The organism is Streptomyces sp. NPDC007346, from assembly GCF_040703535.1.
Lineage (GTDB): Bacteria > Actinomycetota > Actinomycetes > Streptomycetales > Streptomycetaceae > Streptomyces.
The window spans coordinates 1-53,070 of sequence record NZ_JBEYKR010000030.1; the positions used below are offsets into that span (position 1 = coordinate 1).

General features: G+C 70.7%; 53 protein-coding genes and 2 pseudogenes. 29 read left to right on the forward strand and 26 right to left on the reverse strand.

The genetic code is table 11. The annotated features are described in order from the left end of the window. Positions 1 to 120: 120 nt before the first annotated feature. Entirely contained in the window at positions 121 to 999 is an 879-nt protein-coding gene (locus AB0917_RS11275) for a C40 family peptidase (protein ID WP_366819247.1), read from the reverse strand. A gap of 851 nt (positions 1,000 to 1,850) precedes the next feature. On the opposite strand from AB0917_RS11275, the gene AB0917_RS11280 reads away from it, so the two are divergent. From AB0917_RS11280 to recQ, 15 genes are all read left to right on the forward strand, one after another. Continuing rightward, positions 1,851 to 2,210, forward strand: a complete 360-nt coding sequence (locus AB0917_RS11280) for an NADH-quinone oxidoreductase subunit A (protein WP_003967084.1) — start codon at positions 1,851 to 1,853, stop codon at positions 2,208 to 2,210. 17 nt (positions 2,211 to 2,227) lie between these two features. Further along, positions 2,228 to 2,782: an NADH-quinone oxidoreductase subunit B family protein gene (locus AB0917_RS11285; protein ID WP_363200440.1), complete on the forward strand. Its 555-nt coding sequence runs from the start codon at positions 2,228 to 2,230 to the stop codon at positions 2,780 to 2,782. Continuing rightward, complete coding sequence (locus AB0917_RS11290) at positions 2,779 to 3,504, forward strand: NADH-quinone oxidoreductase subunit C (RefSeq protein ID WP_366819248.1); 726 nt, start codon at positions 2,779 to 2,781, stop codon at positions 3,502 to 3,504. Before AB0917_RS11285 ends, AB0917_RS11290 begins: the two co-directional genes overlap by 4 nt. Then, the gene (locus AB0917_RS11295; RefSeq protein ID WP_366819249.1) at positions 3,504 to 4,826 is read left to right on the forward strand and encodes an NADH-quinone oxidoreductase subunit D; all 1,323 of its coding nucleotides are present in this window, start codon (positions 3,504 to 3,506) and stop codon (positions 4,824 to 4,826) included. Before AB0917_RS11290 ends, AB0917_RS11295 begins: the two co-directional genes overlap by 1 nt. A 26-nt stretch (positions 4,827 to 4,852) precedes the next feature. Further along, a complete protein-coding gene (gene nuoE, locus AB0917_RS11300; RefSeq protein ID WP_366819291.1) occupies positions 4,853 to 5,677 on the forward strand; it encodes an NADH-quinone oxidoreductase subunit NuoE in 825 nt (274 codons plus the stop codon). Continuing rightward, positions 5,674 to 7,056, forward strand: a complete 1,383-nt coding sequence (gene nuoF, locus AB0917_RS11305; protein ID WP_366819250.1) for an NADH-quinone oxidoreductase subunit NuoF — start codon at positions 5,674 to 5,676, stop codon at positions 7,054 to 7,056. Before nuoE ends, nuoF begins: the two co-directional genes overlap by 4 nt. Beyond that, positions 7,053 to 9,563 (forward strand): NADH-quinone oxidoreductase subunit G, encoded by a 2,511-nt coding sequence (locus tag AB0917_RS11310; protein ID WP_366819251.1) that lies wholly within the window; start codon positions 7,053 to 7,055, stop codon positions 9,561 to 9,563. The genes nuoF and AB0917_RS11310 overlap by 4 nt, the downstream gene beginning before the upstream one ends. Beyond that, positions 9,563 to 10,963, forward strand: a complete 1,401-nt coding sequence (nuoH, locus tag AB0917_RS11315; protein ID WP_366819252.1) for an NADH-quinone oxidoreductase subunit NuoH — start codon at positions 9,563 to 9,565, stop codon at positions 10,961 to 10,963. Before AB0917_RS11310 ends, nuoH begins: the two co-directional genes overlap by 1 nt. Then, the gene (gene nuoI, locus AB0917_RS11320; RefSeq protein ID WP_366819253.1) at positions 10,956 to 11,636 is read left to right on the forward strand and encodes an NADH-quinone oxidoreductase subunit NuoI; all 681 of its coding nucleotides are present in this window, start codon (positions 10,956 to 10,958) and stop codon (positions 11,634 to 11,636) included. The genes nuoH and nuoI overlap by 8 nt, the downstream gene beginning before the upstream one ends. Continuing rightward, positions 11,633 to 12,499 carry an NADH-quinone oxidoreductase subunit J gene (locus AB0917_RS11325; protein ID WP_366819254.1) on the forward strand — a complete coding sequence of 289 codons (867 nt, stop codon included), beginning with the start codon at positions 11,633 to 11,635 and terminating at the stop codon, positions 12,497 to 12,499. The genes nuoI and AB0917_RS11325 overlap by 4 nt, the downstream gene beginning before the upstream one ends. Then, positions 12,496 to 12,795, forward strand: coding sequence for an NADH-quinone oxidoreductase subunit NuoK (gene nuoK, locus AB0917_RS11330; RefSeq protein WP_015610624.1), 300 nt, complete (start codon positions 12,496 to 12,498; stop codon positions 12,793 to 12,795). Before AB0917_RS11325 ends, nuoK begins: the two co-directional genes overlap by 4 nt. A 13-nt stretch (positions 12,796 to 12,808) precedes the next feature. Further along, complete coding sequence (gene nuoL / locus AB0917_RS11335) at positions 12,809 to 14,704, forward strand: NADH-quinone oxidoreductase subunit L (RefSeq protein WP_366819255.1); 1,896 nt, start codon at positions 12,809 to 12,811, stop codon at positions 14,702 to 14,704. 4 nt (positions 14,705 to 14,708) lie between these two features. Next, complete coding sequence (locus AB0917_RS11340; RefSeq protein WP_366819256.1) at positions 14,709 to 16,280, forward strand: NADH-quinone oxidoreductase subunit M; 1,572 nt, start codon at positions 14,709 to 14,711, stop codon at positions 16,278 to 16,280. Further along, positions 16,277 to 17,941 carry an NADH-quinone oxidoreductase subunit NuoN gene (gene nuoN / locus AB0917_RS11345; RefSeq protein ID WP_366819257.1) on the forward strand — a complete coding sequence of 555 codons (1,665 nt, stop codon included), beginning with the start codon at positions 16,277 to 16,279 and terminating at the stop codon, positions 17,939 to 17,941. Before AB0917_RS11340 ends, nuoN begins: the two co-directional genes overlap by 4 nt. Positions 17,942 to 18,124: 183 nt before the next feature. Continuing rightward, complete coding sequence (gene recQ, locus AB0917_RS11350; protein ID WP_366819292.1) at positions 18,125 to 20,203, forward strand: DNA helicase RecQ; 2,079 nt, start codon at positions 18,125 to 18,127, stop codon at positions 20,201 to 20,203. A 45-nt stretch (positions 20,204 to 20,248) separates the two neighbouring features. On the opposite strand, the gene AB0917_RS11355 is transcribed toward recQ, so the two are convergent. The 5 genes from AB0917_RS11355 to AB0917_RS11375 all read right to left on the reverse strand — a co-directional run bounded on the left by AB0917_RS11355 (position 20,249) and on the right by AB0917_RS11375 (position 26,861). After that, complete coding sequence (locus AB0917_RS11355) at positions 20,249 to 20,860, reverse strand: Uma2 family endonuclease (protein WP_366819258.1); 612 nt, start codon at positions 20,858 to 20,860, stop codon at positions 20,249 to 20,251. 141 nt (positions 20,861 to 21,001) lie between these two features. Next, a complete protein-coding gene (locus AB0917_RS11360) occupies positions 21,002 to 21,736 on the reverse strand; it encodes a GPP34 family phosphoprotein (RefSeq protein ID WP_366819259.1) in 735 nt (244 codons plus the stop codon). Further along, the gene (gene fahA / locus AB0917_RS11365; protein WP_366819260.1) at positions 21,733 to 22,962 is read right to left on the reverse strand and encodes a fumarylacetoacetase; all 1,230 of its coding nucleotides are present in this window, start codon (positions 22,960 to 22,962) and stop codon (positions 21,733 to 21,735) included. Before fahA ends, AB0917_RS11360 begins: the two co-directional genes overlap by 4 nt. A gap of 247 nt (positions 22,963 to 23,209) precedes the next feature. Next, positions 23,210 to 25,204 (reverse strand): CocE/NonD family hydrolase, encoded by a 1,995-nt coding sequence (locus tag AB0917_RS11370; protein ID WP_366819261.1) that lies wholly within the window; start codon positions 25,202 to 25,204, stop codon positions 23,210 to 23,212. Between the two features lie 157 nt (positions 25,205 to 25,361). Beyond that, positions 25,362 to 26,861 (reverse strand): oligopeptide:H+ symporter, encoded by a 1,500-nt coding sequence (locus AB0917_RS11375; RefSeq protein WP_366819262.1) that lies wholly within the window; start codon positions 26,859 to 26,861, stop codon positions 25,362 to 25,364. Positions 26,862 to 27,020: 159 nt separating this feature from the next. Between AB0917_RS11375 and AB0917_RS11380 the strand changes: the two genes are divergently transcribed. The 7 genes and pseudogenes from AB0917_RS11380 to AB0917_RS11410 form a co-directional block, all read left to right on the forward strand. After that, a complete protein-coding gene (locus tag AB0917_RS11380) occupies positions 27,021 to 28,031 on the forward strand; it encodes a polyprenyl synthetase family protein (RefSeq protein ID WP_366819263.1) in 1,011 nt (336 codons plus the stop codon). Between the two features lie 346 nt (positions 28,032 to 28,377). Further along, complete coding sequence (locus AB0917_RS11385; protein ID WP_366819264.1) at positions 28,378 to 29,631, forward strand: DUF2092 domain-containing protein; 1,254 nt, start codon at positions 28,378 to 28,380, stop codon at positions 29,629 to 29,631. 137 nt (positions 29,632 to 29,768) lie between these two features. Then, positions 29,769 to 30,872 carry an ABC transporter ATP-binding protein gene (locus AB0917_RS11390; RefSeq protein ID WP_366819265.1) on the forward strand — a complete coding sequence of 368 codons (1,104 nt, stop codon included), beginning with the start codon at positions 29,769 to 29,771 and terminating at the stop codon, positions 30,870 to 30,872. A gap of 235 nt (positions 30,873 to 31,107) precedes the next feature. After that, complete coding sequence (locus AB0917_RS11395) at positions 31,108 to 31,944, forward strand: ABC transporter permease (RefSeq protein ID WP_366819293.1); 837 nt, start codon at positions 31,108 to 31,110, stop codon at positions 31,942 to 31,944. A 284-nt stretch (positions 31,945 to 32,228) separates the two neighbouring features. After that, the gene (locus AB0917_RS11400; protein ID WP_366819266.1) at positions 32,229 to 32,828 is read left to right on the forward strand and encodes a TetR/AcrR family transcriptional regulator; all 600 of its coding nucleotides are present in this window, start codon (positions 32,229 to 32,231) and stop codon (positions 32,826 to 32,828) included. 411 nt (positions 32,829 to 33,239) lie between these two features. After that, a complete protein-coding gene (locus tag AB0917_RS11405; RefSeq protein WP_366819267.1) occupies positions 33,240 to 35,450 on the forward strand; it encodes a SpoIIE family protein phosphatase in 2,211 nt (736 codons plus the stop codon). Continuing rightward, a pseudogene (locus AB0917_RS11410) lies at positions 35,438 to 35,584 on the forward strand (HAD family phosphatase); the annotation flags it as partial. The gene AB0917_RS11405 and the pseudogene AB0917_RS11410, both read left to right, overlap by 13 nt. A gap of 33 nt (positions 35,585 to 35,617) precedes the next feature. Here the strand turns inward: AB0917_RS11410 and AB0917_RS11415 are convergent. From AB0917_RS11415 to AB0917_RS11475, 13 genes are all read right to left on the reverse strand, one after another. Then, positions 35,618 to 36,424 (reverse strand): HAD family hydrolase, encoded by an 807-nt coding sequence (locus AB0917_RS11415; protein WP_366819268.1) that lies wholly within the window; start codon positions 36,422 to 36,424, stop codon positions 35,618 to 35,620. Between the two features lie 149 nt (positions 36,425 to 36,573). Next, positions 36,574 to 37,032: a hypothetical protein gene (locus AB0917_RS11420; protein ID WP_366819269.1), complete on the reverse strand. Its 459-nt coding sequence runs from the start codon at positions 37,030 to 37,032 to the stop codon at positions 36,574 to 36,576. A 236-nt stretch (positions 37,033 to 37,268) separates the two neighbouring features. Further along, positions 37,269 to 37,487, reverse strand: coding sequence for a DUF397 domain-containing protein (locus tag AB0917_RS11425; RefSeq protein ID WP_366819270.1), 219 nt, complete (start codon positions 37,485 to 37,487; stop codon positions 37,269 to 37,271). Positions 37,488 to 37,519: 32 nt separating this feature from the next. Beyond that, positions 37,520 to 37,642 (reverse strand): hypothetical protein, encoded by a 123-nt coding sequence (locus AB0917_RS11430; RefSeq protein WP_366819271.1) that lies wholly within the window; start codon positions 37,640 to 37,642, stop codon positions 37,520 to 37,522. After that, positions 37,639 to 38,115: a hypothetical protein gene (locus AB0917_RS11435; RefSeq protein ID WP_366819272.1), complete on the reverse strand. Its 477-nt coding sequence runs from the start codon at positions 38,113 to 38,115 to the stop codon at positions 37,639 to 37,641. The genes AB0917_RS11430 and AB0917_RS11435 overlap by 4 nt, the downstream gene beginning before the upstream one ends. A gap of 6 nt (positions 38,116 to 38,121) precedes the next feature. Beyond that, positions 38,122 to 38,346 (reverse strand): DUF397 domain-containing protein, encoded by a 225-nt coding sequence (locus tag AB0917_RS11440; RefSeq protein ID WP_366819273.1) that lies wholly within the window; start codon positions 38,344 to 38,346, stop codon positions 38,122 to 38,124. A 91-nt stretch (positions 38,347 to 38,437) separates the two neighbouring features. After that, positions 38,438 to 39,271, reverse strand: a complete 834-nt coding sequence (locus AB0917_RS11445) for a helix-turn-helix transcriptional regulator (RefSeq protein ID WP_366819274.1) — start codon at positions 39,269 to 39,271, stop codon at positions 38,438 to 38,440. Continuing rightward, positions 39,255 to 39,785: a DUF6879 family protein gene (locus AB0917_RS11450; RefSeq protein WP_366819275.1), complete on the reverse strand. Its 531-nt coding sequence runs from the start codon at positions 39,783 to 39,785 to the stop codon at positions 39,255 to 39,257. Before AB0917_RS11450 ends, AB0917_RS11445 begins: the two co-directional genes overlap by 17 nt. After that, a complete protein-coding gene (locus AB0917_RS11455; RefSeq protein WP_366819276.1) occupies positions 39,769 to 39,981 on the reverse strand; it encodes a hypothetical protein in 213 nt (70 codons plus the stop codon). Before AB0917_RS11455 ends, AB0917_RS11450 begins: the two co-directional genes overlap by 17 nt. Before the next feature lie 147 nt (positions 39,982 to 40,128). After that, positions 40,129 to 40,347, reverse strand: coding sequence for a DUF397 domain-containing protein (locus tag AB0917_RS11460; RefSeq protein ID WP_366819294.1), 219 nt, complete (start codon positions 40,345 to 40,347; stop codon positions 40,129 to 40,131). A gap of 111 nt (positions 40,348 to 40,458) precedes the next feature. Continuing rightward, entirely contained in the window at positions 40,459 to 40,953 is a 495-nt protein-coding gene (locus tag AB0917_RS11465) for a DUF6879 family protein (RefSeq protein WP_366819295.1), read from the reverse strand. Positions 40,954 to 41,073: 120 nt separating this feature from the next. Continuing rightward, positions 41,074 to 41,286, reverse strand: a complete 213-nt coding sequence (locus AB0917_RS11470) for a DUF397 domain-containing protein (protein ID WP_366819277.1) — start codon at positions 41,284 to 41,286, stop codon at positions 41,074 to 41,076. Further along, the gene (locus AB0917_RS11475; protein ID WP_366819278.1) at positions 41,283 to 42,143 is read right to left on the reverse strand and encodes a helix-turn-helix transcriptional regulator; all 861 of its coding nucleotides are present in this window, start codon (positions 42,141 to 42,143) and stop codon (positions 41,283 to 41,285) included. Before AB0917_RS11475 ends, AB0917_RS11470 begins: the two co-directional genes overlap by 4 nt. Positions 42,144 to 42,215: 72 nt before the next feature. Here AB0917_RS11475 and AB0917_RS11480 point away from each other — a divergent pair, with 72 nt between their 5' ends. From AB0917_RS11480 to AB0917_RS11495, 4 genes are all read left to right on the forward strand, one after another. After that, complete coding sequence (locus tag AB0917_RS11480) at positions 42,216 to 42,476, forward strand: hypothetical protein (protein WP_366819279.1); 261 nt, start codon at positions 42,216 to 42,218, stop codon at positions 42,474 to 42,476. Then, complete coding sequence (locus tag AB0917_RS11485; RefSeq protein ID WP_366819280.1) at positions 42,473 to 42,859, forward strand: hypothetical protein; 387 nt, start codon at positions 42,473 to 42,475, stop codon at positions 42,857 to 42,859. The genes AB0917_RS11480 and AB0917_RS11485 overlap by 4 nt, the downstream gene beginning before the upstream one ends. A gap of 40 nt (positions 42,860 to 42,899) precedes the next feature. Next, positions 42,900 to 43,487, forward strand: coding sequence for a hypothetical protein (locus AB0917_RS11490; RefSeq protein WP_366819281.1), 588 nt, complete (start codon positions 42,900 to 42,902; stop codon positions 43,485 to 43,487). A gap of 122 nt (positions 43,488 to 43,609) precedes the next feature. Then, on the forward strand, positions 43,610 to 44,125 hold the full coding sequence (locus AB0917_RS11495; protein ID WP_366819282.1) for an N-acetyltransferase family protein: 516 nt from the start codon (positions 43,610 to 43,612) through the stop codon (positions 44,123 to 44,125). On the opposite strand, the pseudogene AB0917_RS11500 reads toward AB0917_RS11495, so the two are convergent. Both AB0917_RS11500 and AB0917_RS11505 read right to left on the reverse strand, forming a co-directional pair. Beyond that, positions 44,122 to 44,247: pseudogene (locus AB0917_RS11500) on the reverse strand (VOC family protein); the annotation flags it as partial. The gene AB0917_RS11495 and the pseudogene AB0917_RS11500 sit on opposite strands and share 4 nt — an antisense overlap. 72 nt (positions 44,248 to 44,319) lie before the next feature. After that, entirely contained in the window at positions 44,320 to 44,775 is a 456-nt protein-coding gene (locus AB0917_RS11505; protein WP_366819283.1) for a VOC family protein, read from the reverse strand. A gap of 82 nt (positions 44,776 to 44,857) precedes the next feature. Here AB0917_RS11505 and AB0917_RS11510 point away from each other — a divergent pair, with 82 nt between their 5' ends. Both AB0917_RS11510 and AB0917_RS11515 read left to right on the forward strand, forming a co-directional pair. Beyond that, positions 44,858 to 45,442, forward strand: a complete 585-nt coding sequence (locus AB0917_RS11510) for an ABATE domain-containing protein (RefSeq protein ID WP_366819296.1) — start codon at positions 44,858 to 44,860, stop codon at positions 45,440 to 45,442. 55 nt (positions 45,443 to 45,497) lie between these two features. Then, positions 45,498 to 45,887: an SRPBCC domain-containing protein gene (locus tag AB0917_RS11515; protein ID WP_366819284.1), complete on the forward strand. Its 390-nt coding sequence runs from the start codon at positions 45,498 to 45,500 to the stop codon at positions 45,885 to 45,887. A 110-nt stretch (positions 45,888 to 45,997) separates the two neighbouring features. Here the strand turns inward: AB0917_RS11515 and AB0917_RS11520 are convergent, their stop codons facing one another. The 3 genes from AB0917_RS11520 to AB0917_RS11530 form a co-directional block, all read right to left on the reverse strand. Further along, the gene (locus AB0917_RS11520; protein ID WP_366819285.1) at positions 45,998 to 46,516 is read right to left on the reverse strand and encodes a hypothetical protein; all 519 of its coding nucleotides are present in this window, start codon (positions 46,514 to 46,516) and stop codon (positions 45,998 to 46,000) included. A gap of 137 nt (positions 46,517 to 46,653) precedes the next feature. Next, positions 46,654 to 47,730 (reverse strand): EamA family transporter RarD, encoded by a 1,077-nt coding sequence (gene rarD / locus AB0917_RS11525; protein WP_366819286.1) that lies wholly within the window; start codon positions 47,728 to 47,730, stop codon positions 46,654 to 46,656. Between the two features lie 213 nt (positions 47,731 to 47,943). Next, positions 47,944 to 48,813 (reverse strand): SDR family oxidoreductase, encoded by an 870-nt coding sequence (locus tag AB0917_RS11530; protein WP_366819287.1) that lies wholly within the window; start codon positions 48,811 to 48,813, stop codon positions 47,944 to 47,946. A 197-nt stretch (positions 48,814 to 49,010) separates the two neighbouring features. Between AB0917_RS11530 and AB0917_RS11535 the strand changes: the two genes are divergently transcribed. Next, positions 49,011 to 49,418, forward strand: coding sequence for a helix-turn-helix domain-containing protein (locus AB0917_RS11535; protein WP_366819288.1), 408 nt, complete (start codon positions 49,011 to 49,013; stop codon positions 49,416 to 49,418). 132 nt (positions 49,419 to 49,550) lie between these two features. Here AB0917_RS11535 and AB0917_RS11540 read toward each other — a convergent pair whose 3' ends face one another. Further along, positions 49,551 to 50,624, reverse strand: a complete 1,074-nt coding sequence (locus tag AB0917_RS11540; RefSeq protein WP_366819289.1) for a 2-oxoacid:ferredoxin oxidoreductase subunit beta — start codon at positions 50,622 to 50,624, stop codon at positions 49,551 to 49,553. Next, positions 50,617 to 52,581, reverse strand: coding sequence for a 2-oxoacid:acceptor oxidoreductase subunit alpha (locus tag AB0917_RS11545; RefSeq protein WP_366819290.1), 1,965 nt, complete (start codon positions 52,579 to 52,581; stop codon positions 50,617 to 50,619). The genes AB0917_RS11540 and AB0917_RS11545 overlap by 8 nt, the downstream gene beginning before the upstream one ends. Positions 52,582 to 53,070 lie beyond the last annotated feature (489 nt).

Genomic DNA, 53,070 nt, shown 5'->3' on the forward strand with positions numbered 1-53,070 from the left:
TCTCCGCTCCGGGCGGGGGCGCCCCGGCGGCCCCCCCCCCCGGCGGGGGGGAGGGGCGGCCCTCGGGCACGCGTGCGCGGCGGGCGTGCCCTGCCGGGCCGCCGGTGAACCGCTTGTGAATCAGAGAACGCGGACCGCGCCGGAGGGCCGGTCGTAGTCCATGGAGCGCTGCACCGTACCGGTGCTGGAGTTCTGCGCGCCGACGAACTGGCCGCCGCCCACGTAGATCGCGACGTGGTACGCGCTGCCCGCGCCACCCCAGTACAGGATGTCGCCGGGCTGGAGGGCGTCCAGGGAGACCTGGGTGCCGGCGGTCGACTGGGCCTGCGAGACGCGCGGGAGGTCGATGCCGACCGAGCGGTACGCGGCCTGGACCAGGCCGGAGCAGTCCCACGCGTTGGGGCCGGTGCCGCCGGCCACGTACGCGTCGCCGACCTGGGCCTGGGCGAACGCGACGATGGCGGCGGCGGAGCCCGTGGCGTTCGACGAGGAGGACGGGGCGGACGGAGCGGCGGAGGGGGCGGAAGCCGGGGCCGAGTTGCCCGAGGAGGAGGCCGTGGAGCCGGAGGGGGCGCTGAGCGTCGTGCGCTCGGCGGTACGGGAGGCGCGCTCGGCGCGCTCCTGGGCTTCCGCCTCGGCCTTGGCCTTGGCGGCGGCCTCGGCCTTCTTCTTGGCCTCGGCCTTGCGGACGGCCTCGGCCTTCGCCTTCTTGGCCTTCTTCGCAGCGCTCTCCGCTGCGGCGTCCTCGCGGGCCTCCGCCTCCAGGTCGAAGGCGACCTGCTGCGTGGCCTGTGCGGAGGCGGCGACGGCGGTGGAGAGCCCGGCGGTGATGGTGGGCATCTCGATCGTCTGGGTCACCGGCTCGGCCTGGGCCGGACCGGCGGCCCCCGCGACCGCGATGGTGCTGAGGACGCCACCGGCAACTCCGGCTCGCAGCGCCGACTTCGAGGCGCGCTGGCGGGGCTTCCGGTGGCTGGGTATGTGAGCGGTGTGGGACATGGGTACTAGCGCTATCAGGGCTGTAGGGGTCCCATCAAGAAACGTGTGTTGCGACACAGTTACGTTCGGAATCTGTGAATCCGCTTTCTGTCCGCCCTTATTGACGCCGTAACGGGCAAAACGGGCAGGGGTGATCAGGGCCGTGATCTCTACCTTTCGGCAATACGCCCGAATTGCCCGCCGCCTACCATCCGTTCGCGCAGGTGGCCAAGCCCGGTTTCCCGACGCGGCGGCGCGGGTGGCGCAGGTCACAGCGCGGGTATCCGGAGGCAGGCAACCCTCACGCACGCGACCGACGTCCCCTGTCGGGCCCGTGCCGCTCGTCGGGGAGGGTCCGCGTCATCCCCCGGGGAGGGTCCGTGCCGCTCCATGGGAACGGTTCGCCGGGAACGGTCCACGCGGGCGTCCGGAGGCGGGCGATCCGGAAGTTCGTGAATGCGTGCACATGTCCTCTTCGGTCCCCGCCGCCCCTCGTCCGGGCGAGGGGCGGGCCGTGACCGGTGTCCTTATCACCCCGTCGCCATCCACCGCCAATTTGCTTGTAGTGGCCGTCTATTGATAGCGCCGCACGCCTTTGACCAGCGGTGACACCGGTGAATGTCACGTCTCGTGATCACTTCGCCGCTTCGCGTATGAAGATCACCGCTCATGCGACTTCATGATCGTTCGTCAGGTGGTGGAGATCACAAAGACGTTGTCGTACCCCGTGTCGCAGATCACAGGGTGGCGGGCATAGGATGCGGTGCAGTCGGGCTTGTGAACTGCCTCACATGTGCACGATCTTGGTGAGGTGGCGAGCCGGTCGCCCGATGCGGTCCAACGGTCAAGGACGACTGGAAGGAGCGAGGAGCGTGAATGCCTACGCGCCCATCCTCGTGCTCGGCGCCCTCGGGGCAGGGTTTGCGATCTTCTCCGTGGTCATGGCCACGCTTATCGGCCCCAAGCGGTACAACCGGGCAAAGCTCGAAGCGTACGAGTGCGGTATCGAACCCACGCCGACACCGGCCGGAGGCGGCCGCTTCCCCATCAAGTACTACCTGACGGCGATGCTTTTCATCGTCTTCGACATCGAGATCGTCTTCCTCTATCCCTGGGCGGTCTCCTTCGACGCCCTGGGGATCTTCGGGCTCGTGGAGATGCTGCTCTTCGTGCTCACCGTCTTCGTCGCCTATGCGTATGTCTGGCGTCGCGGCGGCCTGGAATGGGACTGAGGGGCTGAGGAGCACACATGGGACTCGAAGAGAAGCTGCCCAGCGGCTTTGTGCTGACCACGGTCGAACAGGCCGCCGGCTGGGTGCGGAAGTCCTCCGTCTTCCCGGCCACGTTCGGCCTCGCCTGCTGCGCCATCGAAATGATGACGACCGGCGCGGGCCGCTACGACCTGGCCCGGTTCGGGATGGAGGTCTTCCGCGGATCGCCGCGCCAGGCGGACCTGATGATCGTCGCCGGGCGGGTCAGCCAGAAGATGGCGCCCGTCCTGCGGCAGGTCTACGACCAGATGCCGAACCCCAAGTGGGTCATCTCCATGGGGGTTTGCGCATCATCGGGCGGGATGTTCAACAATTACGCCATTGTTCAGGGTGTTGACCACATTGTCCCGGTCGACATCTATTTGCCGGGATGCCCGCCGCGCCCCGAGATGCTGCTGGACGCCATCTTGAAGCTCCACCAGAAGATCCAGGACGGCAAGCTCGGGGTCAACGCGGAGGAGGCCGCCCGCGAGGCGGAGGACGCGGCTCTCAAGGCACTGCCCCTGATCGAGATGAAGGGGCTCCTGCGGTGACCGAGAACAACCACGGCGACGAGCAGAACGGCAACGCCGTACCCGCCCCGCGCGACACCGGCGGCGAGGTCATCCGCGTACGCAAGGGCATGTTCGGCGCCAACAACGGCGGCGACACCTCCGGTTACGGCGGCCTCGTCCGCACCATCACCCTGCCGGGAGCCTCCTCCCGTCCGTACGGGGGCTGGTTCGACGAGGTGGCCGACGAGCTCGAAGGGGCCCTGGAGGAGCAGGACCTGCTCCCCGAGAACGCCATCGAGCGCACCGTCGTCGACCGCGACGAGCTCACCTTCCACATCGCCCGGGAGCACCTGGTCCAGGTCGCCCGCACCCTGCGCGACGACCCCGCCCTGCGCTTCGAGCTCTGTACGGGCGTCAGCGGCGTCCACTTCCTCGGGGACAAGGGCCGCGAACTGCACGCCGTCTACCACCTGCGGTCCCTCACCCACGGCCGGATCATCCGGCTGGAGGTCTCCGCCCCGGACAGCGACCCGCACATCCCGTCCCTCGTCGAGGTCTACCCGACCAACGACTGGCACGAGCGCGAGGCATACGACTTCTTCGGGCTCATCTTCGACGGGCACCCGGCCCTGACCCGGATCATGATGCCGGACGACTGGCAGGGCTTCCCGCAGCGCAAGGACTACCCGCTCGGCGGCATCGCCGTCGAGTACAAGGGCGCCCAGATCCCGGCTCCGGACCAGCGGAGGTCGTACTCCTGATGACCACTCCCCGTGCAACACCCCGTGCCACGACCGAGGGGACCGTATACACAGTCACCGGCGGCGACTGGGACGAGGTCGTCGAATCGGCCGCCAAGTCCGACGACGAACGCATCATCGTCAACATGGGCCCCCAGCACCCGTCCACGCACGGCGTGCTGCGGCTGATCCTGGAGATCGACGGCGAGACCGTCACCGAGGCCCGCTGCGGCATCGGCTACCTCCACACCGGCATCGAGAAGAACCTCGAATTCCGCAACTGGACCCAGGGCACCACGTTCGTCACGCGGATGGACTACCTGACGCCGTTCTTCAACGAGACGGCGTACTGCCTGGGCGTGGAGAAGCTCCTCGGCATCGAGGACCAGATCCCCGACCGCGCCACGATCCTGCGCGTGCTCCTGATGGAGCTCAACCGGATCTCCTCGCACATGGTCTGCATCGCCACCGGCGGTATGGAGCTGGGCGCGACCACGATCATGATCTACGGTCTGCGCGATCGTGAACTGGTTCTCGACCTCTTCGAGCTGATCACCGGACTCCGGATGAACCACGCGTTCGTCCGCCCCGGCGGCCTCGCCCAGGACCTGCCCCCGGGCGCGGTCGACGCGCTGCGCGAGTTCATCAAGACCATGAAGAAGAACCTGCCGGAGTACGACAAGCTCGCCACCGGCAACCCCATCTTCAAGGCCCGCATGAAGGACGTCGGCCACCTCGACCTCACCGGCTGCATGGCGCTCGGCGTCACCGGACCGGTGCTGCGCTCCGCCGGACTCCCGCACGACCTGCGCAAGAGCGACCCCTACTGCGGCTACGACACCTACGACTTCGAGGTGCCGACCGCCGACACCTGCGACTCCTACGGACGCTTCCTGATCCGCATGGACGAGATGCGCGAGTCGCTCCGGATCATCGAACAGTGCCTGGAACGGCTGGAGCCGGGCCCGGTCATGGTCGCGGACAAGAAGATCGCCTGGCCCGCCCAGCTCGCCCTCGGCGCGGACGGCCTCGGCAACTCGCTCGACCACATCAGGAACATCATGGGCACCTCCATGGAGGCCCTGATCCACCACTTCAAGCTGGTGACCGAAGGCTTCCGGGTCCCGGTCGGGCAGGCGTACACCGCCGTCGAGTCGCCCAAGGGCGAACTCGGCGCGCATGTCGTCTCCGACGGCGGCACCCGCCCCTACCGGGTCCACTTCCGCGACCCGTCCTTCACCAATCTGCAAGCCATGGCGGCGATGTGCGAGGGCGGCCAGGTCGCCGACGTGATCGTCGCCGTCGCGTCCATCGACCCCGTGATGGGAGGCGTCGACCGGTGACCGCAAACCAAGAGGTCAGTCTGGGGATGCCGCAGCTCCCCGCCCCCGCCTACCCGGCCGACGTGCGCGCCCGGCTCGACGCGGACGCGAAGGAGGTGATCGCCCGCTACCCGGGAAGCCGCTCCGCACTGCTGCCGCTGCTCCACCTCGTACAGTCCGAGGAGGGGTACGTCTCCCGTACGGGGATGGCCTTCTGTGCCGAGACCCTCGACCTCACCACCGCCGAGGTCACGGCCGTGGCGACCTTCTACTCCATGTACCGGCGCAGGCCGAGCGGGGACTACCAGGTCGGGGTCTGCACCAACACCCTGTGCGCGGTCATGGGCGGCGACGCCATCTTCGACACGCTCAAGGAGCACCTCGGCGTCGGCAACAACGAGACGACCGACGACGGCAAGGTCACGCTCGAACACATCGAGTGCAACGCGGCCTGCGACTTCGCACCCGTCGTGATGGTGAACTGGGAGTTCTTCGACAACCAGACGCCCGAGAGCGCCAGGCAGCTCGTCGACGACCTGATCGCCGGGCGGACCGTCGAGCCCACCCGCGGCGCCCCGCTCTGCTCCTACAAGGAGACCGCCCGCATCCTGGCCGGCTTCCCCGACGAGCGCCCCGGCGCCGTCGAGGCCACCGGTGGCGCGGGCCCCGCCTCCCTCGTCGGACTCCGGCTCGCCAAGGGCGAGGCCCTGCCGAAGGCCCGGGTCGTCGCCCCGCGCGACGGGCAGCCCAAGGGCGCGCAGCCGCACGACCCTTCGCCCTCCGAGCACCTCAGCTCGCACGACGCACCGCAGCAGACCTCGGCCTCCGATCCGGAGCACCCGGCCGGACCCGTAGCCGAGGAGGGGGAGTGATGACCTTGGCCGCCGAGATCGACCACAACGGGACGAGCCCCGAGAAGCTGCTCGCCCCCGTCCTCTCCTCCTTCTGGGACCAGCCCGAGTCCTGGACCCTGGAGACCTACCGCCGTCACGAGGGGTACGAGGGGCTGCGCAAGGCGCTCGCCATGGACCCCGACGACCTCATCGCGTACGTCAAGGACTCCGGTCTGCGCGGACGCGGCGGCGCCGGCTTCCCCACCGGGATGAAGTGGCAGTTCATTCCGCAGGGCGACGGAAAACCGCACTATCTGGTTGTCAACGCCGACGAGTCGGAGCCGGGGACCTGCAAGGACATCCCGCTCCTCTTCGCCAACCCGCACAGCCTCATCGAGGGCATCGTGATCGCCTGTTACGCGATCCGTTCGTCGCACGCGTTCATCTACTTGCGCGGTGAGGTCGTCCCCGTGCTGCGACGGTTGCACGAGGCCGTACGAGAGGCGTACGAGGCGGGTTATCTGGGGACGAACATCCTGGGCTCAGGGCTCGATCTGGAACTCACGGTGCACGCGGGCGCCGGCGCGTACATCTGTGGTGAGGAAACCGCGCTGCTCGACTCTCTCGAAGGACGGCGTGGACAGCCCCGGCTGCGACCCCCCTTCCCCGCGGTCGCCGGTCTGTACGCCTGCCCCACTGTGGTGAACAACGTCGAGTCCATCGCCTCGGTTCCCTCGATCCTGAACAAGGGCAAGGACTGGTTCAAGTCGATGGGCAGCGAGAAGTCCCCGGGCTTCACGCTCTACTCGCTCAGCGGCCATGTCACCAGCCCCGGCCAGTACGAGGCCCCGCTCGGCATCACGCTGCGCCAGCTGCTCGACATGAGCGGCGGCATCCGAGCCGGTCACCGCCTCAAGTTCTGGACCCCGGGCGGCTCCTCCACCCCGATGTTCACCGACGAGCACCTGGACGTCCCGCTCGACTACGAGGGCGTCGGCGCCGCCGGGTCCATGCTCGGCACCAAGGCGCTCCAGTGCTTCGACGAGACGACCTGCGTCGTGCGGGCCGTCACCCGCTGGACCGAGTTCTACGCCCACGAGTCCTGCGGCAAGTGCACGCCCTGCCGCGAAGGGACGTACTGGCTGGTCCAGTTGCTCCGCGACATCGAGGCGGGCAAGGGCGAGATGGCCGACCTGGACAAGCTGAACGACATCGCCGACAACATCAACGGCAAGTCGTTCTGCGCGCTCGGCGACGGCGCCGCCTCACCGATCTTCTCCTCGCTCAAGTATTTCCGCGAGGAGTACGAACAGCACATCACGGGCAAGGGCTGCCCCTTCGATCCCGCGAAATCCACGGCCTGGGCCGACGACAGAGACGCCGACGGCAAGAACGCTCACCGGGGGGTGAAAGCATGACAGTCACCACGAGTGCGCCCTCCGGGGGCGGCGAGGCGGCCATCCCGCCCGAGGACCTGGTCACGCTGACCATCGACGGCATCGAGATCAGCGTCCCCAAGGGGACCCTGGTCATCCGGGCCGCCGAACTCCTCGGCATCGAGATCCCGCGCTTCTGCGACCACCCGCTCCTCGACCCGGCCGGCGCCTGCCGCCAGTGCATCGTCGAGGTCGAGGGCCAGCGCAAGCCGATGGCCTCCTGCACCATCACCTGCACCGACGGCATGGTCGTCAAGTCGCAGATCACCTCTCCTGTCGCCGAGAAGGCGCAGAAGGGCGTGATGGAGCTGCTGCTGATCAACCACCCGCTGGACTGCCCGGTCTGCGACAAGGGCGGCGAGTGCCCGCTCCAGAACCAGGCGATGTCGCACGGCGGCGCCGACTCCCGCTTCGAGGGCAAGAAGCGGACCTTCGAGAAGCCCGTCCCGATCTCCACCCAGGTGCTGCTGGACCGCGAGCGGTGCGTGCTGTGCGCGCGCTGCACCCGGTTCTCCAACCAGGTGGCGGGCGACCCGATGATCGAGCTGATCGAGCGCGGCGCCCTCCAGCAGGTCGGCACCGGCCAGGGCGACCCCTTCGAGTCGTACTTCTCCGGCAACACCATCCAGATCTGCCCGGTCGGCGCGCTGACCTCGGCGGCGTACCGCTTCCGCTCCCGCCCCTTCGACCTGGTCTCCACCCCCTCGGTGTGCGAGCAGTGCTCCGGCGGCTGCGGGATGCGCACCGACCACCGGCGCGGCAAGGTCATGCGGCGCCTCGCGGCCAACGAGCCCGAGGTCAACGAGGAGTGGATCTGCGACAAGGGGAGGTTCGGCTTCCGCTACGCCCAGCAGCGCGACCGGCTCACCACCCCGCTGGTCCGCAACGCCGACGGCGTCCTGGAGCCGGCGAGCTGGCCCGAGGCGCTGGAGGTCGCGGCGGCCGGTCTCCTCGCCGCCCGCGGCCGGGCCGGTGTCCTGACCGGCGGCCGGCTGACCGTCGAGGACTCCTACGCGTACAGCAAGTTCGCCCGGGTCGCCCTCGGCACCAACGACATCGACTTCCGCGCCCGGGTCCACAGCGCCGAGGAGGCCGACTTCCTGGCCGCCCGCGTCGCCGGACGCGGCCGGGACCTGGACGGCGAGGGGGTCACGTACACCGCGCTGGAGAAGGCCCCCGCGGTCCTGCTCGTCGGGTTCGAGTCCGAGGAGGAGGCCCCCGGCGTCTTCCTCAGGCTCCGCAAGGCCCACCGCAAGAGCGGCCAGAAGACCTTCGCCCTCGCCTCGCACGCCACGCGCGGCCTGGAGAAGGCGGGCGGCACGCTGCTGCCCGCCGCCCCCGGCACCGAGACCGAGTGGCTGGACGCGCTCGCGGGCGGGGTCGGCCTGGAGGCCGACGGGGCCGCCGCCGCCGAGGCGCTCCGCGGGGAGCACTCCCTGATCATCGTCGGGGAGCGGCTCGCGGCGGTCCCCGGCGCACTGTCCGCCGCCATCCGCACCGCCACCGCCACCGGCGCACGCCTGGTGTGGATCCCGCGCCGGGCGGGCGACCGGGGCGCGGTGGAGACGGGCGCGCTCCCCACCCTGCTGCCCGGCGGACGCCCGGCCACCGACCCGCGGGCCCGGGACGAGGTGGCCGCCGTCTGGCGCGTCGCCGAACTGCCCACCCGCCACGGCCGCGACACCGGCCAGATCATCGAGGCCGCGGCCACCGGCGAACTGGGCGCGCTCCTCGTCGCCGGCGTCGGCATCGAGGACCTGCCCGACCCGGCGCGCGCGATCGAGGCCCTGGACGAGGTCGGCTTCCTGGTCTCGCTGGAGCTGCGGCCGAGCGAGGTCACCGCCCGCGCCGACGTGGTCTTCCCGGTCGCCGCCGTCGCGGAGAAGTCCGGCACCTTCCTCAACTGGGAGGGCCGGGTCCGGATGTTCCAGGCGGCGCTGAAGCCGGAGCAGATGCCCCGGACGCTCGCGCCGGTCGACTCCCGGGTGCTGCACATGCTGGCCGACGCCATGGACGTGCACTTCGCGCTGCCGGACCTGCCCTCCGCCCGCCGCGAGCTGGACCGGCTCGGCGGCTGGGAGGGCGGCCACGCGGACGACCCGCGCGAGTCGGCGCGGCCGCTGCCCCGCCCCGGCGACGGCGAGGCGGTCCTCGCGGGCCACCGGCTGCTGCTCGACCTCGGCCGGCTCCAGGAGGGCGACACAGCCCTCGCCGGAACCCGGCACGCGGCGCTCGCCCGGCTCTCGGCCACCACGGCGGCCGAGACCGGCGTCAAGGACGGCGACCTGCTCGCCGTCACCGGCCCCACCGGCACCGTCGAACTCCCCCTCCAGGTCACCGACATGCCGGACCGCGTGGTCTGGGTGCCGCTGAACTCGGTGGGACGCGGCATCCCCGCCGACACCGGTGCGAACCCCGGCGGCCTGGTACGGATCGGCCCCGCCGCCGCACCGGGTGGACCCGTCGAACCATCGGAGGTACGAGCGTGATGGGCCTCACCGCACTCACCACGGCACCCGGGCGTGCCGTCCTCGCCGCCGAGGATCTCTCGATGTTCGGCACCGACCCCTGGTGGCTGGTGCTGGTCAAGGCGGTCTTCTGCTTCGCGTTCCTGATGCTGATCGTGCTCTTCTCCATCGTGTGGGAGCGCAAGGTCGTCGCCTGGATGCAGCTGCGGATCGGCCCCAACCGGCACGGCCCCTGGGGCCTGCTCCAGTCGCTCGCCGACGGCGTCAAACTGATGCTGAAGGAAGACGTCATCGTCAAACGCGCGGACAAGGCGGTCTACGTCCTCGCACCGATCCTCGCGGCGATCCCCGCCTTCATGGCGGTCGCGGTCATCCCCTTCGGCCCCGCGGGCAACGAGGTGTCGATCTTCGGCACCCGTACGACGATGCAGCTCACCGACCTGCCGATCGCCGCGCTCTACATCCTCGCCGTCGGCGCGGTCGGGGTGTACGGCTTCGTCCTCGGCGGCTGGTCCTCGGGCTCGACGTACCCGCTGCTCGGCGGGATCCGCTCGTGCGCCCAGATGATCAGCTACGAGATCGCCATGGGCGCCGCGTTCGCCTCGGTCTTCCTCTACTCCGGGTCGATGTCGACCTCCACCATCGTGGAGTCGCAGGCGGACCGGTGGTACATCATCCTGCTGCCGATGTCCTTCCTCATCTACATGGTGACGATGGTCGGTGAGGCCAGCCGGGCCCCGTTCGACATGCCGGAGTCCGAGGGCGACCTGGTCGGCGGCTTCAACACCGAGTACAGCTCCATCAAGTTCGCGATGTTCATGCTCGCCGAGTACATCCACATGGTGACCGTGTCGATGATCGCGGTGACGCTGTTCCTCGGCGGCTGGCGGGCCCCGTACCCGATCTCCGCGTTCTGGGAGGGGGCGAACCACGGCTGGTGGCCGATGCTCTGGTTCTTCCTCAAGCTCCAGCTGCTGATCTTCTTCTTCATCTGGCTGCGCGGCACCCTGCCACGCGTCCGCTACGACCAGCTGATGAAGCTCGGCTGGAAGGTCCTGATCCCGGTCTCGGTGGGCTGGCTGATGCTTGTCGCCACCGTCCGCGCGCTGCGCAACGAGGGGTACGACTTCTCCCGGATCGTGCTGTACGTCGGCGGGGCGGTCCTCGCCATCCTGCTGATCTCCCTGGTCGTCGACATGTTCCGCGACCGCAGGGTCAGGGCCCAGGAGGCCGAGGCCGGGCCGGAGCCCGCCTTCGACCCGATGGCGGGCGGGTTCCCGGTGCCACCACTGCCCGGACAGAGCCTGCCGCCCGTGCCCAGGCGCGTACCACGACGGGAGCGGGAGCTCGTTGTCAGTGGTGGGCCCGATACTCAGAGTGACGGAAACGCGAGTGACGGAAAGGAGGCCGGCGGTGTCTGAGAAACCAGAGCTCACGGGCTCATCGGGATCCGCTGGGTCCTCGGGGGAATCGGGATCGGCGGGGGAGAAGTTCCAGAACCCCGTGGCCGGCTTCGGCGTGACCTTCAAGGCCATGTTCAAGAAGCGGCTGACCGAGCAGTACCCGGAGACGCCGAAGGTGACGGCGCCCCGCTTCCACGGCCGCCACCAGCTCAACCGCCACCCGGACGGTCTGGAGAAGTGCGTCGGCTGCGAGCTGTGCGCCTGGGCGTGTCCGGCGGACGCCATCTACGTGGAGGGCGCGGACAACACCGAGGAGGAGCGCTACTCCCCGGGCGAGCGCTACGGCCGCGTCTACCAGATCAACTACGCGCGCTGCATCCTCTGCGGACTGTGCATCGAGGCCTGCCCCACCCGGGCGCTGACGATGACCAACGAGTTCGAGCTCGCCAACACCACCCGCGAGAGCCTCATCTACACCAAGGACGAGCTGCTCGCGGGGCTGGAGGAAGGCATGGTCGACAGCCCGCACGCGATCTTCCCCGGCATGGACGAGCAGGACTACTACCGGGGCCTGGTCACCGAGGCCGCCCCCGGCACGGTGGTCCAGCCGGCCGTCTCCAAGGGCGAGCCCGAGCCGGACGAGCCCGCGGGGTCCGCCGGCGCACAGCGGGGCAAGGGGGCCGGCGCATGAACGTGATCGCCGCGGCCACCACCACCTCGACCGGTGAGGCCGTCCAGTTCTGGATCCTGGGGACCGTCGCCGTGATCGGCGCCTTCTCCACGATCCTGCTGAAGAAGTCCGTGCACAGCGCCCTGGCACTCGCCGGGACCATGGTCGTCCTGGCCGTCTTCTATCTCGCCAACGGCGCCTATTTCCTCGGCATCGTCCAGATCATCGTCTACACAGGCGCGATCATGATGCTCTTCCTCTTCGTCGTCATGCTCGTCGGCGTCACCGCGGCGGACTCCCTCAAGGAGACCCTCAAGGGGCAGCGCTGGCTGGCCGTCGCCTGCGGCCTCGGCTTCGGCATCCTGCTGATCGGGGGCATCGGCAACGCGTCGCTGTCCACCTTCAACGGGCTGGGCGCCGCCAACGCCCTGCACGGCGGCAACGTGGAGGGGCTCGCCAACCTCATCTTCACCAAGTACGTCTTCGCCTTCGAGATCACCGGCGCCCTGCTGATCACCGCGACCGTCGGGGCGATGGTGCTCACGCACCGCGAGCGCACCGAACGGGCCAAGACGCAGCGGGAGATGGCCCAGGAGCGCGTGCGCGGCAAGCACCTCCCGCCGCTGCCCGCCCCCGGTGTCTACGCCCGGCACAACGCGGTGGACATCGCCGGTCTGCTGCCCGACGGCACCCCGTCCGAGCTCACCGTCATGAAGACGCTGCGCGAGCGGGGCCAGATCCGTGATGTCTCGCAGGAGGCCCTCGCCGATCTCAAGGCGCTGGAGCAGCGCTCCGGGGAGCGGCTCGGACGTGAGGACGCGGACGCCGTGGCCCGTGGGGCCAATCCCGCGTCCGCGGCGGAGAACTCGGAGGCCGACAAGTGAACCCGGTCAACTATCTCTATCTCGCGGCCCTGCTGTTCGCGATCGGTGCCTCCGGGGTGCTGATCCGGCGGAACGTGATCGTGCTGTTCATGTGCATCGAGCTGATGCTCAACGCGTGCAACCTGGCGCTCGTCACCTTCTCCCGGATGCACGGAAACCTCGACGGGCAGATCGTCGCGTTCTTCACGATGGTCGTCGCCGCCGCGGAAGTCGTCGTCGGGCTCGCGATCATCGTGTCGTTGTTCCGCTCCCGCCACTCGGCCTCGGTCGACGACGCCAGCCTGATGAAGCTGTAAGGGGACCGGAATCGTGGAGAACCTGATCGCGCTGCTCGTCGCAGCGCCCCTGCTCGGAGCTGCGGTCCTGCTCTGCGGCGGCCGCCGACTGGACCGGGCCGGGCACTGGCTCGGCACCGTGCTCGCCGCCGCCTCGTTCGTCGTCGCCGTCGTCCTCTTCACCGACATGCTGGGGAAGGGCGCCGAGGACCGGGCCCTGCACCAGCACCTGTTCAGCTGGATTCCGGTGGAGGGCTTCCAGGCCGACATCGCCTTCCAGCTCGACCAGCTGTCGATGACGTTCGTCCTGCTCATCACCGGTGTGGGAACGCTCATCCACATCTACTCCATCGGCTACATGGAGCACGACGAGCGCAGGCGCCGCTTCTTCGGCTATCTCAACCTGTTCCTCGCGGCGATGCTGATCCTGGTCATCGCCGACAACTACCTGCTGCTGTACGTCGGGTGGGAGGGCGTCGGTCTGGCGTCGTACCTGCTCATCGGCTTCTGGCAGCACAAGCCCAGCGCGGCCACCGCCGCGAAGAAGGCGTTCCTGGTCAACCGCGTCGGTGACGTGGGGCTCTCGATCGCCATCATGCTGATGTTCACCACCTTCGGCACCTTCGCCTTCGGGCCGGTGCTGGAGGCGACCGGTGAGACCGGCCAGGGCAAGCTGACGGCCATCGGCCTGATGCTGCTGCTGGCCGCCTGCGGCAAGTCGGCCCAGGTGCCGTTGCAGTCCTGGCTCGGCGACGCGATGGAGGGCCCGACCCCGGTCTCCGCCCTCATCCACGCCGCGACCATGGTCACCGCCGGTGTCTATCTGATCGTCCGCTCCGGCGCCATCTTCAACGGTGCCCCCGACGCCCAGCTGGTCGTCGTCATCGTCGGTGCGGTCACGCTGATCTTCGGTGCGATCGTCGGTTGCGCCAAGGACGACATCAAGAAGGCGCTCGCCGGCTCCACGATGTCGCAGATCGGCTACATGATCCTCGCCGCGGGCCTCGGCCCGATCGGCTACATCTTCGCGATCATGCACCTGGTGACGCACGGCTTCTTCAAGGCCGGGCTCTTCCTGGGGGCCGGTTCGGTGATGCACGGCATGAACGACGAGGTCGACATGCGCAAGTACGGCGGCCTGCGGAAGTACATGCCGGTCACCTTCATCACCTTCGGCCTCGGCTATCTGGCGATCATCGGCTTCCCGGGCCTGTCCGGCTTCTTCTCCAAGGACAAGATCATCGAGGCGGCCTTCGCCAAGGGCGGCACCGAGGGCTGGATCCTCGGCTCCGTGGCCCTGCTGGGCGCCGCGATCACCGCCTTCTACATGACGCGCGTGATGCTGATGACGTTCTTCGGCGAGAAGCGCTGGCAGCCCGACGCCAAGGGGAACGAGCCGCACCCGCACGAGTCCCCGAAGTCCATGACGATCCCGATGATCGTGCTGGCCGTCGGATCGGTCTTCGCCGGTGGCTTCTTCTCCATCGGTGACCGCTTCGTCAACTGGCTGGAGCCGATCACCGGTTACGACCACGGGCACTCCCCGCTGAGCGCCGCCACCGTCACCGCGGCCACCGTGGTGGCCCTGGTCGTCGGCGTCGGGATCGCCTGGGGGATGTACGGGCGCAAGCCGGTTCCGGTGCTCACCCCGCGCGGCTCGCTGCTCACCCGGGCGGCCCGCCGCGACCTGCTCCAGGACGACTTCAACCACGTGGTCCTGGTCCGTGGCGGCGAGCACCTCACCCGCTCGCTGGTCTACGTCGACCACTCCCTGGTCGACGGCGTCGTCAACGGCACGGCCGCATCGGTCGGCGGGCTCTCCGGCCGGCTGCGCAAGCTGCAGAACGGCTACGCCCGCTCCTACGCGGTCTCGATGTTCGGCGGTGCGGCGGTCGTCATCGCCGCGACCCTGCTGATGAGGGCGGTCTGATCACATGTCCTTTCCCCTCCTGACCGCGACGGCGGCGCTCCCGGCCATCGGAGCCATCGCCACCGCCGCCGTCCCCGCCGCACAGCGCACCGTGGCCAAGTGGGTCGCGCTGTTCTTCTCGCTGGGCACGCTCGTCCTGGCGGGCGTCGTCTTCGCCCGCTTCGAACCGGGCGGCGACCGCTACCAGCTGACCGAGTCCCGGTCCTGGATCGCCGACTTCGGCGTCCGGTACGAACTCGGTGTGGACGGCATCGGGGTGGCCCTCCTCGGGCTCACCGCGCTGCTGATCCCGTTCGTCATCGTGGCCGGCTGGCACGACGCCGACCCCCTGGAGACGAAGTCCTCGCGCTGGCGTCCGACGCAGGGCTTCTTCGCCCTGATCCTCATGGTCGAGGCCATGGTGATCCTGTCGTTCCTCGCGACCGACGTCTTCCTCTTCTACATCCTGTTCGAAGCCATGCTCATCCCGATGTACTTCCTCATCGGCGGCTTCGGCGACCGGGCCCACGCGGGCAGCGACGAGAACGCCGCGAAGCAACGTTCGTACGCGGCGGTCAAGTTCCTGCTCTACAACCTGGCCGGCGGCCTGATCATGCTCGCCGCCGTCATCGGGCTCTACGTGGTCGCGGGCAGCTTCTCGCTCTCCGAGATCGCCGAGGCCCGCGCCAACGGCACCCTGGAGATGGCGACCGGCACCGAGCGGTGGCTCTTCCTCGGGTTCTTCTTCGCCTTCGCGATCAAGGCCCCGCTCTGGCCGCTGCACACCTGGCTGCCCAACGCGATGGGCGAGGCGACCGCACCGGTCGCCGTGCTCATCACCGCGATCGTCGACAAGGTCGGCACCTTCGCGATGCTCCGCTTCTGCCTCGGGCTCTTCCCGGAGGCCAGCAAGTGGGCGACCCCGGTCGTCATCACCCTGGCGCTCGTCTCCATCGTCTACGGAGCGCTGCTCGCGGTCGGCCAGCGCGACATCAAGCGGCTCATCGCCTACGCCTCGATCTCGCACTTCGGCTTCATCATCCTGGGCATCTTCGCGATGACCAGCCAGGGCCAGTCGGGCGCCACGCTCTACATGGTCAACCACGGCATCTCCACCGCCGCGCTGCTGCTGGTCGCCGGATTCCTCATCACCCGGCGCGGCTCGCGGCTCATCGCGGACTACGGCGGGGTGCAGAAGGTCGCACCCGTCCTGGCGGGCACCTTCCTCATCGGCGGTCTGGCGACCCTGTCGCTGCCGGGGCTCGCCCCGTTCGTCAGCGAGTTCCTGGTGCTGGTCGGCACGTTCAGCGCCTATCCGGTGGCCGGGATCATCGCCACCTCCGGCATCGTGCTCGCTGCGATCTACGTCCTGGTCCTCTACCAGCGGACGATGACCGGTCCGGTCAACGAGTCGGTGCGGACCATGCCCGACCTCAAGGCGCGTGAGCTGGTGGTCGCCGTACCGCTGATCGCTCTCCTGCTCTTCCTGGGCGTCTTCCCGAAGCCGCTCACCGAGGTCGTCAACCCGGCGGTCAAGCACACCATGTCCGACGTACAGAAGAAGGACCCCCAGCCCGAGGTGGAGGCCGCCAAGTGAGCGCAACAGCTGTCCACAGCCTGTGGACGACGGCGAGCGGGGTGACATCCGCAGCTCCGGGGGACCGCTTCACGGCGCCCACGATCGAGTACGCCCAGCTGGCACCCGTCCTGATCATCGTGGGCGCCGCCGTCCTGGGCGTCCTGGCGGAGGCCTTCGTACCGCGCAAGGCCCGCTACCACACCCAGCTCCTGCTGACCGTGGTGGCGCTGGCCGCCGCGTTCGCCGCCGTCGTCTCCCTCGCGGCCGGCGGGTACGGCACCACGAAGGCCGGGATCGCGGCCATGGGCGCCATCGCGATCGACGGCCCCACCCTGTTCCTCCAGGGGACCATTCTCCTGGTCGCCGTGGTGGCGGTCTTCACCTTCGCCGAACGGCGGCTCGACCCCACCGCCCACGGCAACCGGATCGACTCCTTCGCCGCCCAGGCCGGCACGGTCCCCGGCAGCGAGAGCGAGAAGGCCGCCGTCCGCGCGGGCTTCACCACCACCGAGGTCTTCCCGCTGGTCCTCTTCTCGGTGGCGGGCATGCTCGTCTTCCCCGCCGCCAACGACCTGCTGACCCTCTTCATCGCGCTGGAAGTCTTCTCGCTCCCGCTCTACCTCCTGTGCGCCGTCGCCCGCCGCAAGCGGCTGATGTCGCAGGAGGCGGCCGTGAAGTACTTCCTGCTCGGCGCGTTCTCCTCGGCGTTCCTGCTCTTCGGGATCGCCCTCCTCTACGGCTACTCGGGCTCCCTCTCGTACGCCACCATCGCCAACGTCGTCGACGGCTCGGTCCTGGAGGTCGACCCGGCCCTCGCCGGCACCATGGGCAACGACGCGCTGCTGCTCATCGGCGGCGCGATGATCCTGACCGGCCTGCTCTTCAAGGTCGGTGCCGTCCCGTTCCACATGTGGACCCCGGACGTCTACCAGGGCGCCCCGACCCCGGTGACCGGCTTCATGGCCGCCGCCACCAAGGTCGCCGCCTTCGGTGCGCTGCTGCGCCTGCTGTACGTGGTGCTCCCCGGGCTCACCTGGGACCTGCGGCCGGTGCTGTGGGCGGTGGCCATCATCACGATGCTGGGCGGGGCGGTCGTCGCGATCACCCAGACCGACATCAAGCGGCTGCTGGCCTACTCCTCGATCGCGCACGCGGGCTTCATCCTCGCGGGCGTCATCGCGACCAGTCCGGAGGGGGTCTCCTCGGTCCTCTTCTACCTGGGCGCGTACTCCTTCGTGACGGTCGGCGCGTTCGCCGTCGTCACGCTGGTACGGGACGCGGGCGGCGAGGCCACGCACCTGTCGAAGTGGGCCGGGCTCGGCCGCCGCTCGCCGCTGACCGCGGCGGTCTTCGCGGTGTTCCTGCTGGCCTTCGCCGGAATCCCGCTCACCTCGGGCTTCGCCGGCAAGTTCGCCGTCTTCAAGGCGGCGGCGGAGAGCGGCGCGGGCGCGCTGGTCGTCGTCGGTGTGATCTCCTCCGCCATCGCCGCCTTCTTCTACATCCGTGTGATCGTCCTGATGTTCTTCAGCGAGCCGAAGGCGGACGGCCCCACGGTCGCCGTCCCGTCCCCGCTGACCATGACGACGATCGGGGTCGGTGTGGCGGTCACGCTGGTGCTGGGCCTGGCCCCGCAGTATTTCCTGGACCTCGCGGGCCAGGCGGGGGTCTTCGTGCGGTAGGCGGAACGCTTCTCGAACAGCGCCGGACGGTCTTTATCCACAGACCGTCCGGCGTTGTCGTAGGAGGCGCCTATCGTGGTCGGGGACGGAGAACGGACGGACAAGGGCCGCACGGCGCGGACGGCGGGGTTACGGACCGGACAGCCGCGGACCTCGGGGGACAGAGCATTGGAAAGCGTGACCATGGATGTGACCGGGACGGTGACCGGCAACGGGACCGACACCGACAACGGTTCCGAGACCGAGGCGCGGCGGACGCTGCACCGGGTCTTCGGATACGACGCGTTCCGCGGCGAGCAGGGCGCGGTCATCGAGCATGTGGTGTCCGGCGGCGACGCCGTCGTGCTCATGCCGACCGGCGGCGGAAAGTCCCTCTGCTACCAGATCCCGTCCCTGGTCAGGCGCGGCACCGGCGTCGTCGTCTCCCCGCTGATCGCCCTCATGCAGGACCAGGTCGACGCCCTGCGCGCGCTCGGCGTGCGGGCCGGCTTCATGAACTCCACGCAGGACTTCGACGAGCGCCGCTCGATGGAGGCGCAGTTCCTCGCGGGCGAGCTGGACCTGCTCTACCTGGCGCCGGAGCGGCTGCGGCTGGACTCCACGCTCTCGCTGCTGGCCCGGGGCGAGATCTCCGTCTTCGCGATCGACGAGGCGCACTGCGTCGCCCAGTGGGGCCACGACTTCCGCCCCGACTACCTGGCCCTGTCGGTGCTCGGCGAGCGCTGGCCCGACGTCCCGCGCATCGCGCTGACGGCGACCGCCACGGGCGCCACGCACGAGGAGATCACCCGCCGCCTCGGCATGCCGGAGGCCAAGCACTTCGTCGCCAGCTTCGACCGGCCCAACATCCAGTACCGGATCGTCCCGAAGGCCGACCCGAAGAAGCAGCTCCTCACCTTCCTCAAGGAGGAGCACGCCGGGGACGCGGGCATCGTCTACTGCCTCTCGCGCGCGTCCACCGAGAAGATCGCGGAGTATCTGACCCGCAACGGCGTCGACGCCGTGCCATACCACGCGGGGCTCGACGCCTCGACGCGCGCCGCCCACCAGGCGCGCTTCCTCCGCGAGGAGGGGCTCGTCGTCGTCGCGACCATCGCCTTCGGCATGGGCATCGACAAGCCGGACGTCCGCTTCGTCGCCCACCTCGACCTCCCGAAGTCCGTCGAGGGGTACTACCAGGAGACCGGCCGCGCGGGCCGGGACGGGGAGCCGTCGACGGCCTGGATGGTGTACGGACTCCAGGACGTCGTCCAGCAGCGCAAGCTCATCCAGGGCGGCGAGGGCGACGAGGCCCACCGCCGCCGGGCCGCCGCCCATCTGGACTCGATGCTGGCGCTCTGCGAGACGGTCCAGTGCCGCCGGGCCCAGCTGCTCACCTACTTCGGCCAGGAGCCCACGGCCGCGAACTGCGGCAACTGCGACACCTGCCTGACCCCGCCGGAGACCTGGGACGGCACGGTCGTCTCGCAGAAGCTGCTCTCCACGGTGGTCCGCCTCAAGCGCGAGCGGAACCAGAAGTTCGGCGCGGGCCAGATCATCGACATCCTGCTGGGCCGCAAGACCGCCAAGGTCATCCAGTTCGACCACGACCAGCTCTCCGTCTTCGGCATCGGCGAGGAGCTGGCCGAGGCGGAGTGGCGCGGGGTCGCCCGGCAGCTGCTGGCGCAGGGCCTGCTCGCGGTGGAGGGGGAGTACGGCACGCTGGTCCTCACCGACGAGAGCGCCACGGTGCTCGGCCGGGAGCGGGAGGTCCTGCTCCGCAAGGAGCCGAAGAAGCCCACGACCCGCTCGTCGTCCTCGGCCGGCGGCGGCAGGGGCGCCAAGGGCAAGGCGGCCGTGGCCGACCTCCCGGAGTCGGCGGTCCCGGTCTTCGAGGCGCTGCGCGCCTGGCGCGGCGCGACGGCCAAGGAGCAGGGCGTCCCGGCGTACGTGATCTTCCACGACGCGACGCTGCGGGAGATCGCGACCCTGCACCCGTCGTCGCTCGCGGAGCTGGGCTCCATCAGCGGCCTGGGCGAGAAGAAGCTCGCGACGTACGGGGAGGGCGTGCTGGAGGTCCTGGCGCAGACGCCCCCCGGGGCGTCCCCGGCCCCGGCGGCCCCCTCGACCCCGCCCCCGTCCCCGGCGGCCCAGGCTCCCGCGCCCCGTGCGGCGGCGACCCCGGCCCGTACGAAGACCCCCGCTGCCCCCGCTGCCCCGGCCGCCCCGCAGGACAGCGACCCTGAGTTCGCCTGGGACGAGGAACCGCCCGAGTACGAGTGAGTGGCGTACCGGTACCGGGCGGTGAGGGCTGGAGGGCGGCGGGACCTACTGGGGGTCCGCCGCCCCGGGGGTGGTCGGGTCGATCGCGGTGAGGTCCAGGTCCACAGGGAACGGCACCGACACCTTCATCCGGTCGTGGAAGATCCCGGTGGAGGTGTATGTGCCGGTGGCGGGCTCCAGCTCGAAAACGTACACGACCGCACGGCCGTCGTTGTTCTCCACGCGCCAGTAGTGAGGGATCTTGACCCGGGCATACTTGACCGGCTTGGTCTCCCGATCGCGAGAGCGGGACTCCGGCGAGACGACCTCAATGGCTAGCCGCACCGACTCGGCTGGGTAGCGGGTCTGGCCAGGCTTCGGGGCCACCTGACTGTCGAAGACAGCCACGTCGGGTTCCGGTCGGTTGTAGCTGTCGATGTCGATGGTGCACTCACGCACGACCTGAAGCTCCGGGGGCGCGAGTGACCGCAGGTGCCAGGTGAAGAAATCAACCGCCCACGAGTGGAAGAAACTCTGCGGACTCACGAAAACCAGGCTCCCGTCGATCAGCTCCGTATGCGGAGGTAGATTCGGGAGTGTGTCCAGGTCATCGGCGGTCCAGCCGCCCACGGGCGGAACCGCCCACCGCGGCTCGGGGGCCTCGGGTTCGACGCTCATCAGTGCTCCCATGGGGAGGAGTCTCGCGGACCTGACCAGCGTATCCGCCGAGAACCGGATGAGGCTCCCCCGAACGCGTGAACGCCTCACGCACCGCTGACCGGAGCCGCCGCGTAAGCCGTAGTCCCCTCGGCCGTCCCCTCAGTCCCCGCCCCCGCCGCAGCTGCTGCCCCCGCCTCCGCCGTCGCTCCAGTCGTCGCCCCCGCCGCCGCCGGACGCGTTCTGCTTGACGTTGTGGCGGACGGCCACGGCGGTCCACTCGGTGCGGCGCAGGACCTTCATCGCGGTCCGGCCCGAGCGGCCGTTGCGGGTCAGCTCCCCGGCGAGGCCGATGGCCGAGACCAGGGCGGCCAGCACCCGGTCGCGGCGGTCGGGGTAGCCCGCCGCCTCGGCCGCCTCGAACCGTTCGCGGACGCCCGGCGCGAGGTCCGGCACGCCCGGGAAGTGGCGGTGGTGGGGGAACAAGCCGAGGAAGCGGCGGGTCTCCCGGGACAGGAAGGAGCGCTCGACCAGGGAGTCCAGGTACATCTCCTGGACGTGCCGGTCGTGGTCGTTCACCCAGCGCCTGGCGCGGATCCCGGAGCGGCGGCCCTTGGCCGGCGCGTCCAGGGTCCGCAGCAGGGCGGCGAGGCGCGGGTCGGCCGGGTCCAGCGGGTCGACCACCTGGACCCGGCCGCGCTCCTCCCGTATCCGCCCCTGGAGCTCCAGCTCCGCGAGGGCGGCCCCGGCCGTCCCGTACGCCAGGGAGTCCGCCTCGCACGACGGCTTGCCCCGCTTCGGGTCCAGGGCGAGCAGGAGCAGCTCCTCGGGCAGCGTCAGCACGGGGGCGGCGGGGCTTCCGGCCGTCCGGGGCATGGGGGAGGCGTCGTACGTCATGGGGTCGTGACGATCCTGCCGGTCACATCGCCGAGGCCCACGCGGGTGCCGTGCGGGCCGGGGGCCCAGGCCGTCAGCGTGACCGTGTCGCCGTCCTCCAGGAACGTCCGCTTGCCCTCGGGCAGTTCCAGCGCGTCGCGGCCGTTCCAGGTCAGCTCCAGGAGGGAGCCGCGCTGGGCGGGCTCGGGGCCGCTGACCGTGCCGGAGCCGTAGAGGTCCCCGGTGCGCAGCGACGCGCCGTTGACCGTCATGTGGGCGAGCTGCTGGGCGGCCGTCCAGTACATCGAGGCGAACGGCGGCTCGGCGACGACCTGGCCGTTGATCTCGACGGTGATCCGGATGTCGAAGCCGCCGTGCTCCTCCTCGTTCGCGTCGTCGAGGTAGGGGAGCAGGGGGACGTCCCGGGCCGGGGGGGCCGTGCGGGCCGCGTCCAGGGCCTCCAGCGGGGTGACCCACGCCGATACGGAGGTGGCGAAGGACTTGCCGAGGAACGGGCCCAGCGGCACGTACTCCCAGGCCTGGAGGTCGCGCGCCGACCAGTCGTTGAGGAGGCTGAGCCCGAAGACGTGCTCGCGGAAGTCGGCGAGCGGGACCGGGGTGCCGTGGGCGGAGGGGACGCCGACGAGGAAGCCGACCTCGGCCTCGATGTCCAGCTTCACCGAGGGCCCGAAGACGGGCGCCGGGTCGGTGGGCGCCTTGCGCTGGCCGCTGGGGCGCACCACGTCCGTCCCCGAGACCACGACGGTGCCGGAGCGTCCGTGGTAACCGATCGGCAGGTGCTTCCAGTTGGGGGTGAGCGCGTCGCCGTCCGGCCGGAAGATCCGCCCGACGTTGGTGGCGTGGTGCTCGCTGGCGTAGAAGTCGACGTAGTCGGCGACCTCGTACGGCAGGTGCAGGGTCACCGCGTCGACGGGGTGCAGCAGCGGCTCGATGTCCGCGCGGTGGCCCGGGACGGTGAGCCAGGCGGTGAGCGCGCGGCGCACGTCCCGCCAGGTGGTGCGGCCCGCCGCGAGCAGCGGCGTCAGGCTCGGCTGGGCCAGCAGCCCGGCGTAGGGGGAGCCGAGCGCGTGGGCGGCGGCGCCGGCGTCCAGGACGTGGTCGCCGATGCGGACGCCGACCCGGCGGTCCTCGGGGTGGTCGGGGGTGGAGAACACACCGTAGGGAAGGTTGTGCGGGCCGAAGGGGTCGCCCTCGGGCAGGTCGAGCGGGCTGCTCTGCTCGGACATGTGTTGCTGCCTCGCTTTCCAGGTCGTGTGGGGGACACGTTACGTCGGAGGTCCTACCCCACGGCAGTGCCCCGACTATCCCCAACTGCGCGTATTGCCCGGAAAGTTCGAAGGGTCCCCGGGAAATCCGGGGGCCCGGGGAGGAAACACGGCCCGCGCACGGCATACCGATCGCTCAGCCCACGGTGCGTGCTCAGCCCACGGTGCGTGCTCAGCCCACGGTGCGTGCTCAGCCCGCCGTGCGTGCTCAGCCCGCCGTGCGCGGGATGCGCTTCTCCCAGGTGCGGTGGAAGACGATCTCGCCGCCGTCCTTGCAGATCACCTCGTTCGAGGTGATGAAGTCGTCCGCGTCGGCGGCGATCTCGGAGCGTGTCTCGATCTCCACGTCCCAGGCGATCTCCGGCCGGTGCAGCCGGATCCGCCAGTCGCTGCGGGTGCGGGCGGAGAGCGGGTCGTCCTGCTGGATCGTGTACGTCTCCAGGGCGTCCTCGGTGAATTCGAGGCCGTCGGGGTAGACCCGCGTACCGCCGTAGCGGGGGTCCACCTCCAGCCGCCACTCGCCCTTGGCGACATCGCGGACGACGAGGCGTTCGGGGTGGGGCTCCTCCAGGGTGACCGGGTGGACCACGCCGAGCGGTTCGGACTGTTCCGGTTCGCCGAAGGTGATCGGGGGGTCCTCGGCGCGGCGGCGCACCGGCAGTTCGACGAGGCTGCCGTCCGCGTCCAGGGTGAAGCCCGCCGAGCCTGCCTGCGGCCAGATCCAGGGCCAGTACGAGGAGGAGACCGCGAGCCGGATGCGGTGGCCGGGCGGGAAGGTGTGGCCGATGCCGTTGAGGTCGAGGACGACGTCCTCCGTCTCGCCGGGCGTCCAGTCGTCGGTGCGGTCGCGGCCGTGCCGGGCGGCGAGGTTGAGGGCGCCCCGGGTGACCAGGGTGGAGGAGCCGTCGGGCGCCACGTCGCAGAGCCGGGCGATGGCCTGGCCGCGCGGGACGTCCATCCGGATGCGGAGCTTCACCCGGGGGCGGCCGAGGATCTCGATCGGCGCATCTTCGACGGGGAACTCGAACGACACCGACTTCGCGTCCTCGTCGCGCTGGTCCGGCGGCAGGTCGGCGTCGTTCCCGAACGGGAAGAAGCGGCCCGCGTCCAGCCCGGTCTGCTGCGGCGAGGCGACGATCCGCTCCCCGCCCCGGAGCGCGTACGCCACCGGGGAGATGTTCTCCGAAGGCCAGGACGCGTCCCCCACCCACCGGCCCGGCAGCGTCTCGTAGACCGTGGCGGGCGGGTGCGAGCCGCTGATCCAGGACCTCAGCAGCGGCTCCCGCATCACGCCCGTCTCCTTGCCCTTCAGGTGCTGGTCCCACCAGCGCAGCGTCTCCTGGAGGAAGCCGATCGCGGGCCCCGGCGGCAGCCCCCGGTCCGGGTACTGGTGCGACCACGGGCCGATGATCCCGCGCACCTGCCGCGGATCGAGGTGCTCGACCAGGCGCAGCACGGTGTCGCGGTACGGGTCGTGCCAGCCGCCCACCGCGAGGACGTGCGCCTTGACCGCCCCGTAGTCCTCGCAGACGCTGCCGTGCTTCCAGTAGTCGTCGCGGCTCTGGTGGGCCAGCCAGGTGTGGATGAACGGCTCGACCGCCTCCAGCCGCTCCAGCCACATCTCCTTCCAGCCGTCGCCGACCTGCTCCGGGTCCGGCGGGCGGCAGACGAAGGCGAGCATGGTGGCGGCCCAGGCGTGCATGTCGACGGCGAGGACGGAGCCGCCCATGTAGTGGACGTCGTTGTCGTAGCGGTCGTCGGTCGAGCAGACGGTGACGACGGCCTTCAGCGGCTCGGGGGCGAGCGCGGCGATCTGGAGCGAGTTGAAGCCGCCCCAGGAGATGCCGAACATCCCGACCCGGCCCGAGCACCACTCCTGCTGGGCCAGCCAGTGGACGACGGCGACCCCGTCGGTGAGTTCCCGCGCGTCGTACTCGTCGCCCGGCAGCCCCTCGCTGTTGCCGTGGCCCCGGACGTCGACCCGCACGGAGGCGTAGCCGTGGCCCGCGTACCAGGGGTGGCGCTGCCAGTCGCGCGGTGCCGTCCAGTCGCCGAGCCGGTAGGGCAGGTACTCCAGCAGCGCGGGGACCGGTTCGTCGGTGAGGGGCCGCCAGATCCGGGCGTAGAGCCGGGTTCCGCCGGGCAGCGGGATGTACACGTCCTCGCGGGTCGTCTCGTAGGGGAACTCGGTCGTGATGTTCATGGGCCACCTCGGTGGGGGACGGGGGGACGCCTTCTTTACGTGTCGCGACGCTCTATGGGGAGGCTGTTTACGGCGAGGTCGGGGAGGCCGGGGAGGCTGTCCATGGGGACGTTGGGGAGGTCGGGGAGGCCGGGCAAGACCCTTCATGGGGAGGCTGTCAGTGGACGGGGTGCATCGTGCGCCTCAGCCAGGGCGCGGCGGCGATCATCGCGAGGCCGGCCGCCACGGCGATCGTGCCGTTGACACCGAAGTAGGCGGGGGTGGAGACCTCGCCGTAGAGCTTCACGACCTGTGCCTGGATGCCGTTGGCGACGGCCAGGGAGAGGAACCACAGGGCCATCGTCTGGCTGGCGAAGGCCTTCGGGGCGAGCTTGCTGCTGGCCGAGAGGCCGGAGGTCTCCAGCAGGACGTCACCGAGCCCGAGCAGCAGGTAGGAGCCGACGATCCACCAGGCGGCCATCCGGTACACGCCGTCGGCATGCCCGGAGGTGGGCAGGACCATCAGCAGGAACGACAGGCCGCCGAGGATCACGCCGAAGGCGATCTTGTTGGAGGCGTGCGGCTGGCGGCGGCCCATCCGGACCCAGGTGGCGGCCACGACGGGCGCGAGGGCGACCTCGAAGGCGCCGAGGGCGGAGGCGTACCAGCCGGCCGGGAAGGTGAAGCCGAGGATCTCGGTGCGGGCGTTGGTCGACGCCAGCAGGATCATCGTGGAGTACGCCTGGAAGAGGATGAAGTTGAAGACGACGGACCCCAGGAAGAGCACGACGTACGGCCGCAGCCTGCCGCGTTCCTCGGCGGTGACGCGAGGGCTCTTGAACATGACCGCGAAGTACGCGATCGGGGCGGCGACCGAGACGAGGGTGAGCAGGTCCACGAACCGGTCGATGGTGAGCCACCCCGCCGACGCCAGGGCGGTCGCGAGGACGGCGACCAGGACGGCCCCGCCGATGATCAGCCGCACCGCGCGGCGCATGGCGGCCGGGGCGAGGGCGAATTCGGCGCCCTCCTTGCGTCCGGCCAGGTGACGGCGGCCCGCCACGTACTGGATCAGGCCGAGGGTCATACCGATCGCGGCGGCCGAGAAGCCCCAGTGCCAGCTCGCGTGGTCGCCGAGCCAGCCGGTGATCAGCGGTCCGGCGAAGGCGCCGATGTTGATGCCCATGTAGTAGAGGGCGAAGCCGGCGTCCCGCCGCGAGTCCTCGGTGCGGTAGAGCTTGCCGACCATGGCGGCCACATTGGGTTTGAGCAGGCCCGTTCCGGCGCTGATCAGCCCGAGCCCGGTCCAGGTCATGGCGTCGGTGGGCACGGCCATGGAGTAGTGGCCGCAGGCGATGAGGACGCCGCCGTACAGCACGGCCCGGTACGAACCGAGGATGCGGTCGGCCAGCCAGCCGCCCGCCACGGAGACCAGGTAGACGAGGGTCCCGTACGCGGCCGATACGGAGGCGGCGGTGCCGGGGCTCATGCCCATGCCGCCGCCCGCCACCGTGTCGGCGAAGAACAGCACCAGGATCGCCTGCATGCCGAGGAACGAGAACCGCTCCCAGACCTCCAGACCGGACAGGGTCATCAGACCCCGGGGCTGGCCGAAGAAGGCGCGGTCGTCCTCGGGCGGGGGCCGGTCCGGTTCGGTGCCGGCGGTGACGTGGGACAAAGCGGATACTCCTGATCGTATGAGCTGATCACGAACATACCGGCGGTGGTGGGAAGCCGCCCATGGTGATCCGTAGGAGACCGGATACGCTGAAGTTGATTCGAGACACAGCGACACATCGACAACGAGTGTGATCGTCAGCAGACAGGAGATGCCCTCGTGACCGTCGTCGGGCCGTTCGGACTGCACGTGCGGGACCAGGCTCTTGAGGCCGACGTCCAGACGGGCCTCGCCGCTGTCGAAGCAGGGCTGCTCGAAGCCACCAAGAGTGATGTGCCCTTCATCACGGAGGCCGCCCAGCACCTGGTGCGGGCGGGGGGCAAGCGGTTCCGCCCGTTGCTGGTCATGCTCGCGTCACAGTTCGGTGATCCGGACGCGCCGGGTGTCGTCCCCGCGGCCGTCGTCGTCGAGCTGACCCACCTGGCCACGCTGTACCACGACGACGTGATGGACGAGGCCGACGTACGCCGAGGGGTGGAGAGCGCCAACACCCGCTGGGGCAACTCCGTCGCCGTCCTCACCGGCGACTTCCTCTTCGCCCGCGCCTCCCACATCCTGGCCGACCTCGGCCCCGAGGCCGTACGCATCCAGGCCGAGGCGTTCGAACGGCTCGTCACCGGCCAGATCCTGGAGACCGCGGGCCCGCGCGACGGCCGTGACCCGGTCGACCACTACCTGGACGTGCTCAGCGGCAAGACCGGCTCGCTGGTCGCCGTCTCCGGCCGGTTCGGCGCACTGATGGCCGGAGCCGACGAGCGGACCGTGGACATCCTCACGCAGTACGGGGAGCGGCTCGGCATCGCCTTCCAGCTCGCCGACGACGTCCTGGACATCGCCTCCGACACCCACGAGTCCGGCAAGACCCCCGGCACCGACCTGCGCGAAGGCATCCCCACGCTCCCGGTGCTGCGGCTGCGCGCCCAGGCGGCGGCCGACGGCAAGCCCGACGACCTGGAGCTCGTCGAGCTGCTCGACGGCGACCTCGGCGACGACGACGCCCTCGCCGAGGCCCTGCGCCGGCTGCGCGCCCACCCGGCGCTGGAGCAGGCCCGCCAGGACACCGTCCGCTACGCCCAGGAGGCGCGCGCCACGCTGGCGCCGCTGCCCGAGGGGTACGCGAAGTCCGCGCTGGCAGAGTTGTGCGACGCCGTGGTGCACCGCGCGGGCTGAGAGCGCCGGCCGACTCCTGGGTTGATGACGCGTCACCCGATGGAGCAACGGGGGCGGCAGGCGCCTACCTCTCCCGACCTCTTCCGACCTTTCCCGACCTCTCCCGCCGACGAGGCCTTCCCTGCTGCCCACGGGGCATAGGGCCCTACCCCTACTGGATGGCTGACTCCACACGTCTGGTTGTCATACCGGAGCAGTAGGCGGATTGATCCCCGGGGCTGACGCTTCATGCCGCCCGATTTGGTCAGATGGATACCACCCACTCCTGACCACATCGGGTGAGAATGGCGGCAGGGAGTGGACGAGCAACCGGACGGAAGCCGCCGACCACGGAGGTAGGGCACACATGGCACCGAACGACAGCGCAGAGACCACCGGCGAGGCCACGGGCACTGTCGTGGGCCGCCGGAAGGCGGCGCGCTACATCGTCCCCGTCGCGGTCGCGGGGGTGGCGGCCGCGACCATCGGACTCGTCCCGGCGCTCGCCGACTCCGGCGACCCGGACCTGCCGAAGATCAGCGCACAGGAGCTCATCGAGAGGATCGCCGCTTCCGACGAGGAGCAGCTCTCCGGAACCTTCAAGATCAGCACGGACCTCGGCCTGCCCCTCGACGGCCTCGCGGGCTCGTTCGTACCGGGCACCGGCTCCGACGACGACAAGGGCGCCGCCGCCCCGCAGGACAAGCTCATGGAGCTGACGTCCGGCACGCACACCCTGCGGGTGGCCGTCGACGGCCCGGACAAGCAGCGGCTCTCCATCCTCGGCAAGGCCTCCGAGTACAGCGTCGTCCACAACAAGGGCGAGATCTGGGCGTACGACTCCCAGTCCGACGAGGTCTACCACGCAGAGGCGCCCGAGGGCGCGGGCGGCGCGAACGAGACCCCGAAGGCCCCCAAGGGCGTACCGGCCACTCCGAAGGACTTCGCCGAGCAGGCGCTCGCGGCGGTCGGCGACACCACGTCGGTCACCGTGGACGGCACCGCGCAGGTGGCGGGGCGCGACGCGTACCAGCTGGTGATCAAGCCCAAGCAGTCCGGCTCGACGGTCGGTTCGGTACGGATCGCGGTGGACGCGGAGAACGGCGTACCGCTGAAGTTCACGCTGGCCGCGGCGGCCGGCGGCAAGGCCGTGGTCGACGCCGGCTTCACCAAGGTCGACTTCTCCAAGCCCGCGGCCTCCTCGTTCGACTTCACCCCGCCCAAGGGCGCCAAGGTGACGGAGGCCGACGAGCTGGAGACCGGCAAGGACGAGCACGGCGCGGCACAGAAGACGCTCCCGGAGCAGTTCTCCGGGCAGATCCCCGGCCTGGAAGGGTTGCAGGGTTCCGAGGGCGTCAACGTCATCGGCAAGGGCTGGACGTCGGTCGCCGCCATCGAGATCCCCGGTGGCAAGGGCCTGCCCGCGGCGGGCTCGGACGGCTTCCCGGCCGAGGCGCAGGGCTTCCTGGACGCGCTCGGCGACAAGGTGACCGGCACGTTCGGCTCGGGCACGGTCTTCAAGACCCGCCTGGTCAACGCCCTGCTGACGGACGACGGCAAGGTGTATGTCGGAGCGGTGACGAAGGACGAGCTGGTACGGGTGGCGGACGGCGCCAAGTAGGCCCGTCGGGCCGTCCGGGTCACCTGGCCGTCCCGCTCCGCCGCGCCGCGTGTTCGCGCGGCGGGGAGGGACGGCCTCCGCACGTGGTGAGAGGCGCGATCGGCATGACGGACACAGTGGCTACGGGCACGGACGCAATGACTGAGGGCACGGGCACAGCGGTTGCGGGCACGGGCACTGCGGCTGCGGGCACGGGCACAGCAGGCACGAGCACTGCGGCTGCGGCTGCGGGCAGGGACACTGCGGCTGCGGCTGGGGGCACGGCTTCGGCCCCGACGTACGCGGCCACGGCCACGGGCCCCGCCGCCCCCGTGATCGAGACCCGAGGCCTGACCAAGCGCTACCGCGGCGGACAGCTCGCCGTCGACGGCCTCGACCTCACCGTCCCCGGCGGCAGCGTCTTCGGCTTCCTCGGCCCCAACGGCTCCGGCAAGACCACCACCATCCGGATGCTCGTGGGCCTCATCGACCCCACCTCCGGCTCGGCCACGGTCCTCGGCCGCCCCATGCCCCAGGCCGCCCGGACGGTCCTCCCGGAGGTCGGCGCGCTGATCGAGGGACCGGCGCTGTACGGGTACCTGAGCGGCCGGGACAACCTCCTGCGGTACGACCGCGCCGACCCCACCGCCGACCCGCGCACCCGCAAGGCCCGCGTCGCCCATGCCCTGGAACGGGTCGGCCTCGCCGCCGCGTCGGCCAAGAAGGCGAAGGCGTACTCCCTCGGCATGAAACAGCGCCTCGGCCTCGCCGCCGCCCTGCTCCGCCCGCGCCGCCTGCTCATCCTGGACGAGCCGACCAACGGCCTCGACCCGCAGGGCATGCGGGAGATCCGCTCCCTGGTCCGGGAGCTGGCGGCCGAGGGGACCACGGTGTTCCTCTCCTCGCACCTGCTGGACGAGATCGAGCAGGTCTGCACGCACGCGGCGGTGATGGCCCGGGGCCGGCTGCTCGTCCAGGGCCCGGTCCCCGAACTCGCCGCGAGCGCCCGGGGCCGGCTCGTCGTCACCACCCCCGACCCCCAGGACGCGGCCCGCGTCCTGGCCGAGCACGGCCTCACCGGCCTGGCCGCCGACGGAGACCGGCTGACCGCCGACGCCCCGCCCGCTGCCGTGGACCTCGCGGACCTCAACGCCGCGCTGGTGGGCGGCGGGGTGCGGGTGCGGTCGTTCGGGATCGAGGGCGGCTCGCTGGAGGACGCGTTCGTGGCACTCACCGGAGAGGGATTCGATGTCGCAGGCTGAGACGAGCCCCCGGCAGGAACCGGCTGAAACGGCCCCCTCCGGGCAGAAGACCCCGTCCCTGGAGAGAATCCCTTCCCCGGAGACCCCTTCCCCGGAGACCCCTTCTCCGGAGGCCCCTTCTCCGGAGGCCCCTTCTCCAGAGACCCCCTCCCTGGAGACCTCCTCCCCGGAGAGAGTCCCCTCCCCGGAGAAGACCCCCTCCTCGGGGAGTTCGGGGCCCCGCCCCCGTAGCCCTCTGCGGACACTCGGAATCCTCCGCTCCGAGATCACCACCACCCTCCGCCGCCACCGGACCTACGCACTCCTCGCGGTGCTCGCCGCCGTCCCCGTACTCATCGGGCTCGCGGTCCGCATCGAGACCGGCGGTGGCGGACCGGGCGGCGGGCCGGACGGCGGGGCCGGGCCGGCGTTCCTGACCCAGGTCACCAACAACGGCCTCTTCCTCGTCTTCGCCGCCCTCGCCGCCACCCTGCCGGTCTTCCTCCCGATGGCCGTCGGAGTCGTCGCGGGCGACGCGATCGCGGGCGAGGCGAGCGCCGGAACCCTGCGCTATCTGCTGGTCGCCCCGGCGGGCCGGACCCGGCTGCTGCTCGCCAAGTACGCCTCGGTCCTCACCTTCTGCCTGGTCGCCACGTTCGTGGTGGCGGCTTCGGCGCTGGCGGTCGGGGCGCTGCTCTTCCCGGTGGGGGAGGTCACGACGATCTCCGGCACCCGGATCAGCTTCGGCGAGGGCCTGGTGCGGGCCGCGCTGACGGCGGCGGTCGTCGCGGCGTCACTGGCGGGGTTCGCCGCGCTCGGGCTGTTCGTCTCGACGCTGACCAACAGCGGGATCGGGGCCATGGCGGCGACGGTCGGGCTGCTGATCACGGTGCAGATCCTGGGCAGCATCCCGCAGTTGAGCGCCGTCCACCCCTACTTGTTCACGCACCACTGGATGTCCTTCGCGGACATCCTGCGCGAACCGGTCCACTGGGACGATCTCGTGAAGAACTTCCAGCTCCAGGGCCTGTACGCGGCGGTGTTCGGCTCGGCGGCCTGGGCCCGCTTCACGACGAAGGACATCACGGCCTGAGCGGTTCCGCAGGAAGGGGGGCGACGAGGGCGAGGAGGCCGAAGAGCAAGACGGCAAGGAGCGGGCAGGCCGCCCCGTGGCCGGATCAAACCGGTGAGCAGCCGCCCATGCCGTCGGCCGGGCGAGCCGTCCCCCGATCGGCTCGTCGCGGCACGAACGGCACGAACGGTGCGGAGGGTGGGAACGTCACGACACGGTACGTTCCGTTTCCGCTTGGGTATTGTTCGGCCTGTGACGACGACCTGTCAATAAGGGATTGGCTGAAACCCTTCTATGCTCACCGAATGATCACACCGCCCAGTAGCGTGCGCCGCAGCGAGAGATCACGCCGCGCGACGTTGCAGGCTGCCCTCGACCTCTGTTCGGAGAAGGGGTACGGGCGGGTCACGGTGGAGGCCATCGCGGCCCGCGCGGGCGTCAGCAAGAAGACGATCTACCGCTGGTGGCCGTCAAAAGGGGCGGTCCTGCTGGAGGCGTTCACCGACGCCTTGGTGGACGCCACCCCGTTCGTGGACACCGGTGACATAGGGGCGGATCTGCGCACCCATGTCGCCGGGGCGGTCAGACTGCTCTCCGTGCCGCCCTTCGGCCCGGCCTACGCGGGCATCCTCTCCGAGCTCCACCACGACGACGTCCTCGCACAGGCGTTGAAGGATCAGCTGGTCGACCCGCGCGTGGCACAGGCGGTGGCCCGGCTGCGCGGCGCCCAGGACCAGGGCCAGATCCCGCCCGGCGCGAACCTCCCGCTGGCGGTGGAGATGCTGTACGGCCCCGTCTACTACCGCCATGTCCTGCGCAAACCGGTCCAGGACGAGGAGGAGATCGCCGCCTTGGTGGCCCACGTGCTGCGCGCGCTGGGGGCGCCGGGGTACCAGGTGCGCTGAGCCCGGGAGTCGGCGACAGGCCCTGGGCCCGGCGGACACCCCCACCAACGTCCGTAGGCTCGCCGCCCTCGCCGCCCTCGCCAACCACGTGGGCCCCCTCCGGCCCCTGGACCGGCTGCGGCCGAGCCGCGATCCGGGCGCCGGGCGGCGAACTCCTGGCCGAGGCGGACGACCGTACGCCGATGCTGGTCACCGCCGAGGTCGGCCGGACCCCCTCGGCGCCTTCGTCGTAGGCTTCCGAGCCGCTCCACGCGGGGGAGGGGGCGCGCTCCTCAGGCGCCCGGGACCGGGCCCCTCGTCACACCCCTGCCGCCCACCGGTGGCCGCTCCCGGTGCGGCGGGTGATGCTGGTCCGGCACGTGCCGGTGCTCCGGTGCATCGGCGCACCGGAGCCTGAGGGTGGGTGGAGCCGTGTCGTACGCCGATACCCCGGCCGGACCCGGGAGTCCGCCGGACGGCCTGGACGACGCCGTCCTGAAGACCCTGTTCGCCCAGTCCGCCGTGGGCATCGTCGTGCTCGACCCGCAGCTCAGGCTCGTCCGCGCCAACTCCCTCGTCGAGGGCGTCGACACCGGGGAGTACATCGGCCACCGGTTCACCGAGGCCTTCCGGCTCGACGACCCGGACGGGGCCGAGCAGCTGCTGAAACAGGTCCTTGCAGGTGAGGGGCCCGTACGCGACCATCTCGTACGCGGCAGGCTCCGCCGCACCCCGGGTGATCGGACCTTCCTGGTCTCCGCCTACCGCCTCGACGGCCCCGGAGGCAGCGCCCTCGGGCTGGTGAGCGCGGTCGTCGACGTCACCGAGCGCGAGCGGGCCCGTGCGCGGGCGGCCACGCTGGGCGCCGTGCGCGACGCGGTGGGCGGCTCCCTGGACGTGGCCACCACCTGCCGGGCCTTCATCGACGCGCTGGTGCCGGACTTCGCCGACCTCGCCGTCATCGAGGTGGTGGACGAGGTCCTGCGCGGGGCCGACCCGCCGGTGGGGCCGCTGCCGCCCGACACCCCGCTGTGCCGCGTGGCGACCGGTCACTGCGACGCCCTCCGGGGCGAGGAGGCGCTCCGGGGCCGCCCGGTCGGCGGGACCCGCCGCCTCCCTCTCCGTACGCCGTACGCGCTCGCCGTCACGGACCTGCGGCCCCGGCTCGAACGGCTCACCGCCGACATCCCGTGGCTGGACGCCGACCCGGAGGCGGCCCGTGGCCTCGCGCGGGCCGGCGCGCACTCGCTGATCGTCGTGCCCCTCACCCTGCGGGGAGCCGTCCTCGGCCTGGTCAGCCTGTACCGCTGCGGAGACGCGGAGCTGTTCGACGAGGAGGATGTCTCCCTGGCCGGTACGGCGGTCACCCGCGCGGCCCTCGCCATCGACAACGCCCGCCGGTACGAGCGCGAGCACGTCATCGCCTCCACCGTCCAGCGCCGCCTCCTCCCGAGGGCCGAACGCCACCAGGCCGCCGTGGAGACCGCCCACGTGCTGCTGCCCGGCCGGGACAGCGGCTGCTGGTTCGACACGATCGCGCTCTCCGGGGCCCGTACGGCGCTCGTTGTCGGCGGGGTGGCGGGGGAGGGGCTCCAGTCGGTCATCGTGATGGGCCAGCTCCGTACGGTCATCCAGGCCCTGGCCGGTCTCGACCTGGAGCCGGAGGAGGTACTGGCCCGCCTCAAGGAGACCGCCGACCGCCTCGCCCACGAACGCGCGTCCTTGCCCCCGAGCGACTCCCTCCGGGGAGAACCGCTGCGAGCGGGATGCGTGTACGGGGTCTATGACCCGTTCACCCGGACCTGCACGGTCGCTCGGGCCGGGCACCCCGCGCCCCTGATCGTCGGGCCCGACGGACGGAGGGTCGCCTTCGACGTCCCCGAGGGCCCCGGCCTCTTCGCCGCCGACAGCGCCCTCTTCGCCCCCGCCACCATCACATTGGAGGAGGGCAGCGTGCTGGCGTTCTGCACGGCCGAACTGCTCGCCGACGACCGCGCCGAGGAACGCATCACGCAGACCCTGGCCCGCAGCGCTCACAACGCCCGCAGCACCCACGACACCCACAGCGGCCACAACGCCCACAGCAGTCATGACAGTCACATCACCCACGACACCCACGACACCCACGACACCCACGACGGTCACAGCCTCCAGCAACTGGGCGACGACATCGTCTACGAGACCCCCGACGACACCCGCTCCGCCGGGGCGGCGCTGCTCCTGGCCCGTACGGGTACGGTCTCCGACCACCGGGTCGCCACCTGGGACCTCGCCCAGGAGCGCACGACCCCCGCCACCGCCCGCCTGCTCGTACGCGACCGGCTCCAGGGCTGGGGGCTCGACGAGGACACCGTTGACTCGACGGAGCTGATCGTCAGCGAACTGGTCACCAACGCCGTCCGCTACGGAACCCCGCCGCTCCGGCTGCGCCTCCTGCTGGACACCACCCTCACCTGCGAGGTCCACGACGGCTCCACGGCCTCCCCGCACCTGCGCCACGCCCGCACGGTCGACGAGGGCGGCCGGGGCCTGTTCATCGTCTCCCGCCTCGCCGCCCACTGGGGGGCCCGCCACAGCCCGGCCGGCAAGGTGCTGTGGACGGAGCAGGACCTTCCGGGGGACGCGACGGCGACGATGCCGTGATCAACGTCGAGGCCGCCCGGACGGTGGGCATGCAGGCGCACCTGTTCGAGGACAACGCCGGAACGATCGCGCGGATCGCGGCACATGCGGACGCCGGGCCGTCGCCGGTACGGGGGCGCGTCCCCCTCGCGTGAACCACCGCGCCCCCGGGCGCCCTTGGGGGCGGCTCAGCCGAACAGCCGCTCCAGCACCGCCGCGACCCCGTCCTCCGCGTTCGTCGACGTCACCTCGTCGGCCGCCGCCCGCAGCTCCGGGTGGGCGTTGCCCATCGCCACCCGGTGGCCCGAGCGGCGGAACATCGGCAGGTCGTTGGGCATGTCCCCGAACGCGACGGTCCGCTCGGGCCCGATCCCCAGCAGCTCGGCCGCCGCCGCGATCCCGGTGCCCTTGTCCACCCCGTACGGAGCCAGCTCGACCGTGCCGGGCCCCGCCATGGTGACGCTCGCCAGATCGCCCACAGCCCCGCGTGCGGCGGCGGCCAGGGCGTCGTCGCCCAGCTCCGGGTGGCGGACCAGCACCTTGATGACCGGCCGCTCCCACAGCGCGTCCCGGGAGCCCACGCGGAGGGCCGGGAGCGTCGGGTTGGGCATCCGGTAGCCGTTCTCGATCAGCGTGACGCCGTCCACCCCGTCCTGGTCCACGGCCGCGAACACCGCCCCGACCTCCGCCTCGATCTTGCCGAGCGCGGTGTCGGCGGCCTCCCGGTCCAGGGTGACCGAGCGCAGCAGCCGCGCGCTGTCGGCGTCGTACAGCTGCGTGCCCTGGCCGCACACGACGAGCCCGCTGTACGCGAGGTCCGCGAGCAGCGCCCGTATCCCGGGCACCGGCCGCCCGGTGACGATCAGGTGCCGGGCCCCGGTGGAGGCGGCGAGGGCGAGCGCGGCGCGGGAGCGGGCGCTGACGGTGTCGTCGGGGCGCAGAAGGGTGCCGTCCAGGTCCGTGGCGACGAGGGCATATGCGGGTGGCGTGGGCATGGACCACAGCCTAGAAGGGCCCGGACGGCCGCTTGCGCGCGAGGGGAGGATCGGGTAGGGGCGACGGCGGTACGGGAGTGGGGGAAGGGTGGCTGAGGGCTGAGGGCTGAGGGACCGGGGGCCGGGGAGAGGCTGGTGCGCCTGCTGAGTCAGGTCGGCCGCTCGCTCGTACGGCGGATCGCCGCGAGCAGACGCCGCATGCCGACCGCGTGCCCACCTGTCCCGAAGACGAGCCGCCGGTAGGCGCCCCCGGCCCGGCCGGGGAAGGCGGCCCGGCTCTCGGCGCGCAGCCGTGTGCGGCCGGGGCCGTCGGGTTCGAGCCGGAAGATCAGCAGGTACGAGGAGAAGCGATGACGGCCCTGGAGGGTCAGCCGCTCCCCCGGAGAGGCGACGAGGACCCGGAAGCCGGGGAACGCCGACCCCTCGGCGAGCGGGCGCGGCCCGGACTGCCTGGGGTCGGCCGCCCCGACCAGCCGCGCGTAGGCGGCCGCGGGGGCCCGTGAGAAGGACCGCTCCAGCTCCGCGCACAGACCGCGCCAGACGGCGTCGGCCCCCGCGGCGATGACGGTCGTGTGCTCGTCCAGGTGGGGCAGCGGGTCGACCTGCATCAGGGCCTCCGTCGATTGCGGCCGGTGGTCACGGCCCTTCCGTACGCACGGGGGCACGTACGACACCCTGGCCTTCACACGCGGCCCTGTCGAGCGGGACGGGCCGGGGGCACCGTCTCGGCCACTCCTGTCCGGACGCACGAACAGCCTCCCTGGGGAGAAGCCCCACCGCGTGCGTCCGGTGAGGCTTCTCGGTGGTGGTAGCGATGATGATGGTCGGTGCGGCGAGCGGGCGCTCAGGCGGTGCCGAGATCCCCCGCTCGGATGCCCGCGACGAACGTCGTGAACGCGGCGGCGGGGACGGTGAGGACCGGGCCGGTGGTGTTGTTCTTGGAGTCGCGGACGGGGACGATGCCGTGCGGGGCGGCGAGGTTGGTGGCGACCTCGACGCACGCGCCGCCGTTGTCGCTGTACGAGGACGTGAACCAGCGCGGGATCTCGGTCTCGGTCGTCACGTGGGTGCCCTTTCGTAGCTGGCCAGTTGTGGCTACCAGTGCCGCAACTCTCCGGCCTTGCTACCCATGACGAGGGTGGTGAACGCGTCGGCCGGGGCGTTGAGGACGGCGTCGGTCGCGTCCCGGCCCTCAGTCGCCGTGCGCGGCCCCCTCATGAGCGGGACTGCCGGGCGGGGCAGGGCAGTTCGGGTGCGTCGCGGTTGGGGGAGCAGGTCACCAGGGCGACGGAGTGGAAGACCGTGCCCTTCAGGTAGTGACCGAGCGACACGTCCCCGCCCCACGTGAGCCGTTCGACCGCGGCTCTGACGAGGAGGACCAGCCTGCTCGCCTCCCGGTCCTGCGCGGAGGCGAACCGTGGGGCGAACTCGGCGAGTTGCAGCCCCAGCCAGGCGCCGGCTTCCTTCGGCTCCTCCCAGGTCCCCCGGATCGTCGAGGCCGGTTTCATGAGCCAGTGCGCCGTCTGGATCGGCGGTACGTCGCAGGCCCGGAACACGGTCACCGCTTCCCGGTACCGCTCATGCACTTCCTGTTCGCTGGTCGGCGTCGGGGCCTGGCCCGGGGGCCTGCGGATGCTCTCCTTGTCGAAGGTCCGCTTCTCCCCGAGCCAGGCGTATCCGTGGTGGTGCACCGCTGCTCAGGCGGAGAGGTCGAAGCGGGCGGGGTCGATGCCCGCCGCGTCCAGCTCCGCCGTGGTGAACCGCAGCGGCGCGGCCCCCGGGCGCTTGCTGTCGCCCACGGCCCACGCGTCCGGCCCGATCTTCGCGAGCGTCATGCACGCCTCACCGTCGGGGTGGGTGTTGCCGCCGCAGGCCTTCGAGAATTCGGCCCCCGCGATGGGGAGTTCGTACAGGTCGATCACTGTGTGTCCTTCCGCTTTCCGTTCAGGGACACAGCAATGATTTACCGGGCACGCAGTCGATCAGCCGGATATTCGCGTTGCAGGGTAAAGATCATGAACGGAAGGCGATCGCCCATTCCGTGAGGAGGTGCCTTGCGTCTTCGTCGAAGAGGGCTTGGCTTCCGTAAGCGTCAAATACACTCAGGTGCTCGGTGATGTCCCGGGAATCCTGAAATACCATGCGGCCTGTGAAGGTTTCCGCCGTGGCGAGGCGCTCGTCGTAGACAGTGAACGTGTTCATAGGGCCACGACTGATGGTCGAGCCGAGCGGAAGCACACCGATACGCACATTGGGCAGGTGGGACAGCGATACCAAGCGGTCGACCTGGACGGCCATGGCGGCCCCTTGGAGTACGGGCCATCGCACGGCCTGCTCGGTGAGCAGAAAGGTGAACGCCTTGGTGGTGTCGTAGAGGATGGCCTGCCTTTCCAGCTTTCTGGCGATCGTCACGGTCTTGTCGCCCGGTGATCCGCTGAGGCTGGCCTTCACGTACTCGGGTGTGGCGAGGAGTCCGGTCACCATAGCGGGCAGGAAGTAGCGGAGTACCGTGGCTTCGGACTCCAGGCCGGCCAGTTCTGCTTGCCGCTTCTCCACGCCTTTTCGCCAAGACGCCCGTTTGCTTTCCCACTCGGTATTGGCGAGCCGAGCGAGCGACATCACCTCGGCCGCTTCCGCCGGTGAAGCCTTCAGAACCTTCAGGATCAGCTCCACATCGACCAGGCTCGGGCCGACCCGACCGGTCTCGATGTTGCTGAGTTTCGTCTGGGACATGTTGCAGCGCTGAGCGAGCCGGACCTGGGAGAGTCCGACTCGCTTGCGTAGTTCTCGGAGCGACGTGGCCAGAACCGTCTTGGACCGGCTCAGCTGCTCAGGTTGGAAGGTCAAGGCCCTTCACGTACTCCCCGAAGGGGACGGCCCGGGTCAGGGCGATCCGCTTCCATTCCCGATAGGGGGCGGGGTCGCCCTCGTGGACCTCGCGGTTGATCTGTGTACCGTCCGGGCGGAAGTTGAGGTGAGCGATGCGCGTCTCGTCGAACATCCACCAGTCGCGGCCCGTGAGCGGCAGCCCGAAGTCGCCGTGTGTCACATCCAGTATGCGGATGTCCTCACCGGCTGCGATGTTTCCCGGAATGCCCCAGGCGAACTGGTAGCGCTGATAGTCGGTGAGGGGCCGACGCACCACCCGTACGCGCCCTACGCTGCGTCCTGCGTCCTTGAACGCCCGGACCTTTTCGTGCCACGCAGAGTTGTGGCCGACGGGCTTCTCCGCACCCTTCAGGAACCGGGCTACGTTCTCCTGTTCCCGGGGCATGGTGTAGGTGGGCTGCGCCTCGAACCGCCACGCCTCTCGTTCGAAGTCATCGAAGAACCTGCGCCAAGCATCACCATCCAAGAGCACGGACAGCCTCCCTGAGGACGTGTTCGGGAATTTTCACCAGTGCCTCGCCGTCCGGAGGCTGGAACGCGGAGCACTGGTCCCCCTGCACAATGATCCCGCCATCCGTCCTGTCCACGTACAGGTTCGGGCAGTCGTTGTCGTCGCAATCGGGCCCGCCGTTATGGCCGGTAAGACGGTACAGGTCATCTCGCGCCATAGTGCCCCCTCTTCCGTGCAGGGCCGGTCCCTGCTGACGACGACGCTAGAGGGGCGCCGCAGGGCACGTCCATCGCAGGACGCGGATATTCGCGTTGTCGGGTAGACCGGCCTGCTCCGCACCTGAGAGGTCCGGTCTGCCGGTCGGTCAGGACGTCTCGAACTCCCCCGCGCCGACACCCGCGACGAAGGCGGTGAATGCGACGGCCGGAACGGTGAGTACTGGGCCGGTGGTGTCGTGCTTGGAGTCGTGGACGGGGACCACGCCGTGCGGGGTGGCGAGGTTGGTGGCGACTTCCACGCACTGACCGCCATTCTCGCTGAACGAGGAGGTTAGCCAGTGAGGGGCCATGGATTCGGTCTCGATCGTCGTCACGGGGTGCCCTTTGTGGATGGTCGGTTCCAAGGGCACAGGTACCCACGACCGAGGCGGTGAACGCGTCGTCATGGTCATGGTCATGGTCGGGGTCGTCGCGGGTCAGTCGCCGTACGTTGCCCACCAGTCCGCGAACGGTACGGCGTGCGCCAACGCTGTGTCCCTGTAGGCGGCGTACTCGGCGGCCCGGTCATCGGGGAGCACGTCGGCCCCGACGAACTCGCCGTCGGGCGTGTAGTACATGGGCGCCGCCGCGAGCGAGTCGAACAGCCAGAAGTCTCCTACGCCGCTGAGCGGGCTGGGGCGCCCGGTCACGTCGAGGATGAAGAACTCCTCACCGGCCGTGCTGTTCGTGGTGTAGCCCCAGCTCAACTCGTACCGCAGATAGGGCGTGAGCGGGCGCGTGACCACGTGTACGCGGTACACCCGCCGACCGGCCTCGACGTGTCCGCGTACCTCGTCGCGCCAGTCCTCGTTGTAGCCCTCCGGCCTGGGCTCGCCGGAGAGGAACAGCCGGTACGCATCCACATTGCCCGAACGGCCGTAATCGTCCAGGGTCTCCAGCCGGAATGCCTCCCGCCTGAAGTCTTCGAACATGTCTCCCAAGGTCTTGGGCACCGCATCCACCTCCTACTGTTCCCAGCCAGGCAAGAGTCTCCGGCTTCCCCTTGCGGAAACCGGAGACTCTCCCTTGGGCCTGTCAGGCCTGTCAGTCCGTCAGACCGCGTCGAGCTCGCCGGCTCGGACGCCCGCGACGAACGTCGTGAACGCGGCGGCGGGGACGGTGAGGACCGGGCCGGTGGTGTCGTTCTTGGAGTCGCGGACGGGGACGATGCCGTGCGGGGCGGCGAGGTTGGTGGCGACTTCGACGCACTGGCCGCCGTTCTCGCTGTACGAGGACGTGAACCAGCGGGGGGTTTCGGTTGTCACGGGATGCCCTTTCGCAACTGCTTGACGATGTCAACGGAGGCCGCCTGCGAGGGGGCTACCGCCTGCATCTGATGGTAGGCCGAGAGCAGGGGCAGCACACCGGTGGTTTCCCGTTCCACATAGCCCTGTTGTGCGGATTCGGCGTACGACATGATCGAGCGGTCCACCATCGTCAGGATGGTGACCGGCAGGCTGAACGGGCGGCGCTCTCCCAACTCGAACGGGACCACCTGAAGGATCGTGTTGGGCAGTGCGGCGAACTCGACGAGATGGTCGAACTGCGCCTTCATGACCTCGGGCCCGCCGACCGGACGGCGCAGACAGCTCTCGTCCACCATGGCGAAGACCATCGTTTCCCGGCCTCCGAAGACTGCCGCCTGCCGTTGCGCGGTGACCGCGACTCGCTCCTGCGCCTGCTCGGGGGTGATGACCCCGCGCCGGACGACGCTCTCCGCGAGGACCGTCGCGTACTCCGGGGTCTGGAGCAGACCCGGGATGACACCGACCTCGTACAGCCGGATCTCCGCCGCCCGCCGCTCCAGGCCGAGGAATTCCGGAAAGCCTGCCAGCAGGCTGCCCTGCTTGATCGCCCGCCACTCGCGCTCGAAGGACTCGGGACTGCCGACAAGACCGAAGATCTGATCGGCCCTTCGCGAGAACGGCAGGGTTGCAGACTTACGACCAGTTTCCATTGCCGAGATATGCCTGCCGGTGCAGCCGGCCATGTCCCCCAGCTCGTCCTGCGTCCAGCCGCGCGACTCCCGTACCGTGCGCAGACGCGCACCGTACGCAGCCTGCGGGCTTGCCTCGGGATTTAACTCCTTGCGGTTTACCAACGTGCCCTCCCCTACGGCCATGTTGAAGACATTTGAACTCTAGGCCACGCTGAATCGCCCCGGTAGTCATATGGCTACAGAGAGGAGCGAACGGTGTACGGCGAGAACGTGTGCCCGAATCCTGGGCGGTGTCCGCGCGTCCCCGACCCCGGCACCCTTCTGGTGGACACCAGTCGTGGTGACCGGGTGGGGGAGTTCCGTGGGGTCGCCGGCTTCTACTGGTCGCTGCGGCCCGTGGGCGGCGGCACCGCGTGGGAGGTCGAGCCCCGCTACGTACGCCCTGCTCTTCTCATAGAGCAGCTCCGCGCCCGTACCGCCCGTCTCAACGCCCGCAGCCGGGGAGAGGTGCTGTGAACCCCGCCCTGACGCACCCCCGTTGGTACGCCGCCGAGAGCAGCGCGGGCGACGCGGCCAGGTCCGTACGGCTCGGCAGGGTCGTCACCCCGACCCGGCGGCTCGCGCTCCGGTGGCTGCGGCGGCAGGCGCGGCGGCTCGCGGACGCGCTCGACCCCGACCCCTACGCCGCCTCCTGGGCGCCGGTCCACGCCCTGCACCCGGTCACCGGTGGCCCGGAGCCCGCCCGGCGCGACGCACCGGCCGAACTCCGGGCCTGGGCCGACGGCTTCCGGGAGCACGACTACGCGCTGCTGCGGCTCGCGGACGGGCTGCCGTACGAGTTCGTCGCCCGGGACGCCCTGGCCTGGTACGGGCTCGTCGTGCGGCCGCTGGGCCGATAGCCGGAGAACATCCCGTCCCCACCACCGAGGATTGATCGACGTGTTGCAGTGCACCGCCTTCGCGGAAGTCCCCGAGATGGGCATGCTCGTCGTGCTCACCGCCATGAACGCCGAGCCCGGCCCGGCGCCGGGAGTGCCCGGCGTGTCTGGTGCACCCGGCGTGCCCGGCGTACCCGGCGCGCTTGATGGGCCGGGCGTGACCGACCTGCCCGAGCTGGACGACATGCTGTTGTGCGAGCTGGGCGAGCACGACGAGGCGACCGAGCACGCCGCGCAGCTCTGGGCAGGCGAGATGTCCGCGACGCGGGACCTGTGGATGTTCTGGGTCGATGCCGACGGGCGCCGCAAGTTCCGGTTCGCCGAACTGCCCCCGTGCCCCGCCGTCATGCGCACCCTGGCCACCGACGAGCGGGAGGTGTGCGTCCTGTTCGACCGGCACGCCGCCCCGCACTCTTGGGACGTGACCGATCCGCTCGCGGACCTGATGGCGGAGCGGATGCGGGAGGAGGTCGAGCGGGAGCGAGGAGGGGGAGGGGGAGGGGACGAGCGTCGAGGCAGGAGCGGGGGCGGGAGCGGCGATGAGGCCGGGGGCGGGGCCGGGGACGAGGGGGAGGCAACACCGGCGTAACGTCCTCCGGATAGCTTCGCCCGATGATCACTCGGGATCGGGATCGGGATCGGGATCGGGATCAGGGTCGTGATCGGGATCCTGGGCCCGAGGGCCGGGGGCCGACGTGGAGACAGGGGCAGATGGAGACGCGGCTACGGACACGGCCCGGGGGCGAGGGTGATCTCGCGGAGCTGGTGCGGATCTACAACCACTACGTCACCGGGACGCCGGTCACGTTCGACGTCGAACCGACGACGGTCGAGCGGCGCCGCACCTGGCTGGCCGCCCACCCTGACCACGGCCCCCACCGGCTGCTCGTGGCCGAGGAGGGCGGAGAGCTCCTGGGGTACGCGACCAGCAGCGCCTTCCGCCCCAAGCCGGCGTACGCGACGTCTGTCGAGACCAGCGTCTATCTCGCGCCCCAGCACGCGGGGCGCGGCGTCGGCAGCCTCTTGTACGCCTCCCTGTTCGAGGTGCTGGCGCAGGAGGACGTGCACCAGGCCCTGGCCGGGGTGACGCTGCCCAACGAGGCGTCGGAACGGCTTCACCTGCGCTTCGGCTTCCAGCCTGTGGGCGTGTACCGGGAGGTCGGGCGCAAGTTCGACCGGTTCTGGGATGTCGCCTGGTTCCAGAAGCCGCTGGCCGGTCCTCGGTAGCGGTTCGGTCGGTTTCGCCTATCCGTGCCCTCGGGGCCCTCCGGTGAGACCACGGTCAGCCGGCGGTCCTCGCCGCCCATCGGCACGTCGTACTTCTTCACGAAGCCCAGTACGTCCGTGTAGAGGGTGGAAGCGCAGGGCCTTCTCCTGGTTGAAGGGTGGACGGCAGTCCTTTAAGGCTCACGCGTGACCCATTAGTGCACGCAGAACTCGTTGCCCTCAGGATCTGCGAGTACGAGCCAGCTGCCGCCCGGTTCGTCGACCGCGTGCAGGATGCGCGCGCCCAGTGCCACCAGCCGTTCCGCCTGGGCGTCGCGCTCGCCGGGGTCCGTGTGGACGTCGATGTGGAGGCGGTTCTTCACCGTCTTCGGCTCCGGTACCCGCTGGAACAGCAGCCGCCGCCCCAGCCCCGTACCGCTTCTCTCCTCGTACGGGTCGTCCGGGTGCCGTACCGCCGCGAGATCGCGCCAGGCGCGGCGTCCGTGGGCGTGGGTGGTGATGGCCTCCGGGACAGCTCCGGCGGCGAGCAACTGCTCGACCAGGGCGCTGTTGTCCTCGACCGGATAGCCCAGGGCCTCGGCCCAGAACCCGGCCTGCGCGTGCGGGTCGGAGCTGTCGATGACGAGCTTCCAGGACAGTGTGCGTGTCATGGAAACCGTTTATAGTGGTTACATGAGTGCGAGCGCAATGAACACGCCGCGAGCGGGGCCGGGGCGGCCCGAGCCGTCGGGGATGCTGCTGGTCCACCCGGATGGCAGCTCGTTCCGGTTCGACCCGGGCGCTCTGTGTCTGGAGCTCCTGCCGACCGGTGGACCCGGGCGCCTCGCGTACTTCGAGGTGCTGCACGGACCCGAGGACCTGGTGCGCTGGGCGGGGGAGAGCCGGCTGCCCGGCGGGCTCGACCTCACCGTGAGTCCGGCCGAGGTGCCGGCCGCCCGTCGTCTGCGCGACGCGCTCTGGCGGCTGGCGGAGGCCCACGTGTCCGCGCGACCGCCCGGTGCGGACGACCTCGCCACCGTGAACGACGCGGCGGCGCACCCGCCTCTTACTGCCCGGCTGACCGTGGAGGGGGCGCGGGAGTGGGCGGCGGGGGCGACCGGGACCGGGCTGCTCTCCACCGTCGCGCGTGATGCCGTCGACCTGTTCACGGGGGCGTACTCCCACCGGGTCCGTACGTGCGGCGCCGACAACTGCCGCCTGCTGTTCGTCGACACCTCCCGGCCCGGCAGGCGGCGCTGGTGCTCGATGGAACGGTGCGGCAACCGCCACAAGGTCCGGGCCCACCGCGCCCGGCTGACCACTGCTGACGGCGACTGACGGCGTCTGATGACGACTTAAGACTGACGACTCTGTGATCGAAGGGGCCTTAGCCATGCCTGTCGGACTCACTCAGGACGCGGGCTGGGAGATCGGTGTCTCCCGGACGATCCAGCAACCGCCCCGGACCGTGTGGGAGTTCATCACCGGACCGGAAGGCGTCGCCCTCTGGCTCGGCGTCGAGGGGCCGCTCCCGACGGAGAAGGGCGCTTCGTACCGTACGGCGGACGGAACCAGGGGCGAGATCCGCAGCTACCGCCCGGGGGACCGCGTCCGCCTCACCCACGGCACGACCACGATCCAGGTCGCCGTGGCGCCCGGCAGCTCCGAGGACCGGGCCGTACTCCGCTTCCACCAGGAGCGGCTGGCGAGCGCGGAGGAGCGGGAGGAGCGGCGTACGCACTGGAAAGGTGTGGTGGACCGGGTGGTGGCGCAGCTGACCTGAGGGCCGGGGAGGCCGGGGCTCGGAAGGCTGAGGGTCTGGAGGGCTTGGGCCTGAGGGCCTGAGGGGCTTTCCGGGCCGTACGTGAAGGGGGACGGGCGGGCCCCGTGCCTCTACGGTGTTCGCGGCGGGCAGGCCGCGCAGGCGTGCCCGTCCAGCGCGGCGAGCAACCGCGTGGCGGCGGCCCGTACGCCCCGCGACGGGGACGGGGACTGGGACTTGGACTGGGACTCCGGCTGTGACTGGGACTGCGCCTGTGGCGAGGCCTCCGTGGCCAGCCGGGCCGTCGTCGGGCGGCCCTCCGCCACCGCCTCGTGCGCTGCGCGCGTCCACCGCGGGTGCTGGGCGTGGCCGGCGGCGAGGATCGTGGCGAGGAGGTCCAGCACGCCCGCCCGGTCCTTGACCGTCTCCGTCGCCGCCAGCTCCCACAGGAACGGCACCGCGGCCACGGTCGCGTCGAAGACGGCCGGGGCGCCGATCCACCGGGCCAGGTCGCTCAGGGCGTCCTCGGCGGTCGGGCCGTCACCCCAGGCGATCCGCGACAGCATGCCGGGGACCTGGGACGCGGAGCCGTACGCGTGCTGCAACTCGTGCCAGCGCACGTTCCTCATCTCGCCCAGGACAGTCCCCATCCGGGCACTCAATCAGCCTTATCGCACCGCGTCCACCATGCCGGGTGCTCCGTACGGCCGCCGCAGGCACTCCCGTACGGAACCGGGGTGGCCGGCCCGGGGGCCACCAGGGAAACGTGACCGAGGGACAAGGCCGGCTAGGTGAGATTCTGCTGGGCGGTGCTGTCCGGGCCGGCGGTCTGAGAAGGCGCGGCGGCCTGTGCAGGCGCGGCGGCCTGTGCGGGCCCGGTGGTCTGTGCAGGCGCAGCGGTCTGCTCGGGCCCGGCGGGAGAAGGGCCGGTGGCGGGGGCCGCCGCCGCTGTCGCCAGCAGCTTCGCCGCTCGGACCCGGTTGCGGCGGGCGTTGCGCAGCGCGTCCCAGGTCAGGAGCGAGAGAGCCAGCCAGACCAGCGCGAAGCCGGCCCACCGCTCGGGCGGCATCTCCTCGTGGAAGTAGAGGATGCCCAGCACGAACTGGAAGACCGGCGCCAGGTACTGGAGCAGCCCCAGCGTGGAGAGCGGCACCCGGACCGCCGCCGCGCCGAAGCAGATCAGCGGGACCGCCGTGACGATGCCCGTCGCGGCGAGCAGCACGCCGTGGCCCGCGCCCCCGGCGGTGAAGGTCGACGCGCCGGTGGCCGTCAGCCAGAGCAGGAAGCCGAGCGCGGGCAGGAACAGGACGGCGGTCTCGGCGGCCAGCGACTCCAGGCCGCCCATGTCGACCTTCTTCTTCACCAGGCCGTACGTGGCGAAGGAGAACGCCAGGACCAGCGAGATCCACGGCGGCCGCCCGTACCCGATCGCCAGCACGAGTACGGCGGCCAGGCCGGTGGCGACCGCGGTCCACTGGACCGGCCGCAGCCGCTCGCCGAGCAGGAGGACACCCATGGCGATGGTGACCAGCGGGTTGATGAAGTAGCCGAGCGAGGCCTCGACGACCTGGCCGTTGTTGACGGCCCAGATGTAGAGGCCCCAGTTGACGGTGATGGTCGCCGCCGCCACCGAGATGAGGCCCAGCTTGCGGGGATCGCGGGCCAGTTCACCGATCCAGGCCCAGCGCCGGATCACGAGCAGGGCGACCCCGACGACGGCCAGTGACCAGACCATCCGGTGGGCGAGGATCTCGATCGCCCCGGACGGCTTCAGCAGCGGCCAGAAGAGGGGGACGATGCCCCACATCCCGTACGCGCCGACTCCGTACAGCAGGCCGGCCCGCTGCTCGTTCTTCCCCTTCACGGGCCCCTCCCGGACTACCTGCGCCGACGCGGCTGCCGACAGGGATGACGGTAACGCCGGAAGGGCCTCGTGTCATAGCCGTCTCAGGGAAACACTCATGACAGGGGTGGGAGGTCTTGTGGAGGGGCCGCTGTGAAGGGCGACCGGGATTCAGGCCGCTCGGCCAGGGGAGGCGGTCCAGGCGGCTCAGGCGGCTCAGGCGGCTCAGGCGGCTCAGGCCGCCCCGGCTGCAGTGAGAGCCGTGCGTACCGTCGTGGTCAGCGGCGTGGTCGGGCGGCCGATCAGCCGGGCCAGGTCGCCGCTCGTTCCCGCGAGCCGCCCGCGCGCGATGGCCTCGTCCACGTCGGTGAGGATCGCGGCGAACCCCTCGGGCAGGCCCGCACCGACCAGGACCTCCTGGTGCGCGGCGGCCGGGACGTCCTTGTACGCGATCTCCTTGCCGGTCACCTCGGACAGCAGGGTCGCGTACTCGGCGAGCGACCAGGCGGTGTCGCCGCTCAGCTCGTAGGCCTTGCCGAGGTGGCCCTCACCGGTCACCACGGCCGCCGCGGCGGCGGCGTAGTCGGCCCGGGAGGCGGAGGCGATCCGGCCCTCGCCCGCGTTGGCGACGACCGCGCCGTGCTCCAGGACGGGGGCGAGGTTGGCGGTGTAGTTCTCCGTGTACCAGCCGTTGCGCAGGAACGTGTACGGCAGTCCCGAGGCGAGGATCAGCTGCTCGGTGGCCTTGTGCTCGTCGGCCAGGACGAAGTCCGCGTCCGGTCCGCCCAGGATGCCGGTGTACGCGAGCTGCGCCACGCCCGCCGCCTTGGCCGCCTCGATGAGCGCGGTGTGCTGTGCGACCCGCCTGCCCACCTCGCTGCCGGATATCAGCAGCACCCGGTCGCCGGCCCGGAACGCCCCGGCGAGGGTCTCGGGGTGGTCGTAGTCGGCGATACGGAGCTCGACGCCCCGGGCCCCGAGCGCGGCGGCCTTCTCCTTGTTGCGGACGACCGCGGCGATCTCGCCGGCCGGGACCGTGGCCAGCAGTGCGTCGATGACGAGGCGGCCGAGCTCTCCGGTGGCTCCGGTGACGACGACGCTCATGGGGGGCTCCTGTTTCGGTGGGTGTTCTGGTGGGTGCTTCCGGGGTGGCCCGGGGTGACGCGGGTGCGCTCCGGGGGCACCTCGGAAGTGCTTCGGGGTGCTTCGGGGGTACCTCGGAGGTACTTCGATGTCTCCCGGTCGAGCGTATGCCTGACACTAACTGAGAGAAAGTACCCACTTTGAAGTAAGGTACTGGCATGGGAGTTAGTGCAGGAGATGCGGCGACGGGAGCGGGCCCCCTCGGACCGGCCCCGGACGTCAACCGGCAGATGTGCCCGTCACGACTGGTGCTGGAGCATGTGACGAGCCGCTGGGGTGTGCTCGTCCTGGCGGCCCTGCTGGAGCGCTCGTACCGCTTCAGCGAGCTGCGCCGCACGATCGGTGGGGTCAGCGAGAAGATGCTGGCCCAGACTCTCCAGACGCTGGAGCGTGACGGCTTCGTCCACCGGGACGCCAAGCCGGTGATCCCGCCCCGGGTGGACTACTCGCTCACCCCGCTCGGCATCGAGGCCGCCCGGCAGGTGTGGGCGCTCGCCCGCTGGACCGAACGCCAGCTGGAGGCGGTACAGGCGGCGCGCGAGGCGTACGACGAGGTCCGGGCCTGATCCTCCTGATCGAGGGATCGGGCCCGGACCCCGGGGCGCTGCCGCAACTCCGTGGCGGTGTCGGCAACTCCGTGGCCGTGTCGGCCGACGGCACGCCGTGGCCGTGTCGGTCGACGGGCACGCCGTGGAGTGTCAGCCGACGACGGTCCAGGTGTCGGCGCCGGCGAGGAGTGCGCCGAGGTCGCCCTTGCCGTCGCGCTCGACGGCGGTGTCCACCTGGTCGGACATCAGGGTGTCGTAGACGGGTCGCTCGATGCTGCGCAGCACGCCGATGGGGGTGTGGTGCAGGGTGTCGGCGTCGGCGAGCCGGGAGAGCGCGAAGGCCGTGGTGGGTGATGCGGCGTGGGCGTCGTGGACGAGGACCTGGGAGCGGTTCTCGTCGGTGACGGCGACGACTTTCAGGTCACCGGTGGCCGGGTCCCGCACGACACCCTTGGCGCTCTCCGTGCCGAAGAGGATCGGCTGCCCGTGTTCGAGGCGGATGACGGCCTCGGCGGCCTGTTCCTTGTCCTTGAGGACCTCGAAGGCGCCGTCGTTGAAGATGTTGCAGTTCTGGTAGATCTCCACCAGCGCCGTGCCCGGGTGCTCGGCCGCCGCGCGCAGCACGCTGGTGAGGTGCTTGCGGTCGGAGTCGACCGTGCGTGCCACGAACGACGCCTCCGCGCCGATCGCCAGCGACACCGGGTTGAAGGGCGCGTCGAGCGAACCCATGGGCGTCGACTTGGTGATCTTGCCGATCTCGGAGGTGGGGCTGTACTGGCCCTTGGTCAGCCCGTAGATCCGGTTGTTGAAGAGCAGGATCTTCAGGTTGACGTTGCGGCGCAGGGCGTGGATGAGGTGGTTGCCGCCGATGGAGAGCGCGTCGCCGTCACCGGTGACCACCCAGACCGACAGGTCGCGGCGGGAGGTGGCGAGCCCGGTGGCGATGGAGGGGGCGCGGCCGTGGATGGAGTGCATCCCGTAGGTGTTCATGTAGTACGGGAAGCGGGAGGAGCAGCCGATGCCGGAGACGAAGGCGATGTTCTCCTTGGCCAGGCCCAGCTCCGGCATGAAGCCCTGCACCGCGGCCAGGACGGCGTAGTCGCCGCAGCCGGGGCACCAGCGCACCTCCTGGTCGGACTTGAAGTCCTTCATGGACTGCTTCGCCTCGGCCTTGGGCACCAGTTGCAGCAGTTCGTTGTGGAGCAGTTCCCCGGTGTCAGGCATCGATGGCCTCCTTGAGAGCTGTGGCGAGCTGCTCGGCCTTGAACGGCATTCCGTTGACCTGGTTGTAGCTGTGGGCGTCCACCAGGTACTTCGCCCGCAGCAGCATCGCGAGCTGACCGAGGTTCATCTCCGGGACCACGACCTTGTCGTAACCCTTCAGGACCTCGCCGAGGTTGGCCGGGAAGGGGTTGAGGTGTCTGAGGTGGGCCTGCGCGATGGGGACTCCGGCGGCGCGCAGCCGGCGTACGGCGGCGGTGATCGGCCCGTACGTCGAGCCCCAGCCGAGCACCAGCGTGCCGGCCCCGGCGGGGTCGTCGACGGTCAGGTCGGGGACGGCGATGTTGTCGACCTTCGCCTGGCGGGTGCGGACCATCAGGTCGTGGTTGGCGGGGTCGTAGGAGATGTTGCCGGTGCCGTCCTGCTTCTCGATCCCGCCGATGCGGTGTTCGAGGCCGGGGGTGCCGGGGATCGCCCAGGGGCGGGCCAGGGTCTGCGGGTCGCGCTTGTAGGGCCAGAAGACCTCGGTGCCGTCGGCCCGGGTGTGGTTCGGGCCGGTGGCGAAGGGGGTGGCGAGGTCGGGCAGGCTGTCGGTCTCCGGGATGCGCCACGGCTCGGAGCCGTTGGCCAGATAGCCGTCGGAGAGCAGGAAGACCGGGGTGCGGTACGTCAGGGCGATACGGGCGGCGTCGATCGCGGCGTCGAAGCAGTCGGCCGGGGTCTGCGGGGCCACGATGGGCACCGGGGCCTCCCCGTTCCTCCCGTACATCGCCTGGAGCAGGTCGGCCTGCTCGGTCTTGGTCGGCAGCCCGGTGGAGGGCCCGCCGCGCTGGATGTCGATGATCAGCAGCGGCAGCTCCAGGGAGACCGCGAGCCCGATGGTCTCCGACTTCAGCGCCACACCCGGCCCCGACGTCGTGGTCACGCCCAGCGCCCCGCCGAACGCCGCGCCCAGCGCCGCCCCGATCCCGGCGATCTCGTCCTCGGCCTGGAAGGTGCGCACGCCGAAGTTCTTGTGGCGGCTCAGCTCGTGCAGGATGTCCGAGGCCGGGGTGATCGGGTACGAGCCCAGGTAGAGCGGCAGGTCCGCCAGCTGCCCGGCGGCGATCAGGCCGTAGGAGAGGGCGAGGTTCCCGGAGATGTTGCGGTAGGTGCCGGTGGGGAACGCGTGCGAGGCCGGGGCGACCTCGTAACTGACGGCGAAGTCCTCGGTCGTCTCGCCGAAGTTCCACCCGGCCCGGAAGGCGGCCACGTTCGCCTCGGCGATCTGCGGCTTCTTCGCGAACTTCTGCCGCAGGAACGTCTCCGTCCCCTCGGTCGGCCGGTGGTACATCCACGACAGCAGCCCGAGCGCGAACATGTTCTTGGACCGCTCGGCCTCCTTGCGGGAGAGCCCGAACTCCTTCAGCGCCTCGATCGTCAGCGTCGTCAGCGGCACCGGGTGGACGTTGTACGCCTCCAGCGACCCGTCCTCCAGCGGACTGGTCGCATACCCCACCTTCGCCATCGGCCGCTTGGTGAACTCGTCGGTGTTCACGATGATCTCGGCACCGCGCGGTACGTCGTCGATGTTCGCCTTCAGGGCGGCGGGGTTCATCGCGACCAGGACGTTGGGGGCGTCGCCGGGGGTGAGGATGTCATGATCGGCAAAGTGGAGCTGGAAGGAAGAAACCCCTGGCAGGGTGCCTGCGGGGGCCCGGATCTCGGCGGGGAAGTTCGGCAGGGTGGAGAGATCGTTCCCGAACGATGCCGTCTCCGAGGTGAACCGGTCCCCCGTGAGCTGCATCCCGTCACCCGAGTCACCCGCGAAACGGATGATCACCCGGTCCAGGCGGCGGACCTCTTTCCCGTCGCCGCCGGTGGTTCCCGTCGTTCCTGACAGGGGGGCGCGCTGACCCCCGAGGACGGCGTCGTTGGCCTCATCGGCCGTCTCCGCCGCGCTACTGACCTGGCTCGTCACTGAACTGGACCTCCCTTGGGGCGGCTGTTCGGAACCGCCGGCCAGCCGGTGGTTCCAGAGGCAACCCTACGTCCGTGCGGTTCGCCCTCCAGGGGCCGATCATATGGTGGACGCCTTTTTGAGACACCCTTTTAGGTCGTTTCGCCATCTTTCTCAAGCCCCCCGAACGTCGGATGGGCGTGATCTGCTCGTAGGTCTTTGGTGCTAGGTCCTTCCGCCCAGGACTGCCCGGCGGAAGCTCGCCGGACACCCCCGACGGAGATCCACCGGGCGCACGCCGAGTGCTCGCCGGGTGTGCGACGGGTGCTCGCCGGGCGCCCGACGGCGGTCCGGCCGGTCGGCCGGCAGCGTGTCAGGCGGCTAGGGCGTGTCCGGCGGATCAGGACCGGAGAGGCCGCGGCGTCTGGTGCGGTGCATCGCAAGGCGCTGGAACGTCCTCATCGCGGAGCGATTCGGGCGTTTCGGCAACGCCGCGAGGTGCCGTGCCAG

What these genes read in the sequence shown, in the direction of transcription:
- AB0917_RS11510 (WP_366819296.1), top strand. Translation starts at nt 44,858, where the DNA reads ATGCTGCTGGTCCACCCGGATGGCAGCTCGTTCCGGTTCGACCCGGGC.
- AB0917_RS11385 (WP_366819264.1), top strand. Translation starts at nt 28,378, where the DNA reads ATGGCACCGAACGACAGCGCAGAGACCACCGGCGAGGCCACGGGCACT.
- AB0917_RS11455 (WP_366819276.1), bottom strand. Translation starts at nt 39,981, where the DNA reads ATGGCGCGAGATGACCTGTACCGTCTTACCGGCCATAACGGCGGGCCC.
- AB0917_RS11530 (WP_366819287.1), bottom strand. Translation starts at nt 48,813, where the DNA reads ATGAGCGTCGTCGTCACCGGAGCCACCGGAGAGCTCGGCCGCCTCGTC.
- AB0917_RS11535 (WP_366819288.1), top strand. Translation starts at nt 49,011, where the DNA reads ATGGGAGTTAGTGCAGGAGATGCGGCGACGGGAGCGGGCCCCCTCGGA.
- AB0917_RS11540 (WP_366819289.1), bottom strand. Translation starts at nt 50,624, where the DNA reads ATGCCTGACACCGGGGAACTGCTCCACAACGAACTGCTGCAACTGGTG.
- AB0917_RS11415 (WP_366819268.1), bottom strand. Translation starts at nt 36,424, where the DNA reads ATGCCCACGCCACCCGCATATGCCCTCGTCGCCACGGACCTGGACGGC.
- AB0917_RS11520 (WP_366819285.1), bottom strand. Translation starts at nt 46,516, where the DNA reads ATGGGGACTGTCCTGGGCGAGATGAGGAACGTGCGCTGGCACGAGTTG.
- AB0917_RS11515 (WP_366819284.1), top strand. Translation starts at nt 45,498, where the DNA reads ATGCCTGTCGGACTCACTCAGGACGCGGGCTGGGAGATCGGTGTCTCC.
- AB0917_RS11370 (WP_366819261.1), bottom strand. Translation starts at nt 25,204, where the DNA reads ATGAACATCACGACCGAGTTCCCCTACGAGACGACCCGCGAGGACGTG.
- fahA (WP_366819260.1), bottom strand. Translation starts at nt 22,962, where the DNA reads ATGTCCGAGCAGAGCAGCCCGCTCGACCTGCCCGAGGGCGACCCCTTC.
- AB0917_RS11475 (WP_366819278.1), bottom strand. Translation starts at nt 42,143, where the DNA reads ATGGCCGTAGGGGAGGGCACGTTGGTAAACCGCAAGGAGTTAAATCCC.
- AB0917_RS11310 (WP_366819251.1), top strand. Translation starts at nt 7,053, where the DNA reads ATGACAGTCACCACGAGTGCGCCCTCCGGGGGCGGCGAGGCGGCCATC.
- AB0917_RS11285 (WP_363200440.1), top strand. Translation starts at nt 2,228, where the DNA reads ATGGGACTCGAAGAGAAGCTGCCCAGCGGCTTTGTGCTGACCACGGTC.
- AB0917_RS11295 (WP_366819249.1), top strand. Translation starts at nt 3,504, where the DNA reads ATGACCACTCCCCGTGCAACACCCCGTGCCACGACCGAGGGGACCGTA.
- nuoE (WP_366819291.1), top strand. Translation starts at nt 4,853, where the DNA reads ATGCCGCAGCTCCCCGCCCCCGCCTACCCGGCCGACGTGCGCGCCCGG.
- AB0917_RS11355 (WP_366819258.1), bottom strand. Translation starts at nt 20,860, where the DNA reads ATGAGCGTCGAACCCGAGGCCCCCGAGCCGCGGTGGGCGGTTCCGCCC.
- AB0917_RS11400 (WP_366819266.1), top strand. Translation starts at nt 32,229, where the DNA reads ATGATCACACCGCCCAGTAGCGTGCGCCGCAGCGAGAGATCACGCCGC.
- nuoH (WP_366819252.1), top strand. Translation starts at nt 9,563, where the DNA reads ATGGGCCTCACCGCACTCACCACGGCACCCGGGCGTGCCGTCCTCGCC.
- AB0917_RS11390 (WP_366819265.1), top strand. Translation starts at nt 29,769, where the DNA reads ATGACTGAGGGCACGGGCACAGCGGTTGCGGGCACGGGCACTGCGGCT.
- AB0917_RS11495 (WP_366819282.1), top strand. Translation starts at nt 43,610, where the DNA reads ATGGAGACGCGGCTACGGACACGGCCCGGGGGCGAGGGTGATCTCGCG.
- AB0917_RS11360 (WP_366819259.1), bottom strand. Translation starts at nt 21,736, where the DNA reads ATGACGTACGACGCCTCCCCCATGCCCCGGACGGCCGGAAGCCCCGCC.
- AB0917_RS11420 (WP_366819269.1), bottom strand. Translation starts at nt 37,032, where the DNA reads ATGCAGGTCGACCCGCTGCCCCACCTGGACGAGCACACGACCGTCATC.
- AB0917_RS11505 (WP_366819283.1), bottom strand. Translation starts at nt 44,775, where the DNA reads ATGACACGCACACTGTCCTGGAAGCTCGTCATCGACAGCTCCGACCCG.
- AB0917_RS11465 (WP_366819295.1), bottom strand. Translation starts at nt 40,953, where the DNA reads ATGTTCGAAGACTTCAGGCGGGAGGCATTCCGGCTGGAGACCCTGGAC.
- AB0917_RS11430 (WP_366819271.1), bottom strand. Translation starts at nt 37,642, where the DNA reads ATGAGGGGGCCGCGCACGGCGACTGAGGGCCGGGACGCGACCGACGCC.
- AB0917_RS11325 (WP_366819254.1), top strand. Translation starts at nt 11,633, where the DNA reads ATGAACGTGATCGCCGCGGCCACCACCACCTCGACCGGTGAGGCCGTC.
- recQ (WP_366819292.1), top strand. Translation starts at nt 18,125, where the DNA reads ATGGATGTGACCGGGACGGTGACCGGCAACGGGACCGACACCGACAAC.
- AB0917_RS11340 (WP_366819256.1), top strand. Translation starts at nt 14,709, where the DNA reads ATGTCCTTTCCCCTCCTGACCGCGACGGCGGCGCTCCCGGCCATCGGA.
- AB0917_RS11275 (WP_366819247.1), bottom strand. Translation starts at nt 999, where the DNA reads ATGTCCCACACCGCTCACATACCCAGCCACCGGAAGCCCCGCCAGCGC.